This is a genomic window from Pseudomonas sp. PA-7-1E, assembly GCF_021605325.1.
Lineage (GTDB): Bacteria > Pseudomonadota > Gammaproteobacteria > Pseudomonadales > Pseudomonadaceae > Aquipseudomonas > Aquipseudomonas fluorescens_BV.
This window is the reverse complement of the sequence record NZ_WKFA01000043.1, coordinates 1-48,770: the sequence shown is the minus strand read 5'-3', so window position 1 is coordinate 48,770 and position 48,770 is coordinate 1. Positions and strand designations below refer to the sequence as shown.

At 58.5% G+C, this 48,770-nt stretch carries 47 protein-coding genes, 1 tRNA gene and 3 pseudogenes; 16 read left to right on the top strand and 35 right to left on the bottom strand.

Translation table 11 applies throughout. From position 1 onward, the window contains the following. From GIW79_RS22045 to GIW79_RS21990, 12 genes are all read right to left on the bottom strand, one after another. On the bottom strand, window positions 1–1,458 hold a 1,458-nt coding region (locus GIW79_RS22045; protein ID WP_236477416.1), incomplete at its 3' end, for a secretin N-terminal domain-containing protein. A 5-nt stretch (window positions 1,459–1,463) separates the two neighbouring features. Next, complete coding sequence (locus GIW79_RS22040) at window positions 1,464–1,964, bottom strand: general secretion pathway protein GspN (protein ID WP_236454861.1); 501 nt, start codon at window positions 1,962–1,964, stop codon at window positions 1,464–1,466. Next, entirely contained in the window at window positions 1,961–2,563 is a 603-nt protein-coding gene (gene gspM, locus GIW79_RS22035) for a type II secretion system protein GspM (protein WP_032902001.1), read from the bottom strand. Before gspM ends, GIW79_RS22040 begins: the two co-directional genes overlap by 4 nt. After that, window positions 2,538–3,530 carry a PilN domain-containing protein gene (locus tag GIW79_RS22030; protein WP_054898352.1) on the bottom strand — a complete coding sequence of 331 codons (993 nt, stop codon included), beginning with the start codon at window positions 3,528–3,530 and terminating at the stop codon, window positions 2,538–2,540. The genes gspM and GIW79_RS22030 overlap by 26 nt, the downstream gene beginning before the upstream one ends. After that, a complete protein-coding gene (locus GIW79_RS22025; protein ID WP_054917543.1) occupies window positions 3,527–4,228 on the bottom strand; it encodes a hypothetical protein in 702 nt (233 codons plus the stop codon). The genes GIW79_RS22030 and GIW79_RS22025 overlap by 4 nt, the downstream gene beginning before the upstream one ends. Next, window positions 4,225–4,833 (bottom strand): prepilin-type N-terminal cleavage/methylation domain-containing protein, encoded by a 609-nt coding sequence (locus GIW79_RS22020; protein ID WP_054898350.1) that lies wholly within the window; start codon window positions 4,831–4,833, stop codon window positions 4,225–4,227. The genes GIW79_RS22025 and GIW79_RS22020 overlap by 4 nt, the downstream gene beginning before the upstream one ends. After that, window positions 4,830–5,162, bottom strand: a complete 333-nt coding sequence (locus tag GIW79_RS22015) for a type II secretion system protein (protein WP_054898349.1) — start codon at window positions 5,160–5,162, stop codon at window positions 4,830–4,832. Before GIW79_RS22015 ends, GIW79_RS22020 begins: the two co-directional genes overlap by 4 nt. After that, the gene (locus GIW79_RS22010; protein WP_072446245.1) at window positions 5,159–5,584 is read right to left on the bottom strand and encodes a GspH/FimT family pseudopilin; all 426 of its coding nucleotides are present in this window, start codon (window positions 5,582–5,584) and stop codon (window positions 5,159–5,161) included. The genes GIW79_RS22015 and GIW79_RS22010 overlap by 4 nt, the downstream gene beginning before the upstream one ends. 7 nt (window positions 5,585–5,591) lie before the next feature. Beyond that, complete coding sequence (gene gspG / locus GIW79_RS22005) at window positions 5,592–6,002, bottom strand: type II secretion system major pseudopilin GspG (protein WP_019821138.1); 411 nt, start codon at window positions 6,000–6,002, stop codon at window positions 5,592–5,594. 20 nt (window positions 6,003–6,022) lie between these two features. After that, window positions 6,023–7,219 (bottom strand): type II secretion system inner membrane protein GspF, encoded by a 1,197-nt coding sequence (gene gspF / locus GIW79_RS22000; RefSeq protein WP_072446247.1) that lies wholly within the window; start codon window positions 7,217–7,219, stop codon window positions 6,023–6,025. After that, on the bottom strand, window positions 7,216–8,883 hold the full coding sequence (locus tag GIW79_RS21995) for a GspE/PulE family protein (protein WP_236454864.1): 1,668 nt from the start codon (window positions 8,881–8,883) through the stop codon (window positions 7,216–7,218). The genes gspF and GIW79_RS21995 overlap by 4 nt, the downstream gene beginning before the upstream one ends. Before the next feature lie 257 nt (window positions 8,884–9,140). Then, window positions 9,141–10,181 (bottom strand): LacI family DNA-binding transcriptional regulator, encoded by a 1,041-nt coding sequence (locus GIW79_RS21990; protein ID WP_236454865.1) that lies wholly within the window; start codon window positions 10,179–10,181, stop codon window positions 9,141–9,143. A gap of 201 nt (window positions 10,182–10,382) precedes the next feature. Between GIW79_RS21990 and GIW79_RS21985 the strand changes: the two genes are divergently transcribed. Then, the gene (locus GIW79_RS21985; RefSeq protein ID WP_236454867.1) at window positions 10,383–12,575 is read left to right on the top strand and encodes a TonB-dependent receptor; all 2,193 of its coding nucleotides are present in this window, start codon (window positions 10,383–10,385) and stop codon (window positions 12,573–12,575) included. A 1-nt stretch (window position 12,576) separates the two neighbouring features. Continuing rightward, the gene (locus GIW79_RS21980; RefSeq protein WP_236454870.1) at window positions 12,577–13,908 is read left to right on the top strand and encodes an LLM class flavin-dependent oxidoreductase; all 1,332 of its coding nucleotides are present in this window, start codon (window positions 12,577–12,579) and stop codon (window positions 13,906–13,908) included. A gap of 70 nt (window positions 13,909–13,978) precedes the next feature. Here the strand turns inward: GIW79_RS21980 and GIW79_RS21975 are convergent, their stop codons facing one another. Together GIW79_RS21975 and GIW79_RS21970 are read right to left on the bottom strand one after the other, a co-directional pair. Next, entirely contained in the window at window positions 13,979–14,377 is a 399-nt protein-coding gene (locus GIW79_RS21975) for a VOC family protein (protein ID WP_198863078.1), read from the bottom strand. A 747-nt stretch (window positions 14,378–15,124) separates the two neighbouring features. Next, on the bottom strand, window positions 15,125–17,179 hold the full coding sequence (locus GIW79_RS21970; RefSeq protein WP_072446257.1) for an acyltransferase family protein: 2,055 nt from the start codon (window positions 17,177–17,179) through the stop codon (window positions 15,125–15,127). Window positions 17,180–17,559: 380 nt separating this feature from the next. Between GIW79_RS21970 and GIW79_RS21965 the strand changes: the two are divergent. Beyond that, window positions 17,560–18,459: pseudogene (locus GIW79_RS21965) on the top strand (tyrosine-type recombinase/integrase); the annotation flags it as partial. A gap of 333 nt (window positions 18,460–18,792) precedes the next feature. On the opposite strand, the gene GIW79_RS21960 reads toward GIW79_RS21965, so the two are convergent. Further along, window positions 18,793–20,895, bottom strand: coding sequence for an acyltransferase family protein (locus GIW79_RS21960; RefSeq protein WP_089042170.1), 2,103 nt, complete (start codon window positions 20,893–20,895; stop codon window positions 18,793–18,795). A gap of 811 nt (window positions 20,896–21,706) precedes the next feature. Between GIW79_RS21960 and GIW79_RS21955 the strand changes: the two are divergent. Then, window positions 21,707–22,488 (top strand): annotated as a pseudogene (locus tag GIW79_RS21955) (tyrosine-type recombinase/integrase); the annotation flags it as partial. A gap of 80 nt (window positions 22,489–22,568) precedes the next feature. Here the strand turns inward: GIW79_RS21955 and GIW79_RS21950 are convergent. The 9 genes from GIW79_RS21950 to thrS form a co-directional block, all read right to left on the bottom strand. Continuing rightward, a tRNA-Pro gene (locus GIW79_RS21950) sits at window positions 22,569–22,645 on the bottom strand. Window positions 22,646–22,735: 90 nt separating this feature from the next. Next, window positions 22,736–23,092: a MerR family transcriptional regulator gene (locus GIW79_RS21945; protein ID WP_003174972.1), complete on the bottom strand. Its 357-nt coding sequence runs from the start codon at window positions 23,090–23,092 to the stop codon at window positions 22,736–22,738. Then, window positions 23,073–23,375, bottom strand: a complete 303-nt coding sequence (ihfA, locus tag GIW79_RS21940) for an integration host factor subunit alpha (RefSeq protein ID WP_002553164.1) — start codon at window positions 23,373–23,375, stop codon at window positions 23,073–23,075. The genes GIW79_RS21945 and ihfA overlap by 20 nt, the downstream gene beginning before the upstream one ends. Window positions 23,376–23,378: 3 nt before the next feature. Beyond that, on the bottom strand, window positions 23,379–25,757 hold the full coding sequence (gene pheT, locus GIW79_RS21935; RefSeq protein ID WP_236454872.1) for a phenylalanine--tRNA ligase subunit beta: 2,379 nt from the start codon (window positions 25,755–25,757) through the stop codon (window positions 23,379–23,381). A 26-nt stretch (window positions 25,758–25,783) separates the two neighbouring features. Next, the gene (gene pheS, locus GIW79_RS21930) at window positions 25,784–26,800 is read right to left on the bottom strand and encodes a phenylalanine--tRNA ligase subunit alpha (protein ID WP_137270598.1); all 1,017 of its coding nucleotides are present in this window, start codon (window positions 26,798–26,800) and stop codon (window positions 25,784–25,786) included. Window positions 26,801–26,909: 109 nt separating this feature from the next. Beyond that, window positions 26,910–27,266: a 50S ribosomal protein L20 gene (gene rplT, locus GIW79_RS21925; protein WP_003192488.1), complete on the bottom strand. Its 357-nt coding sequence runs from the start codon at window positions 27,264–27,266 to the stop codon at window positions 26,910–26,912. A gap of 29 nt (window positions 27,267–27,295) precedes the next feature. Continuing rightward, window positions 27,296–27,490 carry a 50S ribosomal protein L35 gene (gene rpmI, locus GIW79_RS21920; protein ID WP_002553160.1) on the bottom strand — a complete coding sequence of 65 codons (195 nt, stop codon included), beginning with the start codon at window positions 27,488–27,490 and terminating at the stop codon, window positions 27,296–27,298. A gap of 59 nt (window positions 27,491–27,549) precedes the next feature. Then, window positions 27,550–28,101 carry a translation initiation factor IF-3 gene (infC, locus tag GIW79_RS21915; RefSeq protein WP_015884933.1) on the bottom strand — a complete coding sequence of 184 codons (552 nt, stop codon included), beginning with the start codon at window positions 28,099–28,101 and terminating at the stop codon, window positions 27,550–27,552. Continuing rightward, on the bottom strand, window positions 28,101–30,023 hold the full coding sequence (thrS, locus tag GIW79_RS21910; RefSeq protein WP_003192490.1) for a threonine--tRNA ligase: 1,923 nt from the start codon (window positions 30,021–30,023) through the stop codon (window positions 28,101–28,103). The genes infC and thrS overlap by 1 nt, the downstream gene beginning before the upstream one ends. 364 nt (window positions 30,024–30,387) lie before the next feature. Between thrS and GIW79_RS21905 the strand changes: the two genes are divergently transcribed. Both GIW79_RS21905 and GIW79_RS21900 read left to right on the top strand, forming a co-directional pair. Beyond that, complete coding sequence (locus GIW79_RS21905) at window positions 30,388–30,702, top strand: hypothetical protein (RefSeq protein WP_019820908.1); 315 nt, start codon at window positions 30,388–30,390, stop codon at window positions 30,700–30,702. 289 nt (window positions 30,703–30,991) lie between these two features. Further along, complete coding sequence (locus GIW79_RS21900) at window positions 30,992–31,204, top strand: cold-shock protein (protein WP_003234260.1); 213 nt, start codon at window positions 30,992–30,994, stop codon at window positions 31,202–31,204. 67 nt (window positions 31,205–31,271) lie between these two features. Here the strand turns inward: GIW79_RS21900 and GIW79_RS21895 are convergent, their stop codons facing one another. Beyond that, window positions 31,272–31,592 (bottom strand): I78 family peptidase inhibitor, encoded by a 321-nt coding sequence (locus tag GIW79_RS21895; RefSeq protein WP_054898318.1) that lies wholly within the window; start codon window positions 31,590–31,592, stop codon window positions 31,272–31,274. A gap of 144 nt (window positions 31,593–31,736) precedes the next feature. Further along, window positions 31,737–32,042 carry a hypothetical protein gene (locus GIW79_RS21890; protein WP_034128280.1) on the bottom strand — a complete coding sequence of 102 codons (306 nt, stop codon included), beginning with the start codon at window positions 32,040–32,042 and terminating at the stop codon, window positions 31,737–31,739. A gap of 157 nt (window positions 32,043–32,199) precedes the next feature. Between GIW79_RS21890 and GIW79_RS21885 the strand changes: the two genes are divergently transcribed. Beyond that, window positions 32,200–32,406 carry a hypothetical protein gene (locus GIW79_RS21885; RefSeq protein ID WP_003192496.1) on the top strand — a complete coding sequence of 69 codons (207 nt, stop codon included), beginning with the start codon at window positions 32,200–32,202 and terminating at the stop codon, window positions 32,404–32,406. A gap of 29 nt (window positions 32,407–32,435) precedes the next feature. Here the strand turns inward: GIW79_RS21885 and GIW79_RS21880 are convergent, their stop codons facing one another. From GIW79_RS21880 to GIW79_RS21850, 7 genes are read right to left on the bottom strand one after another with little or no spacing between them, the layout of a single operon-like run. Further along, the gene (locus GIW79_RS21880) at window positions 32,436–33,464 is read right to left on the bottom strand and encodes a nucleoside hydrolase (protein WP_054898319.1); all 1,029 of its coding nucleotides are present in this window, start codon (window positions 33,462–33,464) and stop codon (window positions 32,436–32,438) included. Between the two features lie 27 nt (window positions 33,465–33,491). Beyond that, the gene (gene rbsD / locus GIW79_RS21875; RefSeq protein ID WP_034128236.1) at window positions 33,492–33,896 is read right to left on the bottom strand and encodes a D-ribose pyranase; all 405 of its coding nucleotides are present in this window, start codon (window positions 33,894–33,896) and stop codon (window positions 33,492–33,494) included. After that, entirely contained in the window at window positions 33,893–34,810 is a 918-nt protein-coding gene (gene rbsK, locus GIW79_RS21870) for a ribokinase (protein WP_236454874.1), read from the bottom strand. Before rbsK ends, rbsD begins: the two co-directional genes overlap by 4 nt. 23 nt (window positions 34,811–34,833) lie before the next feature. After that, window positions 34,834–35,856, bottom strand: a complete 1,023-nt coding sequence (locus tag GIW79_RS21865; protein WP_054922657.1) for a LacI family DNA-binding transcriptional regulator — start codon at window positions 35,854–35,856, stop codon at window positions 34,834–34,836. Window positions 35,857–35,859: 3 nt separating this feature from the next. Beyond that, on the bottom strand, window positions 35,860–36,837 hold the full coding sequence (locus tag GIW79_RS21860) for an ABC transporter permease (RefSeq protein ID WP_054898321.1): 978 nt from the start codon (window positions 36,835–36,837) through the stop codon (window positions 35,860–35,862). Further along, window positions 36,834–38,387, bottom strand: a complete 1,554-nt coding sequence (locus GIW79_RS21855) for a sugar ABC transporter ATP-binding protein (protein WP_054898322.1) — start codon at window positions 38,385–38,387, stop codon at window positions 36,834–36,836. The genes GIW79_RS21860 and GIW79_RS21855 overlap by 4 nt, the downstream gene beginning before the upstream one ends. A gap of 57 nt (window positions 38,388–38,444) precedes the next feature. Next, window positions 38,445–39,404 carry a sugar ABC transporter substrate-binding protein gene (locus tag GIW79_RS21850; RefSeq protein ID WP_003192504.1) on the bottom strand — a complete coding sequence of 320 codons (960 nt, stop codon included), beginning with the start codon at window positions 39,402–39,404 and terminating at the stop codon, window positions 38,445–38,447. 564 nt (window positions 39,405–39,968) lie between these two features. On the opposite strand from GIW79_RS21850, the gene GIW79_RS21845 reads away from it, so the two are divergent. From GIW79_RS21845 to GIW79_RS21825, 5 genes and pseudogenes are all read left to right on the top strand, one after another. After that, the gene (locus tag GIW79_RS21845; RefSeq protein ID WP_054922390.1) at window positions 39,969–41,057 is read left to right on the top strand and encodes an asparaginase; all 1,089 of its coding nucleotides are present in this window, start codon (window positions 39,969–39,971) and stop codon (window positions 41,055–41,057) included. A 259-nt stretch (window positions 41,058–41,316) separates the two neighbouring features. Next, window positions 41,317–41,568: a DUF1654 domain-containing protein gene (locus tag GIW79_RS21840; RefSeq protein ID WP_034128242.1), complete on the top strand. Its 252-nt coding sequence runs from the start codon at window positions 41,317–41,319 to the stop codon at window positions 41,566–41,568. Window positions 41,569–41,570: 2 nt separating this feature from the next. Further along, window positions 41,571–41,933 (top strand): annotated as a pseudogene (locus GIW79_RS21835) (endonuclease); the annotation flags it as partial. 114 nt (window positions 41,934–42,047) lie between these two features. Next, the gene (locus GIW79_RS21830) at window positions 42,048–42,242 is read left to right on the top strand and encodes a transposase (protein WP_203482192.1); all 195 of its coding nucleotides are present in this window, start codon (window positions 42,048–42,050) and stop codon (window positions 42,240–42,242) included. Window positions 42,243–42,491: 249 nt separating this feature from the next. After that, entirely contained in the window at window positions 42,492–44,030 is a 1,539-nt protein-coding gene (locus tag GIW79_RS21825; RefSeq protein WP_039615185.1) for an IS3 family transposase, read from the top strand. Between the two features lie 194 nt (window positions 44,031–44,224). On the opposite strand, the gene GIW79_RS21820 is transcribed toward GIW79_RS21825, so the two are convergent. Further along, entirely contained in the window at window positions 44,225–44,446 is a 222-nt protein-coding gene (locus tag GIW79_RS21820) for a helix-turn-helix domain-containing protein (RefSeq protein WP_203482191.1), read from the bottom strand. Between the two features lie 102 nt (window positions 44,447–44,548). On the opposite strand from GIW79_RS21820, the gene GIW79_RS21815 reads away from it, so the two are divergent. The 4 genes from GIW79_RS21815 (at window position 44,549) to GIW79_RS21800 (ending at window position 47,483) form a co-directional block, all read left to right on the top strand. Further along, window positions 44,549–45,139 (top strand): hypothetical protein, encoded by a 591-nt coding sequence (locus GIW79_RS21815; protein ID WP_203482190.1) that lies wholly within the window; start codon window positions 44,549–44,551, stop codon window positions 45,137–45,139. Continuing rightward, window positions 45,136–46,536, top strand: a complete 1,401-nt coding sequence (locus GIW79_RS21810) for a DEAD/DEAH box helicase (RefSeq protein WP_203482189.1) — start codon at window positions 45,136–45,138, stop codon at window positions 46,534–46,536. The genes GIW79_RS21815 and GIW79_RS21810 overlap by 4 nt, the downstream gene beginning before the upstream one ends. Before the next feature lie 66 nt (window positions 46,537–46,602). Continuing rightward, entirely contained in the window at window positions 46,603–46,866 is a 264-nt protein-coding gene (locus tag GIW79_RS21805) for a BPSL0761 family protein (protein WP_203482188.1), read from the top strand. 2 nt (window positions 46,867–46,868) lie between these two features. After that, window positions 46,869–47,483, top strand: coding sequence for an AbiEi antitoxin N-terminal domain-containing protein (locus GIW79_RS21800; RefSeq protein WP_328824622.1), 615 nt, complete (start codon window positions 46,869–46,871; stop codon window positions 47,481–47,483). Between the two features lie 538 nt (window positions 47,484–48,021). Here GIW79_RS21800 and GIW79_RS21795 read toward each other — a convergent pair. Next, on the bottom strand, window positions 48,022–48,770 hold a 749-nt coding region (locus GIW79_RS21795), incomplete at its 5' end, for a 3'-5' exonuclease (protein ID WP_329605980.1).

Sequence of the window (48,770 nt, the reverse complement as noted above, 5' to 3'; positions counted from 1 at the left end):
GCCGGAGGCGTTGACCCCCGTAGTGCTGGTGGAATTACCGGCCAGGCGGCCCAGGTACCACTGCACCCCCAGGTCCAGTTCGCCGGTGAGCTTGACCTCCAGGATGCGCGTCTCGATCTGCACTTGCAGCGGTGGGTTGTCGAGGCGTTTGATCGCCGCTTCGATCTCTTTCCATTGCGCCGGGCGGGTGCGTACCAGCAGTTGGTTGCTGCTCTTTTGCGCGGTGATGCGCGTGCCCGCCTCGAGGTCGCTGGTGGGCGATGCCTGGGTGTTTTCGGCAGGCTCGGATTCAGGTTCTTCGGCTGCGGGCACCGGGGCGCTCGCCTGCAAACCGGCACTGGTGGACGAGGACAAGGTGGTGGTACGCAAGCCCGGCGCTACTTTCGCCGGGGCGTCATCCTTGATCGCGCCGTTGCCGTAGATCTGCCGCAGGTACTTGGCCAGATCGGCGGCCTTCATATTGCGCACGTCGTACACATACATCTGCGGCTCGTTGCCGCCGCCCTCGTCGATGGTGCGGATCCAGTCGCCCACTTCGCTGAGGTACTGGGGCTGGGAAGAAATCGCCACCACCGAGTTGGTGCGCTCGACCGGCAAGAACCGCAGCATGCCGGCCAGGGGTGTGCCACTGTCCGCGCCGAACATGGCTTGCAGCTCGGGCATCAGCTCGGCCACCGAGGCGCGTTGCAGGCCGAACACCGCCACCGACATGCCCTTGAGCCAGTCCACGTCGAAAGTGTCGATGGTGTCCTGGTAGTTGGCCAGTTCGTCGGGCGTGCCGGCCAGGCTCAGGACATTGCGCGCCGGGTCCACCAACAAAAAAGCGTTTTCACGAGCGAAGGGTTTGAGCAGTTTCTGCATCTCGGTGGCCGAGATATAGCGCAGTGAAAACAGACGTGCCGAGAGGCCGCTGGCCGGTTGCGCCACGCGCATCTGCGGCACCAGCTTGCCCGCCACTGCCTGGTTGGCCGGCAGGATCACATAGCGGTTGCCCTGTTTGATCATGGCGTTGTCGGTCCAGGACAACAGGGTTTCGAGAATCGACAGCGCTTGCTGTTTGTCTACAGGCTTGGAGGTGGAGAAGCTGACCGTGCCCTTCACGCCCTCGGCGATGCTGTAGTTCTCGTGCAGCAGGTCGCCCATCACGCTGTTGATCACGGCCTCGATGGGCTGATCGGCGAAGTTGAACACGATGTCGCCGCCCTGCTCCGGCACGTTTACGGGTGCCGCGGGCTGGCGCACAAACGCTTGATTGCCACGAATGAGCTGGCGCTGCGGCGGAGCCTGGGTGGCAGGTGGAGCGGTTTCGGCCACAGGCGCCTGAAGCGGCGGGCGTTGTGCGCCGGTGCCCTGCAGGGCCTCGTGCAGCAGGTCGTCATCCGGGTCGAGGGTGTCGGGCAAAGAGCCACAGCCGCCCAGGGAAACGGCGGTAGCCAGGCAAAACAGCGAAGTGCGCATATCAATCAAGGGAGAGACTCGCGGGGATGTGAGATCAGGGGTAACCGCTTACCGTAGAGGCTCAGGGTCTGGGTGCGCCCGTCCAGGGCAAAACGAGCGTATTGCGGGGTCAGGTGTTCCAGGTGCCAGCCGTTGGGCAACGCCTGGCCCAAGCGCACCGTGAGCGTTGGGCCACCGGCTTGCTTGAGCATGGCCATTTGCAGGTTGCCGGTGATCATGATGCCGCTGAGGGTCAGGTTGGCCAGGCTCGCCACTTGGGTTTTACCCACCTCCCGGTCCGGACGGCGATCCGGGCTGAACAGCGGCGCTTGCCAGGTACCGGCAAGGTCTTGCAACGCTGGCGTGGGAGCGGCCTGCACCTGGAACGAGGGTGGCGCGTGCACCGGCGCATCGGGTAACCACCGGGGGGCGTCGCCGATGCTGCTGAGGATCATCGCCATCAACAGCCCCAAGAGCCCGGCCACGCCGAGCCAGCCCCATTCAAGAGGACGCAAGGGGCCAATCATGGTGCCACCCGCGCCGGTTGCAGGTAGCCGCGCACCAGCAGTTGCACCGCCAGCTTGCCCGCCCCGCCACTGGCTGGCGCCTGTTTGTCGCGACGAATATGCAGCTCATCGACGAACAGAAAAGGCGGTTGATATTCCAGCCCATGCAGGATCGCGGTCAGCGGTTCGATGGCGCAATTGAGCGTGAGGCTGACCTTGACCTGACGATAGGGCTCGCTGTCGTTCTGTTCAGGCGTGATCGGTTTGCGCTGGGTCAGGTTGCAGCCGCCGCCGAGGTTGGCGTGGCTGTTGATCAGGTCGGCGAGACGCTGCATCAGGTCGGCGGCGACCACGTCCGGGTCGTCCCCTGGCAACAGGCTGGCGCTGCTGGCCGGGTCTTGCTGTGCTTGCGCCAACTGTTCGCGCAAAGCATCGCCCTGGCGTATGACGCTGGCATAGCGCTGCTGCTGTTCACGCAACTGTTCGGCCTGTTCACCCATGGCCCGCAGCGGCCCGGCGAACCAGCTGTCGATCAACAGCCAATAGGCCGCGCCGAGCACCAACGCCAGGGTCAACAAGGCGGCGCCGCGGCGTTCACGGCGTGTGAGGGGTCGGCGCATCGGCGGCCTCCTGGCGTAAGTGGGCACGCAAGGCAAACTGGTCCTTGCCGGTGCGTGCGTCGGGTTGGATCACCCCTTCGAATTGCGCGTTGTCCAAGCGCTGGCAGCCTTTGATGCGGCTGATCAGGCCACTGGCCTTGGCGCTCTGGCCGGAGAAACTCACCTCGCCGTCCTTGACGTCCAATTGGTCGAGCCAGGTGTCTGCGGGCAGGCAACTGGTCAAGTCATTCAGCAGCGCGGCCAGGGGCGGTTGCGCCCGTTTACGCTGGCTGAGGTACTGCGCCGCGCCACGGGTGTTGAGCAGTTGCTGGCGCAGGGCGTGCACCTGGGCGACCTCGGCTTTTTGCTGTTGGACAGTGGCGTGCATGCTGTCGAGTACCCGCTGGCGGTCGTTGAGCCACAACAGCATCGCCGCGATCAGCAACGCGCCGCACAACCACGGCAGGCTGCGCTGCAATTGCTTGCCGGCAGGCCGCGAACGCGGGCGTAACGGCGCGGGCAGCAGGTCGATACCCAGGCCCGCCACATCCACGCGGTGTGGGTACAGGCCGAGGGCGGCGCAGTCAGTGAGGACCTGGTCAAGGCGCTCGCGCAGGATCGCCACCACCCTCACCTCCAGGTGGCTGGGTGTGCGCCGCTCCTGGCGGGCGACGAAATAGAGCTGCCCGGCGTTGAACGGGGTGTAGCGGTCCAGTTCATAGCCAACCACCTCCACGAGGTTGCGCGCGGCAGCCAGAGGCAGTTGCACGCTTTGCTGCAACACGGCATCAGGAGCAAGCATCAGCACCTGGCGCGCATTGCCTGGCAACACTGGAGCCGTCAGCGGCCAGTGATGAACCTGCTCAGGCGGTTCCTGGAACGCCAGCCACTTCGGCACACAGCCGCGTAACTCCGTGAGCCACAGGCGCCAGCCTTGTTGCAGCAGGCTGCCGCGCCAGTAGCGGGCAATCGGTTCGAGTTGAATCATTCTTGCCACCGCACCACCCGATAGGGCTGTGCGCTGTCCTCCGCAGGGCTCAATAAAAGGGTCAGTCGCAGGCGTGCCTGATAGCCGCCGGGGCGCTCGGCGCGGCTGTCGATTTCCACGACCTGGCCGGGGTCGACGCCCTCGGCGTCCTGGCGTGGCAGGTTCAACGCCTTGCGCATCAGGGGGCTGGCGAATGCCGGAGCGGGCCGGTCGAGGTCGCTCCACAAGGTGATGTGCGGCAGTAGTTGGCTGTAGAGCGCCGGGGTCATGCCGGGAAGTTGACGTACCTCCTCCAGCACCCGAAACGGCGCCAGGCCCTGATGGCGGCGAGTCTCAAGGGCCTTGGCCAACTGCTGGGCCTGAACCGGTGTTGCGCCGCAGGCCAGGGCCAGGCGCGTGAGGTCCTGGGGGGCGGCGTTGACCAGGTACAGCTTGCCGCGCTCACTGCGCACACTGACCTGCAAGCGGGCGTCGTCGAAGGTCAGCGCAATAGAACGCCCGTCCGCCACCCACTGCCCTTGCGCCATGACCTCTGCGATACCGGCCTGGGCGGCCAACAGTGTCTGAGTGTGCTGGCGCAGCCACAGCGCCTGGCGACTTTGCAGTTGCACCCACCCGGCCAGGCCACCCAGCAATACGCTGAGCAAGGCCAGCACCCACAGCACCAGCAACAGGGCCGCACCGCGTTGGCGCTTCATTCTTCGCTGCTCGCGCTGGACAGGTTCAGGCGCAGCGCAACCACTTGGGCGACCCATGGCACCGGCCCGTCGACGGAGGCGTCGATGCGCACCGCTGTGGGCAGGCGCCGGGGCCAGGGCCACGGGCTCAACCAGTCGGTGGGCTGGCCCAGTGGCGAGACACCGCGATAGCTGAACTGCAGCGCCTCGACGTCATGCAAAAGCACCTGCGGCTCATCGCGCTGCGCGTTGGCGTGGGAGGCCCTCTGCGAAAAAGCCACCTGCAGATCCTGCCCGACCCGTTGCAGGGTAAAGCGCTGGATACCCCCGCCCAATACACCGGGCAAGGTCGCCACAAACTGCAGACGCTCAGGCGTGCCGATAAAAAAACCTTCGGCCTGGCTGTCATCGTCAGTGAGCTTTAGCGGCAGCGCCTCGCTGATCGAGGTGCGCAAAAACTGTTGGGCGGCGCGCATTTCATCCAGGCTGACGGTGTAGGCCTGGGCCTTGGCCACCGCCCGATTGGCCCCCAGCAACGCTGCGCTCACCAGCAGCAACAACACCGACAGCAAGCTGAGCACCACGAGCACTTCCAGCAGGGTGAAACCCTGCTCACGGCGCTTCACAGGCGCGCCTTCAAAGTGCTGAAGTGCGCCTGATGCGCGCCTTCACGCACGTTAAGGTCGAGACGAAACAGGTGCGGCTGTTGGCGGGTACTGGTCAATTGCCAATAGATACCCTCGAGTTCGCCTTGGCGGGTTCCCTCCGTCAGCGGGCCGGCGGCTTCCTGGTCCAGCAGCGTGAGCGCGGCATGGTTGAGGCGGTCGCTGCGGGCCACCTGGGACAAGGCGCGCGCGCTCTGGCCGAAGGCAACCAGCAACACGCTGCTGCACACCGCCATCAACGTCAGGGCGGCGAGCATTTCCAGCAGGGTGAAACCGGCCTGGTGCTTCATGGCAGCGCCTTGGACTGCACACTGCCGGTAAGCCAGCCAATGTCGATACGCCAACGACGGCTGCCGTTGGCCAGCAGCAGGTTACCGCCTGTGGAACTGCCGTCGGGATAGAACACCACGGCGGCCCCGGCCTGCTCGGCACTGTGCAAGGTCACTTGCACCTGCGCTGGCCACTGCTGTGACGCACGCCCTGGGGCCTGGAACGAGCGGCCCTGGAGGTCGAACTGAGTGCGCGCCGCCTGGCCGCTGACGATGGCGCTCGCCCGCGTGGCGCGCAGCGCCTCGACCATCTGCGCGACCACCCGGCGCTCCTTGGCCACCTGCAGCCCTTGCCGTACACCCAACCCCAACAACCCCGCCGCAATGCCGATCAATAGAATGACGACCAGCATCTCCAGCAGGGTAAAGCCTCGCTGGACCACGGGCGGGTTATTCCCAGTTGCCCAGGTCGGCACTGTAGCCCTCACCGCCGGGTTGGCCGTCCTGGCCGTAGAAGATCAGGTCGAAGGCACCGTGCTCACCGGGAAAGCGATAGCCGAACCCGTGGCCGAACGGGTCTTTCAGCTCCGAAGGCTTGGCGTAGGGGCCGGCCCAGTTCGAAGCACTGGCCGGCTTGTCGAGCAGCTGTTGCAGGTTGTTGGGCGGCGCCCCCACGTCCAGGGCGTAGCTGTCGATCTTCATGCTCAAACTGGCCAATTGCGCCTTGCCCGCGCCGTACTTGCCCTTGTCCACATTGCCACCGACCTGGCGCACCACAATGGTCGCGACAATGCCCAGCAGCACGATCACCGCCAGCATTTCCAAAAGGGTGAAGCCGCCTTGGCGGTGTCGGGTTTTCATCGGTTCTGCTCCTTGAAAGTTCATATATGGCTGGTGAGGCTCATCAGCGGCAGCATGATCGCCAGCATGATCACCGCCACCAGCACCGCCATGACCACGGTCAGGGTCGGCACCAGTGCAGCGAGCAAGCGTTCGATGGCGCGCTTGGCCTCGACGTCGAAGATGTCGGCGACCTTGAGCAGCATGCTGTCCAGTTCACCGGCCTGTTCACCGACTTCAATCATGTGCAGCGCCAGCTCCGGTAGCAGCGGCTGGCGACCGAACGCATCGGCCAGGGTGCCGCCGCCCTTGACCCGTTGCGCTGCCAGCGCCACTTGCGCCTGGAGCGCACGGTTGCTGCAGACTTGCCGGGCGATCACCAGCGCGGGCAGCAGCGCCACGCCATTGCTGAGCAACGTGCCGAGGGTGCGGGTCAGGCGGGCGGCTTGCACCCGTTGCAATAGCGGGCCGATCACGCGGATGCTCAGCAGGTGACGGTCGTAACGCTCACGGCGACGGGGGTCGCGCAGGCGCGCCGCCAGAATCCACCCACTGATCGACAACCCGGCCAGCACCACCAGGCCATAGGCGCCGAGGAACTCGCCGAGCGCCAGGATCACCTGGGTGATCAGTGGAATCGGTACGCCAAGGTCCTGAAAAATCGGCACGAATTGCGGCACCACATAGGCGAGCAACAGCGCCAGGGAACCCAGTACACCCACCACCAGGAACGCCGGGTAGATCAGCGCATTGATCACCTCGCCGCGCAGTAACTGGCTGCGCTCCAGGTAGTCGCTGAGCTGGCGCAAGGTGCCCTCCAGCGCCCCGCCGGCCTCACCGGCGCGCACCATGCTCAGGTACAGCGGGGAAAACGTGCCGCCCTCCTCCTCCAGCGCCGCCGACAGCGGTTTGCCGGCCTTGACCTGGTCGCGGATACGCTCGATCAAGGCCCGCACCTGAGGATGGCGGGCTTGCTTGAGCAACAGGTTTAAAGCGCGTTCGAGGGGCTGGCCGGCGCCCAGTAGCGTGGCCAATTGCTGGGTGAAACTCACCAGCGCTACGCCCTTCAACTGCCCACGTGCCTGACGCAACAAGGGGCCGCTGGCCGTTTCGATGTGCAGCAACAACCACCCGCGCTGATGCAAGACGGCGACAGCGGCCGCTTGGTCAATGGCCTGCAACGTGCCGCTCTGGGCCACGCCCTGGCTGTCCAGGGCGCGGAACTTGAACAGGCTCACGCGTCATCTCCGCGGGTGACGCGCAGCACTTCTTCCAGGGAGGTGACACCGGCCAGGGCCTGGCGCAAACCGTCTTCATATAAGGTGCGCAAACCGGCGCGGCAGGCGGCGTGCTCGAGGCTGGCGGCGTCGGCGTGGCCCATCAGCAGGCCACGCAACTCGTCGTTCATTACCAACAACTCAGTGAGGGCGCTGCGGCCGTGATAGTCACCGCGGTAAAGCAGGATCGGACGCTGCTCGGTCAGGCGATCCAGGCCGTGCTCCTTGATCAATTCCGGCGGGGCCTGGAAGGCCACGCGCGTGGCAGGGTCCAGGCGCCGCACCAGGCGCTGGGCGAGAATACCGCTGACCGTGGAGGCAATCAGGTAGCTCTCCACGCCCATGTCCAGCAAGCGCGTGATACTCGCAGCGGCGCTGTTGGTGTGCAGGGTTGAGAGCACCAAGTGACCCGTGAGGGAGGACTGTACGGCGATACGACAGGTTTCCAGATCGCGGATTTCGCCGATCATGATCACGTCCGGGTCCTGGCGCACGATGGCGCGCAGCGCTCCGGCAAAGTCCAGGCCGATGGCGGGCTTGACCTGGATCTGGTTGATCCCTTCAAGCTGGTATTCCACCGGGTCTTCCACGGTGATGATCTTGCGTTCAGCCGTGTTGAGTTGCGACAGCGCGGTATAGAGCGTGGTGGTTTTGCCCGAACCTGTGGGCCCGGTGACCAACAGGATGCCGTGGGGCCGCGCCAATAGATCCTGGAAGGCCGCCAGACGCGGGCCGTCGAAGCCCAGGCTGGGGAAATCGAATTGCACGGTTTGCCGATCCAACAGGCGCATCACCACCGACTCGCCAAAGCTGGTGGGCACCGTGGACACCCGCAGGTCCAACGCTTTGCCCTGGATGCGCAGCATGATGCGCCCGTCCTGGGGCAGGCGTCGTTCGGCGATGTCCAGGCGCGCCATGATCTTCACCCGCGAGATCACCGCCGCCGACGAACTGGCAGGCGGTGCTTCGGCGTCGTGCAGCACGCCGTCGATGCGGTAGCGCACCTTGAGTTGGTTTTCGAAGGGTTCGATATGGATATCCGAGGCGCGCTGTTCCACGGCGCGCTGCAGGATCAGATTGACCAGGCGAATCACTGGCGCTTCGGAGGCCATGTCCTTGAGGTGTTCGATGTCCTCCAGCACGCCGCCCTGCTCATCGAGGTTTTCGATCAGGCTGCCCATGGCGGAACGGCCCTGGCCGTAATAGCGCTCGATCAGCGTCTCGACTTCATTATGCGAACCGACGGCCAGCCAGACCGGCACCTCACAGGCATACGCCAGGGCCTGGAACGGATACCACTGCGCCGGGTTGGCAGCCATTACGCGCAACCCGCCCTGATGCCAACCCATCGGCACTAGCTGGTAATGGCGCATAAAGCGCTCGGTGAGCACGGGAAGCGGGTCAAGCAACGGCGGCGCCGCGTCGGCCACCAGTAGTGGCGCATCCAGCAAATCGGCCCAGGCGCGAGCCAGTTCGACCTCGGACACCAGGCCCAGGCGCGTGAGTAAACCGAGCAGGTCGCCAGGCTCAGTGGATAAACGCTGGGCGCGTTCCAGATCAGCGATTTTGAGCCCGGCGTGCTGCATCAGCCACGCGCACACCTGGTCGGTATGCGGGATCTGCATCTTGCAAGCATCGATGGGCGCTGACGACATCATTGAGGAATATCTAACGTTGCGAAAAGTATGGCTATTTAGAACTACCGAACAATGCCATTAGTTCGCCATAGCCCAGGCAGGCGTTAGCCGGGTGTATCGACTGGAAGTTATAGCCCTAGTTCCGGATAAGGGGGTAATTAAATACAAAACATTGCCAAATGCACTGATTTAGAGCGTTAGCAGCCAATAGCCACTAGTTGCAATTAGCCATAACGACGGGTCATTCAGGTGCTCTCTCTTTCAATTAACTGACAGTGCAAAAGATTCAAGCGCTCAACTTCCTCATCGGTGGCTAATACGCCCAGACTTTGCAGGACGCGTGTGGCAGCGAGTACACCAATCTCCAACGCGGGTGGCTGGAGGGTGCTGAGGCTGGGCAGCAACATATGGGCAAACGGGTAGTCGCCAAATCCCAATACGGCGCAGTCCTGGGGAATGCTCAGCCCGGCGCGTTGACCGGCCAGCAAACCACCGGCGGCGAGGTTATCGTTGGCGAAGAAAATCGCGTCGGGCGTGATCGTCTGCCCCATCAGCGCGTCCATGGCCTGCTTGCCAGCTTCGAAGGGCGCACGGTCGGCGTCCGGCACAAAGACCCACGGCTGCACACCCAACTCGGAGAGGGTCGCGGTAAACCCATCGCGCCGCTCCAATGCGCTGAAGTCGCCCACTGCACTGTTTTGTACGAAGGCGATGCGCCGATAGCCTTTGCCATGCAAGTAGCGAGCGGCGGTGACGCCCACTTCATAATGAGAAAAACCCACTTGCAACGGCGCGCGTTCTGGCACGTAGTCCCAGGTTTCGACGATCGGTATATCTGCCTCGGCGATCATCTTCTCGGTGCCAGGGCTGTGAAAGCGGCTGGTCAGCACCAGCGCTGCCGGCGACCAGCCGAGAAAGGCACGCACCGCGCTTTCTTCCTGTTCGATGCTGAAATAGCTGGAGGCCAACAACAGCTGGTAACCGTGACGACTGAGGGTGTCGCTGAAGCCCTGCAGCGTATTGGCAAAAATCGGCCCCGAGATATTCGGAATCACCATCGCGACGATTTTGCCTCGCGCAGAGGCCAAGCCACCGGCCACCAGGTTCGGCACATACCCCAACTGCGCGACCACCTCGGCGATACGCTCGCGGCGCTCGGGCGAGACCTGTTCAGGTTGGTTGAAGTAACGCGACACGGTAATGGCCGACACCCCGGCCTGGCGTGCCACGGTGTTCAGGGTGACGCGTCCGGCGCCCCGGCGTTTGCGCGGTGGATGTTCGCTCACGAAATAGCCCTATAAAAAAGGAATATAAAACTAATTTTTTAGTATTTGACGCTCTAAACGGCCCGCTTCAATAATGCCGATGTTAGCGCTAACAAAGCGCGCTGTCTGCTACTCGCTCGAGCGAATGCCCAAGACATGTTCACAGGCGCTGACGGTCGCAGAACCGCAGCGGACCAGGGTATTTTTTCGAGCGGGCACAGCATGCATAACTTTCCACGGCACACCCATTTGTTGCTTCTGGCCGGCCTCAGCGCCTTGCCCGTCTGCGGCGCTGTTGCAGCTGATGAGCAGGAACCCACGCTCCAATCCGTGACAGTCACCGCTACCCGCCGCGAAGAATCGCTGCAAAAAGTCCCGGTGGCCGTCTCGGTGCTTGAGGGCGAGCAACTGGAGCGTGACAATCGCAACGGGGTGGCGAGCATCGCGCAGCAAGTACCGTCGCTGAACTTTCGCACCGGCGCTTCGAACAAGGACACGTCACTGTTCGTGCGCGGCGTAGGCACCATTTCTACCTCGCCGGGCGTTGAGCCAACGGTGGCTACGGTGATCGACGGCGTGGTCTATGCACGCCCCGGCCAGGCCACCCTCGACCTGCTGGACCTTGAGCGCATCGAAGTACTGCGCGGCCCGCAAGGCACGCTGTTCGGCAAGAACGCCTCGGCCGGCGTGCTGAATATCACCAGCAAGGCGCCGACGGCCCAGACCCACGGGTTTATCGATCAGTCGTTCTACAGCGGCAATGAAAGCCGCACGCGCTTCGGCATCGGCGGCAGCCTGGTACCGGAGGTACTCAAAGGCTCGATCAGCACCTTGTTCGGCAGCTACGACGGCAACGTCGACAACCGCCATAACGGTCAGGAGGTCAATGGCTACAACCACAAGGGCGTTCGCGGCAAGCTGGAGTTCACGCCCAACGACGACGTAAAGCTGACCCTGATCGCCGATTACATGCAGTCCCACGATGACGCGCCCAATGGTGTGGTCAGCAAGTCCCTGAACCCGGCGTTCAGCAATGCCTTAAGGCCGGTGCGCGCCTCAAGCGACAACCGCGATATCAACACCGATACCCGCAGCCATGTGCAAGACACCAACAAGGGCCTGTCGGCACAGTTGGACTGGAACCTGGGCGACTACACCCTCACCTCGATCACCGCCTGGCGCGGCTGGGACAACATTCAATATCAGGATGGCGACCGTCTCGGCACGGTCACTGCCGCGTTCCCCGGCACCGCCGACAAAGGCGACCTGGCGTTCGACCAGTACTCCCAAGAGCTGCGCCTGGCCTCGCCCAAAGGTGAGTTCCTGGAGTACGTAGGCGGCTTGTTCTACATGCATGGCAAGGATGAAGAGACCTATCAGCGCACCCTCACCACCACGACGCGTGTCGATAGAGGCATTGCTAACTACAAGACCACCAGCGACAGCTACGCGGCGTTCGGCGAGACCACGCTCAACTTCACCTCGCGCTTTCGCGGCATCGCCGGGTTGCGTTACACCCATGACGACTTGAAGTACGACCATCGCCGCGTGTCCACCTCGCTCACCACCGTCAGCGGCATCCAACCGGCAACATCAAGTTCGGGTTCGGTGGATGAGGACGGCTGGTCCGGTCGGCTGGGTGTGCAGTACGACCTCAGCGACAACATCACCAGCTACCTCACCTACTCGCGTGGCTACAAAGGCCCGGCCTATAACGTGTTCTTCAACATGCAGCCGCGCGACACCGACGCGCTCAAGCCGGAGACTTCCAATACCTGGGAAGCCGGAATCAAGGCCACTGCCTGGAACAACCGCCTGACCACCAACCTGGCGGTGTTCCACAGTGACTACGACAACTACCAGGCCAACTTTTTCGACACCGTCGCCGGCCAAGTCGTGACACGCCTGATCAACGCTGGCAGCGTCAGCACCGAAGGCGTCGAGCTCGATTACGCGTTGCAAGCCACCCAGCAACTCAAGCTCTCCGGTGCACTGGCCTATACGCGGGCACGCATCGATCAGTTCGCGTGCCCGCCAGGCGCAGCGGCAACCTGCAACGTCAATGGCAAGCCACTGCCCTTCAGCCCGGACTGGAAAAGCTACGTGCGCGCCGACTACAGCATCCCCTTGGATAACGGCCTGGATATCGAACTGGGCACTGACTACAGCTGGCAGAGCGAAGTGCAGTACGACATCAGCCAGAACCTGGACACCAAACAAGGCGCCTACGGCATCTGGAACGCCAGCGTGGCCCTGGCCGACTACACCAATGGCTGGCGCGTGGCACTGTTGGCGAAGAACCTCGCCGACAAATCCTACTCACCGCTGCTAGCCAGCGGCGGCAACTACATCTACCGCGCCGTGCCTCGTGACGATGAGCGTTACTTCGGCGTGCAACTGCGCAAGGATTTCTAGCATGAGCCGTCAACTCAAACTCGGCGCCTTCCTGATGGCTACCGGGCACCACGTGGCCGCCTGGCGCCACCCCGACGTACCGGCGAATGCTGGCCTGGACTTCGCCCACTACAAGCATTTGGCACGGGTGGCGGAAGCGGCGAAGTTCGACGCACTGTTCCTGGCCGACAGCATCGCCGCCGCCACCGGTGAGGTCGCGAGCCAGATGGCGCGTTCGGATCATTTCGAGCCGCTCACCCTGCTTTCGGCCCTCAGTGCCGTGACCGAGCATATCGGCTTGATCGCCACCGCCACCACCAGCTACAACGAGCCGTACCATGTAGCGCGCAAATTCGCCTCGCTGGATCACCTCTCCGGCGGCCGCGCAGGGTGGAACCTGGTGACGTCGGATAACGCGGCCGAGGCGCTGAATTTTGGTCGTGACGAGCACCTGGGTCACGCCGAACGCTACAGCCGCGCACGGGAATTTCATCAGGTGGTGACGGGGCTGTGGGACAGCTGGGACGACGACGCCTTCGTGCGCGACAAGGCCAGCGGGCGCTATTACGAGCCAAGTAAACGCCACGTGCTAGACCATGTGGGCGAACACTTCCGGGTCAAAGGCCCCCTGAACGTGGCACGCTCGCCCCAGGGCCAGCCAGTGATCGTGCAGGCCGGCTCCTCGGAAACCGGCCGTGAACTAGCCGCGCAGACCGCCGAAGTGGTGTTTACCGCGCAGACCTCACTGGCCGGCGCGCAGGCCTTCTACAGCGACCTCAAAGCTCGCCTGGGCCAATACGGGCGCGAGGCCGATTCGCTGAAAATCATGCCGGGCGTGTTTGTGGTGGTGGGGCAAACCGAAGCCTTGGCCCAGGCCAAATTCGAAGCGTTCCAGGCGCTGGTCGAACCCAAGGTGGGGGTGGCGTTGCTGGGGCGCATGCTGGGTAATTTCGACCTGTCCGGCTACCCCCTGGATGGGCCGCTGCCCGAGTTACCCTTGACCGACAGCGGTCAACGCAGCCGCCAGCAACTGCTGAGTGAACTGGCCCAGCGCGAACACCTGACATTGGCGCAACTGGACCGACGCATTGCCGGTGGCCGCGGTCATTACAGCTTGATCGGCACGCCGCTGCAGATCGCCGATGAACTGCAGCGCTGGTTCGAAGAAGGTGCGGCGGATGGCTTCAATATTCTGGTGCCGCACTTGCCGGGCGGGCTGGAGGATTTTGCCGGCCTGGTCGTTCCTGAGTTACAGAGGCGCGGTTTGTTTCGGCGCGAATACACCGGCACCACACTGCGCGAAAACCTTGGTTTGGTGCGCCCGGTCAGCCGTTTCAAGAAGACGCGATCATGAAGCCCCAGGTAAGGCGGCAGCCAGAACGGCACTGCCGCAAACACCCCGTACAAGCCAGAATGTGCCGAACTTACAAATCTCCACGATGAACAACATGTACCTTATTGCCATCTGGATCACGCAAGTATGCGCCGTAGTAACCTTCACCATACTGCGGACGTGAGCCGGGCATTCCCTCATCCGATCCACCCGCATGAAGCCCGGCGGTATAGGCAACGTCTACCGCATCTGGAGAGGGAGCCGAGAAAGCGACCATGCTGCCATTCCCTGCCCTGGCTTCGTTGCGATCATAAGGGCTGTACACATAAAAGCGAGGAAGAGCGCTATCTGGCTTGACCCAGCATGCCGACGTCGGTCCACCATCAGGAGTTACGGTGCGGCGACACAGCCCCAGCGGGATCAGTACAGCGTCGTAAAAAGCGGCAGCCTGATCAAGATCATTTGTTCCAACAGTGATGTGACTGAACATCCGCGACCCTCCTTTGTTTTTGATGCGAGGGATTCTATCTTGCCTTTCAGGCAGAAGGTTACACAGTCACCATTGGCGGCTGAAAGACAGATACCCGGCCTGGCGACACTCCCCAGATAAGGTCCGAGCCCATTGTCATTGCTGAATCCTGAAGGAACTCATATAAAGGTTTCGGCCGAACCATGGCGTTCGATTCTCGGACGTCCGCTAAGATAAGGCAGTCGGATCTCATCTCATTCACAAAGCTGAGCGTGGATTACTTTCGCTTAGCGGATGATCGGCGGTAGGAGACGACAGTCTCAGATTATCGAACATCAGGGATCACTAAGAGCCTGCTTAGGCTGAGCCTCATGACCGCCATGGCGGCATCATTGAGAGCTTCCAGCGAAATCACCGAATCGTTTTGCGCGGGTTTAGCGCAGGCACAAAAAAGCCGATCTAGCCGATCGACTTAACTAACTGATTTTAATCATGAATAATGGTCTTGACGGAGTGATTCGAACACTTGCCTCCTAGCAACCCATGCTGGCGGGAGTCCTGAAAAGCCTTTAATACCAACACCTTACGTGGGCGCCCACTTCAATCGACGCCTAACGATGCCGGACAAAGATTCACGAATCCCCGCAAAACTCCCTACAGGCTTTCTGACAGAAAGTCCCTGCGCCCCGGCGTCCTGCCGAACGAATACCAAACTCAATCTCGCAAGAAAAAGCCCGCACGCGGCGGGCTCATTTGATGTTGACGAGGCTATTCCGCAGACAGCTCCTTCATGATCAGCGGTGCCAGTGCGGTCTTGGCAAAATAGAGAGAGGCTGGCGGCGACAGGTGACCGTAGTCAAACGTCACCAATCCTGTTTTCCGATCATCGCCAAGGTAAGTCATGCAACCATCTGCATTGCAAAACGCCCCCAGCGCCGACAGATATTCAAACCCACCAGCACCACCAGCGTACTTGGAGGCCAGCGCCCTGTCGGTGTCGAAGGATGCAGGCAGCAGATTTTCTTTAGTCCGGCGCGGCGTGTTGTTCCAAAACTTGCGCACAACCAACTGATTCAGGAACTGGTCATAGCGCGGCACTGGACCAACCACAATTACATTTTTGACCCCAAGCGCCTTGGCCCTTGCTGTAAGGTCGATCAAATTATTCTTTGTGTCATGCTGTTCAAGTTGGGCAATTACAAGTACCTGTGGCTTTTCCTTTGCCATCACCTCAAAGGCGAACTCATTGGAGCGGTCGCAGTACTTCAAGCCCCCTGTAGCGGTCCCCGGCAAGTTCGCCTCACAGCCAGAGCTTGCCACCTGCAATATGGATACGGAGGGCGGGAGCGTCTTGCTCAGGCCGTAATAGTATTGCTGGGCGTGGGAGTCTCCCCAAAGCATGACCTTTGTGTCAGTGGTCGGCACATAGCATTCGGTGCTGATCTGCTTGCGCGGCTCCATTGTGAAGCCGCCGGCACGGTAACGCTCGATGTCAAAGAAGTCACAGCCGAACCGATAGCCCTCGATAATCCCCTGGTTAGTGAAGTAGGCCCAAGCCGGCAGAGAGTTTTCGAAATACTGCGCGTAGCTTTCGCGGTCCTTGAGGCCGGCTGATAGCCCAGGACGATTCATGAGACCATTTTTGACAAACGTCACAGCACCAACGGCAGCAACAGTCAGGCCCAGCGCCAGCAATAACCCTGTTTTTGGAACCCGCAGCTTGGCGATTCTGAAAGGTACTTCCACATACTTATAGGTGCCGTAGGCCAGCAACGTACTGGCGACCACAGCAAGTACGCCGCTGATTATGCTCAGTTCCTCGGCGCCAAGAATGCGGATGTAAGTGATTACCGGCCAATGCCACAGATAAAGCGGGTAGCTGATCAGGCCAATCCACACCATCGGGCGGCTCGCCATCACCTTCCTGTTCAGCCAGGCGTTCGGTCCGGCCATGATCATCAGCGCAGAACCTGATACCGGCAGCAATGCCCAAAACCCAGGAAAAGCCTTGTACTTGTCCACGACCACAACTGATGCGATCAGCAGCACTGCCCCGGCAATCGATACCAGATTTCGAACTTGCGCAGAGCCCTGGATCTTGTCGGCAGTAGAGGGGCGGAACACCGTGATGTAGGCAATGATGCTGCCGCACAAAATCTCCCAGAACCGATACTGCGGCATATAGAAGGCTGCTGACGGGTTCGTCCCCAGCTTATGCACATCGGCGCCCAGGGAAATGACCGCGAGCAAGACGATTACAGGCAGGACCGCAGAGCGCCAGCGCCACATGACCCAGGCTGCAATGGGGAACAAGATATAGAACTGTTCCTCGACTCCCAGCGACCACAAATGGAGCAATGGCTTAAGCACTGACGATGTGTCGAAGTATCCGGCCTCGCGGTAAAGGACAAGGTTTTGAATAAACCCGATACCGCCCGCGACATGCTTACCCAACATCTTGAATTCGCCAGCCATCAGCGTGAACCAGCCAACCGCGTAGCAAGACACCAAGACAAGAATAAGCGCGGGGAAAATTCGCTTTACGCGGCGCTGGTAAAAGTCCAGAAAACTAAACGCTCTTGAATCTAACCCTTTGAAAATAATGCTGGATATCAAATATCCAGAAATAACAAAGAAAATATCAACGCCAATAAAACCACCACGCATGAAAGATGGGAATGCGTGATATAGAACAACTGAAAGTATTGCAAAAGCCCGGAGACCATCAATATCCGGACGGTACTTCAAATGGTCATGAGCTTTCGTGTTGCCACTCACTGACGACCCTCTTGCATCCTTGAGTAGCGGAGCCTTCACATTCATTACAGTGCAATTCCATTGGCAGACCTTCGCTACAAGTGTGAAGCGAAGCTCAATGTTCGTTGGCCTCAACTGGCCAATCTGGTCGCGCATGGTACTGCTGGCGGATAGCCCGCCGCAACCTTCGCCCAGTGTTAGAGGCTAAGGCCAACAGTGCTGGAGTGTCAGGCAACAGCCACATAAAGCAAGATCGCCAGCGGTGCTTGCTTAATAAGGACGCATCAACACTTAGCCCCGGGAAGCGCGATAAAATACCGTTCGAATTTCTGTCGTGACCGTGTTCAGGTACGAGCCCTGAACGTCGAGTATCCAGCTGCATCAGCCTAACTGCCGCCAGAGAAAGCGCGCCTATTCCATTAACTCGAAAACATTGGGCCCCGTACATCACGCTCATCGATGACAGTACCCTGACGCCGTTTGTGCGTGGCCAGCAGAAGCCAACCAAGGACGGCGCAAGGAAAGGTCAAACCAGGCGTATCGAACAAGACGGCGAATATCGCCCTACAAGGAGTCGTCGGATTTTTGAATCCGTACCACCGCAAGGGCGGGATACAGAAAGCGGCTATGGCTGGAAAGCGTGCCAGTGATATCGATGATGGAAGAAGAGAAATCCAGCAGGAAACCTTATCCGCTGTCATTGGATGACCAGTCAATGCTGTTCGCCGAGCTGCCGGACCACCTGTTGAGGATGGCCCTCTCTAAGGTGGACATTGGATGCCGGAAACAGGAAGTCTGCAAATTGCGGTGGGATTGGGAAATACGGGTACCGGCGTTGAGCACCAGCGTGTTTCTGATACCTGCCGGGTTCGGCGGGCGAAGTGAGAAAGCCGGGGTGAAGAATGACGATGAACGCCTGGTGATCCTGAACAAGGTGGCCATGTCGATCATCGACAATCAGCGCGGTCTGCACAAAGACCTGGTGTTCCCCTACGGGAAGGCAGATCAGTTCGGGCCAACGGTAATGCATCGCATGAATGACTCGGTCTTGAAGAAAGCCAGGGTGCGCGCATAGCGGAAAGTCGGAGACGGCCTACAAGGCGCCGACACACCCGCGGTTCAGATTGATCAGGATTCACGACCTGAAACACACCTTTGGCAGAAGACCACGTGCAGCAAGCGTGACAGAGGTAGATCGCAAAGCGTTATTGGGGCATAAGAACGGCAGTATTACGAGCCACTATTCCACCCCGGTGTTGCAGCATCTGATTGAGGCTGCGAACAAAGTGTTGGCAACTGACTCTCGCGAGCCAGTGCTGACCGTTTTGAGGAGGAAATCGAGATGATCCCCCGCAAAGTGCCTACGTATGAAAAAGCCGAACAGGTTCGAGTTCGGCTAAGTCATTGAAAAATATGGTCGGGACGGAGTGATTCGAACACCCGCCCCCTAACACCCCGTGTACGCGGACACCTCTACAGGCCGCTAAACACAAGGCTTCGCGCCTGGCGCTCGCTGCAACGATGCCTAAGAGTGCGGAACCGTAACTCACGAAGTCTCTTGTAAAGTCACTGAGCCTATTTAGGCTCCCTCCGGCGTCCTGCAGACCTAACACAAAATTCAAACACGAGAGAAAAAGCCCGCACGCGGCGGGCTTAACATCAGCAACGCAACTTGGTCGTTATCTTTGCGCCTGGCTCTCAGGATCCGCCAGTGCCCTATTGATAATCGGCATCAGATCCTTCGCCATAAATTCAGAACCCTTCGCAGACAGGTGATCGTCATCACGGTACATCATCTGGCCGTCGATCATGGCCCAGCACCATTCGGCGTCGCACAGCTTCGCCTGCGTATCAAACAGCGTCACTGCCGGAAAGTCTTTCATGACCCTGGCAACTACTTCTTTGTATTCTTTGTTTCGAGAGTCCACTTCTGCCCGAGATATAGCGCACGGGCTCTTAACCTTGTTGGTCAAACGTAATGGACGACTATCAACGCACGACATCGGAGAGAAGCCAAGCTCAGGAATATCCAATACGAACACCACCTGCTTGCCCGCTTTGGCGAGCATCGTGAAGGTGTTTCTCATACCGGCCTCAAAGACTGCTGCGTAATCTGTCACCTCCGGATGGCCGACTAGCTCCAGGACTCTATCGTGATGGATTAGATCATCTCCCTCATGGTAACCGTTACCGGTCAGGTACATGGGGCCCCGGGACGACAACACAACTGTTTTTACAGACTCCGTATTGACTGCCAACTCGATTGCCTTGTTGATGTAGGTCGAGCACCAATCACGGACGCCTCTCGGGTGAGATGTGACGTTATAGAACGACGTGCATCCGGAAACTCCGATGTTTAGAAGGTTTTTATTTTCCTTTGCCATGGCTTCGGACAGCCCGAGGCGAATATGGTCACTGTGGGAGTCGCCAATCAACATAGCCGATGGGTCACCCTCCCGAGTCATTGAGCAATGATCAATGGGCCAGAACGCGGGGTAGGCCTTTCGGCAAGTTTCGTTCGCCAGATCGCCCCAGTTGAATTGGCTGTTATTGCTGGCAAGTTCTTGAACGCGAAAAGGCAGGCCATCGCGCGCAAATGTGGCGTATCCAACGCCGCCCAAACACAGCATCACACCCCAAAGCAGCGTTGGTTTCAGTGCAGTTTGTGCACCAAATCGAATCGGGCTTTCGATAAAACGATAAGTGAGCCAAGCAAGCAGAACGCTCAACAGAACACCGGCAACCTGTATTTCCCAGGATGGGACAGCGGATTCCATAATTCTGGCGAACGAAAGAATCGGCCAATGCCAGAGGTACAGCGGGTAACTGATCACGCCAATGAAGAGCATGAATCGATTGCTCAGAAGGGTTCGGTTCACCAATGCGTTGGGACCCGAAAAGATCAGCATCGCGGTGCCAATTACGGGCGACAGAGCCCACCAGCCAGGGAAGATGTCACCGCTTTTTAGGAATGCTACCGCGGCAACGATTAGCCCAAGGCCGAGTATAGAAATTGCACTATTAAGCGTTTCACCAAAAACTATTGGAGCATCGTTCCTTTCAACTGCTTTCGAACGAGAATAGTAAAAATAGGCTAGGACGCCCCCTGCTAACAGCTCCCAAAATCTTGTTTGAGGAGAAAAGAAAGTCCCCACAGGATCTGAAGCAACACCATAAACATTCAGACCGAAAGATATAAGACACAAAGCAGCAACCGTAAGCTTTATGCTTACACCAGTTCTCCAGGCTGCCCAAATAATTAGTGGATAAACAAGATAAAACTGCTCTTCAATCGCTAGCGACCAAAGATGCATTAACGGTTTTAGCTCTGAGGACGTATCAAAATAGCCAGACTCACCAAGCAAATTAAAGTTCTGCAAAAATATGGTGCCGGCCGCTATGTGCCGTCCCAACTGTTTGAATTCATCAGGAAGCAACGCAAACCAGCCAAACACATACGTGATCAAAAGGACAGCCACTAGCGCAGGAAATATTCGTTTAGCCCTACGAGAATAAAAATCTACAAAGCTAAAGTGACCCCGACCCAAACTCTTAAAAATAATGCTTGAAATTAGAAAACCGGAGATAACGAAGAACACGTCAACTCCTGCAAATCCACCGGGAACAATGGATGGAAATGCATGAAAGATAACAACTGATAAAATTGCTATCGCCCTCAACCCATCAATATCGGGACGATACTTCAAATGGTCATGAGCTTTTGTATTTCCAACCACTGACGACTCTCTGACATCCTTGAGTAGCGGCGTCTTAACATTCATTACAGCGCAGTTCCATTCTGGAGATGATTCGCAACAGCTCAATGAAACATGAAGCGAAGTGAGGTTCCGATGACCTGGCCCGGCCAATCTAGCCGCGCATGGTACTGCTGGCGGTTGGCCTGCCGCAACCTTCGCCCCAAGATCTGGGCGAAGGCTTAACTCCTGTGCGCGTCAGGCAACAGTTACATAAAGCACGATCTCGAGTGGTGCTTGCGTATCTGGCCGCGTAACCACGTATCCCCTGGGAGGCGCGATAGAACACTGGGCGAATCTCTGTCGTGACCGTATTCAGGTACAAGCCCTGAACCTCCTCCCCCCGATTATATCCAGCTGCATCAGACTTCCAACAGCCACGGTCAGCGTGCCTTTCGCGTTGATTCGATACACCTGACCAGATTGTAAATCTGAGCTAACAGCCGTCGTAGTTCGACTGACAGCGTTCCACCTGATGCGCTCAGCGTGGGGAGAACACCGTTGGTTACCCATCAGGTAAGCCAGTTGCTTTGGCCCCGCCTCCAGAACTGCCTGATGTATTGCGCGGTGTACCTGTTCCATTTCGGGAAACCTCTTCGTGGTTGTCGTGGCAGAACGTTCAGCTCAGGGGCGAAGATATGCGCCCTCAATCAGGGCTTCTTTTAATCGGGATTAAAGATCTGGCTCTTGGCCTGAATTGCGCAGATAGGCCCAGTCGACATCGGGCCGGTGCTCTTCACAGGTAACGCTTCTGCCGCCTGAACTGCAACAGCCTGGTGCGGCCAGTGCAGATAATCTTCGCGGCCTGGGCGGCGTTGTAATTCTTGGGCGACACCACAACAGAACGGTGAATATCTTGATCGAACGTGTAGTACGGGTTTTGTCGTTGTGTGCCAGGAAATGGCGAGACGATGAGCGTAGGCCGTGGCTGGATAGCGTGCCGATGCTCACGAAACTGGAAGAGAAGAAGTCGAGCCGCAAGCCGTACCCAATGTCGGGGCCGGAGCAATCGCTGCTGTCTGGAGAGTTGCCGGTTCACCTGCAAACGATGGCGCTGTTCAAGGTGAACACCGGCACGCGGGAACAGGAGGTTTGCAAGCTAAGGTGGGATTGGGAGATTTCGTTACCCGAACTGGGCACCAGCGTATTTCTGATACCAGCCGATTTTGGCGGCCGGTATGAGCAATCCGGCGTGAAGAACGGCGACGAGCGACTGGTGGTGCTAAACAGTATGCCCAGGTCGATCATCGAGAAGCAGCGCGGCATCAGTAAGGTATGGGTTTTCCCATACAACAGAACCGCGATGCACCGGATGAATGACTCGGCCTGGAAGAAAGCGCGGGTGAGAGCGGCGAAACTCTGGCAGGAGGAAAACCTTCGCCCCGCTCACTCTGGTTATGCATCCATCAGGATTCATGACCTTAAGTACACGTTTGGCCGCCGACTGCGTGCAGCGTAACCGAGGAAGACCGCAAGGCCCTTCTGGGGCACAAGAACGGCAGCATCACCAGTCACTACTCAGGCGCTGAGCGCGGGCATTTGATAGGAGCTGCGAACATGGGATCAGCAATCGATTCTCGCGGACCGGTCCTGACAATTTTGAAGAGGGAGCAGGCGTGAAAAAACGACAAGTCACGCAAATGTCACGCACATGAAAAAGGCCAATGCTGTGAACATTGGCCTAAAGTCATTGAAAAATATGGTCGGGACGGAGTGATTCGAACACTCGACCCCTAGCACCCCATGCTAGTGCGCTACCGGACTGCGCTACGCCCCGACTAGGCGTGTTACTGGGTTCGCTTCTTAACGAAGCGAACCGGAATATACCGCAAGCTTTTGAAATGTGGAAGTATTTTTAAAGCTTGAATCATTTTTTCAGCACCACCAGTACATCTTCCAATTCGGAGATCATTTGGCGGATCAGTTGCTTGTATTGAGTGGTGTCGTCTTTGGCTTCGTCACCGGACATACGCTGGCGTGCGCCGCTGATGGTGAACCCTTGGTCGTACAGCAACGCGCGGATCTGTCGGATCATCAGCACGTCCTGGCGCTGATAATACCGACGGTTCCCGGTGCGTTTGACGGGGTTGAGTTGAGGAAACTCCTGCTCCCAATAGCGCAGCACGTGCGGTTTTACCGCACACAACTCGCTGACTTCACCGATGGTGAAGTAGCGCTTGCCTGGGATGACGGGTAGCTCGTCGTTATGACTTGGTTCCAGCATAAGCCTCAACTCGGGCCTTCAACTTCTGCCCTGGACGAAAGGTGACCACACGGCGAGCCGTGATCGGGATTTCTTCTCCCGTTTTTGGATTGCGGCCAGGCCGCTGGCGTTTGTCTCGCAGGTCAAAATTGCCGAAACCGGACAATTTGACCTGTTCGTTGTCTTCCAGAGCGTGTCTGATCTCTTCAAAAAACAGCTCAACCAATTCCTTGGCCTCGCGCTTGTTCAGACCCAACTCTTCGTACAGACGTTCCGCCATCTCAGCTTTCGTCAAAGCCCCCATACGTCACTTCCTTAACGTGGCGTTCAACCTTTGTTCGAGCGAGGTGAGGATATTTTGCGTCGTGGTATTCACCTCATCGTCATTAAGAGTGCGCGATGGATGCTGCCAGGTCAAGCCAACTGCAAGGCTTTTTCTATGCGGATCAATGCCTTTACCCTGATAGACGTCAAATAGCCTGAGGTCTGTCAGCCATTCCCCTGCATTTTCACGGATTACATCCAGAACTGCAGTGGCGGCGACTTCACGGTCGGCGATCAGGGCCAGGTCGCGACGCACTTCAGGGAAGCGCGACAACTCGCTGAATTTAGGCATCTTGCCCGACGCAACTTCAGCCAAGACTAGCTCAAACACGAAGACTGGACGGTCCAGCCCCAAGGTTTTCGACAGTTCTGGGTGAATGGCGCCCACAAAGCCCACCAGGCGACCTTCACGCTCGATACGTGCAGTCTGGCCTGGATGCAACGCTGGGTGGCTACCCGGCACGAACGTAAAGGCGTCCAACGCACCGGCAAAGCCGAGCACCGCTTCCACGTCTGCCTTGACGTCGAAGAAGTCCACGACCTCACGGCCTTGCGCCCAGCCTTCCGGCAGACGGCTGCCGCAGACGACGCCCGCCAGCATCGGCTCTTGCTTCAAGCCATCAAGCTGGCCGACGAAACGCAAGCCGCTTTCGAACAGACGCACGCGGTCTTGCTGGCGGTTCAGGTTGTGAGAAAGAGCCTTCACCAGGCCCGGCCACAGCGACGAACGCATGGCGGCCATGTCGTTGGAGATCGGATTAGCCAACAACAGCGGTTCAACGCCAGGGTTGAACAGTTCGAACTGTTTTGGATCAATGAAGCTATACGTCACAGCTTCCTGGTAACCACGGGCAACCAGCAAACGACGCAGTTCAGGCAGGTGCGCACGCGCTTCGGCCTTGGGTTGCGGTGCCAGGCGTGCTTGCGGATAGCGAACCGGCAGGCGGTTGTAACCGTACAGGCGCGCCAGCTCTTCGATCAGGTCGACTTCCAGGCTGATGTCGAAGCGATGGCTAGGTACTGCAACCTGCCACTGCCCTTCCCCACCCGCGGAAATACCCAGGCCGAGTGCAGACAGCAGTTGCTCGATTTCAGCCGGCTCGATGACCAGGCCGAGCATTTGCTCAACGCTTTTGGCACGCAAGGTAATCGGTGCAATCGACGGCAGGTACTGTTCGTTGACAGTTTCAGTAATCGGGCCGGCTTCACCACCGGTGATTTCCAGCAGCAGGCCGGTAGCGCGCTCCATGGCTTCACGGGCGAGTTTCCAGTCCACGCCACGCTCGTAGCGGTGCGACGCATCGGTGTGCAGGCCGTAGGAACGAGCCTTGCCAGCGATCGCGATCTGGTCGAAGAACGCGCTTTCAAGGAATACGTCACGGGTGGTCGCGGATACACCGCTGTGCTCGCCACCCATCACGCCGGCAATTGCCAGGGCACGTGTGTGGTCGGCGATGACCAGAGTGTCGGCACGCAGGCTGACTTCCTGGCCATCGAGCAGCACCAGCTTCTCGCCTTCTTCGGCCATACGCACGCGGATGCCGCCATTGATTTCGGCAAGATCAAACGCATGCAACGGCTGGCCGAGTTCCAGCATCACGTAGTTGGTGATGTCGACGGCGGCGTCGATGCTGCGTACATCGGCACGACGCAGGCGCTCAACCATCCACAGCGGCGTTGGCTTGGACAGGTCCACGTTACGGATCACACGCCCCAGGTAACGCGGGCAGGCGTTTGGTGCCAGTACCTCAATCGAGCGTACTTCGTCGTGTATCGCCGGTACGGCAGCGACCACTGGACGAGTGACAGGTGCGTTGTAGAGCGCGCCCACTTCACGGGCCAGGCCAGCCAGGGACAGGCAGTCGCCGCGGTTGGGGGTCAGGTCGACCTCAATGCTGGCGTCTTCCAGTTCCAGGTAAACACGGATGTCCTGACCCACTGGCGCGTCGGCCGGCAGCTCCATCAGGCCATCATTGCCCTCACCCACTTGCAGTTCGGCCTGGGAGCACAGCATGCCGTTGGATTCAACGCCACGCAGCTTGGCCTTCTTGATCTTGAAGTCGCCCGGCAACTGGGCACCGATCATAGCGAACGGGATCTTCAGGCCCGGGCGCACATTAGGCGCTCCGCACACGACCTGAAAGGTTTCCGAGCCGTTGCTGACCTGGCACACACGCAATTTGTCGGCATCAGGGTGCTGCTCGGTGCTCAACACCTCGCCCACCACCACACCACTGAAAACACCGGCGGCCGGCGTAACGCTATCGACCTCAAGACCGGCCATCGACAGGCGAGCAACCAGCTCGTCGCGATCTACCTGCGGGCTTACCCAGCCACGCAGCCATTGTTCACTGAATTTCATCCTGCTCTCCTAAAGATTCGTTACGACTAGCGAAATTGCGCGAGGAACCGCAAGTCGTTGTCGAAGAACAGACGCAAGTCGTTCACGCCGTAACGCAGCATGGCCAGACGCTCAACGCCCATGCCGAAGGCAAAGCCCGAGAACTCTTCTGGATCGATCCCGGACATGCGCAGCACGTTGGGGTGAACCATGCCGCAGCCCATCACTTCCAGCCAGCCGGTCTGCTTGCACACACGGCAGCCTTTACCGCTGCACATCACGCATTCCATGTCGACTTCAGCGGATGGCTCGGTGAACGGGAAGAACGAAGGACGGAAACGTACCGCCAACTCTTTTTCGAAGAACACCCGCAGGAACTCTTCGATGGTGCCTTTGAGGTCGGCGAAATTGATATCGCGATCAACCAGCAGGCCTTCGACCTGGTGGAACATCGGCGAATGGGTGATATCCGAGTCGCTACGGTACACACGGCCTGGGCAGACAATGCGGATCGGCGGCTTGTTCGCTTCCATGGTGCGGACCTGTACCGGCGAGGTATGGGTGCGCAGCAGCATGTTGGCGTTGAAATAGAAGGTGTCGTGCATCGACCGGGCCGGGTGATGGCCTGGGATGTTGAGCGCCTCGAAGTTGTGGTAGTCGTCTTCGACCTCAGGGCCTTCGGCAATGCCGTAGCCGATGTGTGTGAAGAACTGTTCGATACGTTCCAGAGTCCGGGTGATCGGATGCAGACCGCCCGACGCCTGGCCACGACCAGGCAAGGTCACGTCAATGGACTCGGCGGCGAGCTTGGCCGCAAGATCGGCCTCCTCGAGCGACGCCTTGCGCGCATTGAGAACCTCTGTGACACGCTCCTTGGCGACGTTGATCAGCGCACCGATTTGCGGACGCTCTTCAGCGGGCAGATTTCCCAGGGTCTTCATCACCTGAGTCAATTCACCTTTCTTGCCAAGGTAGTGAACCCGGATTTGCTCCAGGGCATTTACATCTTCAGCGCTTTGCACAGCCTCAAGGGCTTGGGCGACGAGCGCGTCCAGGTTTTCCATGTACAGACTCCAGATACAAAATAGGGGAAGAGCTTGAAGGCTCTTCCCCTATTTATGACGTTTACCACCTTGGGCCACAGGAGTAGCCCAGGGTGACTGTCGGGGGTACTTAAGCCAAGGAGGCTTTAGCTTTCTCGACAATCGCAGCAAACACCGCTTTTTCGTTCACGGCCAGTTCAGCCAGAACCTTACGGTCGATTTCGATGGACGCTTTTTTCAGGCCAGCGATGAAACGGCTGTAGGACAGACCGTTAACACGTGCACCGGCGTTGATACGAGCGATCCACAGAGCGCGGAACTGACGTTTTTTCTGACGACGGTCACGGTAGGCGTATTGGCCTGCCTTGATTACCGCTTGCTTGGCAACACGGAATACGCGTGAACGCGCGCCGTAGTAGCCTTTAGCAAGTTTCAGAATTTTTTTGTGACGCTTACGGGCCATGACGCCACGCTTTACACGAGCCATGAGTTACTTCCTCTATTCTTGAACCAAAATTAACGAAGGCGCAGCATGCGCTCGACTTTTGCCACGTCAGACGGATGCAGCAAGCTGCTACCGCGCAGTTGACGCTTACGCTTGGTCGACATTTTGGTCAGGATGTGGCTCTTGAAAGCGTGCTTGTGCTTGATGCCGTTAGCAGTTTTCAGAAACCGCTTAGCAGCACCACTTTTAGTTTTCATCTTTGGCATGTTCGGTACTCCGCATTCAGTTGATAAACATAATCAGAAGGCCTGCCGTGCCCTGTTGATTACTTCTTCTTTTTCGGGGCGATGACCATAATAAGCTGGCGTCCTTCCATCTTAGGATGCTGTTCGACCGAACCGTACTCCAGCAGGTCAGCTTCAACCCGCTTGAGGAGTTCCATCCCCAGCTCCTGGTGGGCCATCTCACGGCCGCGGAATCGCAAGGATACCTTGGCCCTGTCCCCATCACTCAGGAAACGTACCAGGTTGCGCAGTTTTACCTGGTAATCCCCTTCCTCCGTCCCTGGACGAAACTTGATTTCTTTTACTTGAATCTGCTTCTGGTTCTTCTTCGCTGCGGCAACCTGCTTCTTCTTTTCGAAGATAGATTTGCCGTAGTCCATCACCCGACAAACAGGTGGGATTGCATCGGCGGAGATTTCCACCAGGTCCAGCTTGGACTCTTCTGCAATACGAAGCGCTTCATCAATCGAGACGATGCCAATCTGCTCGCCATCAGCGCCAATTAACCGAACCTCGCGTGCCGAGATATTCTCGTTGATCGGGGCTTTCGGTGCAGCTCGTTTATCTTGTCTCATTTCACGCTTAATAATAATTACTCCGAATCTGGGCGACCACGCCGGGAAACCGCTTGCGCGAGGAACTCAGCGAACTGGGCGACGGGCATCGAGCCCAGGTCAGCACCTTCACGAGTACGCACAGCGACAGTCTGCATCTCGACTTCCCGATCTCCGATAACCAAAAGATAGGGAACCTTGAGCAAAGTATGCTCGCGGATTTTAAAGCCGATCTTTTCATTTCTCAAGTCGGACTTGGCACGAAATCCGCTTTCGTTGAGAGTTTTTTCAACTTCAGCGGCAAAATCTGCCTGTTTATCAGTGATATTCATGATCACTGCCTGGGTCGGAGCCAGCCACGCAGGGAACGCGCCCTCGTAGTGCTCGATCAGGATACCGACGAACCGTTCGAACGAACCGAGGATCGCCCGGTGCAGCATAACCGGGTGTTTACGGCTGTTGTCTTCGGAGACGTATTCGGCTCCCAGACGGATTGGCAGGTTAAAATCGAGCTGCAGGGTACCACACTGCCAGACACGGCCAAGGCAATCTTTGAGCGAGAACTCGATCTTCGGACCGTAGAACGCGCCCTCACCCGGCTGCAGATCGTACGCAAGGCCCGCACTGTCGAGCGCAGCGGCCAGTGCCGCTTCGGCGCGATCCCATAGCTCGTCGGAACCGACGCGTTTTTCCGGACGAGTGGACAGCTTCATCTCGACTTCGGTAAAGCCGAAATCGCGATAAACGTCCATGGTCAGCTTGATGAACGCTGCGGACTCGGCCTGCATCTGCTCTTCGGTGCAGAAGATGTGGGCGTCGTCCTGGGTGAAGCCACGCACCCGCATGATGCCGTGCAGCGCACCCGATGGTTCGTTACGGTGGCAGGCACCGAACTCGGCCAGGCGCATCGGCAACTCGCGGTAGCTCTTCAGGCCCTGATTGAATACCTGCACGTGGCACGGGCAGTTCATCGGCTTGATGGCGTAGTCGCGGTTTTCCGACTGGGTGGTGAACATGTTGTCGGCGTAGTTGGCCCAGTGCCCGGATTTCTCCCACAGGCTGCGATCAACCACCTGGGGAGTCTTGATCTCCAGGTAACCGTTTTCGCGCTGCACCTTGCGCATGTACTGCTCAAGCACCTGGTACAGAGTCCAGCCATTCGGGTGCCAGAACACCATGCCCGGCGCTTCTTCCTGAAGGTGGAACAGGTTCAGGCGCTTGCCGATCTTGCGGTGGTCGCGTTTTTCAGCTTCTTCGATGCGCTGGATATAGGCGGCCAATTGCTTCTTGTCAGCCCAGGCCGTGCCGTAGATCCGTTGCAGCTGTTCGTTCTTGGCGTCACCGCGCCAGTAGGCACCGGACAGCTTGGTCAGCTTGAACGATTTGAGGAAGCGCGTGTTCGGCACGTGCGGGCCACGGCACATATCCACGTATTCTTCGTGGTAGTACAGCCCCATGGCCTGCTCGTCCGGCATGTCTTCTACCAGACGCAGCTTGTAGTCCTCGCCACGTGCAGTAAACACGTCGATCACTTCGGCACGCGGGGTGACTTTTTTGATGACGTCGTAATCTTTTTCGATCAGCGCGTGCATGCGCTGCTCGATGGCCGCCAGGTCGTCCGGCGTAAAAGGACGCTCATAGGCGATGTCGTAATAGAAGCCTTCTTCAATGACCGGGCCGATCACCATCTTGGCGGTTGGATACAGTTGCTTGACCGCATGGCCAATCAAGTGCGCGCAAGAGTGGCGAATGATCTCCAGCCCCTCTTGATCCTTGGGCGTGATGATTTGCAGGCTGGCGTCGCTGGTGATCAGGTCGCTGGCATCAACCAGCTTGCCGTCGACCTTGCCGGCCACGGTGGCCTTGGCCAGGCCAGCACCAATGGATGCGGCGACCTCGGCTACGGAAACCGGATGATCGAATGAACGCTGACTGCCGTCGGGAAGAGTAATAGTTGGCATGGCGCCTCCTCTCCTAGTGGTGACCCCTACCAAAGGTCACGTGGGTTGGGATGAGCCAGTACAAGATCCAACACCAGGCCGCTCAATAATGAACGCCTGCCTTACAGCGGCAGGAGCCTTTCGGCCAACCGATAATCGAACCAGAGTGACTGGAGTGAACAAAAAGAACCTGGCAAGGCGGCAAATGGCGCGCCCGGAAATAGCCAGGCAAGGATGCTAGCACAGATGAACGGTCATCGCGTCGGCCAAGCGCTGGGTAAAGAGCAATTCATGGCTTTACAGTTGCAAAAGTGAACTTGAGCTGTACGCAGGGCCTCAAAGCCACTGAGAATCGCCGTTCGTCCTCGACCCAAAGGAGCATCCCATGATGCGTTTTACCTCTACCCTCGCTGTCGCCGCTACCCTGAGCCTCCTTTCCCTCGGCGCGCAGGCTGCAGCCCCTTCCAACTGGCCAGCTGGCGCCCGTGACGCCTTCGTCAACGACTGCAGTGCCGCAGCCAGCCAGAACGTGGACGTCAAAACTGCCAAAGCCCACTGTGAATGTGGCGCTGACAAGATCAATGCCGAATTGAGCACTGCCGAGATCAAGGAATTGATGACCAACCAGAACGCCAGCCCGGAGCTTAAAAACAAAGCAGTCGCGGCTATTTCGTCCTGCAAAGTGGTGAAGAAAAAGTAAGATTGGCTGACGATTCGACGGTCATTTCGCTGAAAAAACAGCCTGAAAACTGCCATTTCACACAAATTATGCAGGTTTTACGGCTTTTTTTAACAGCTGATATTTCGTCGCGAAGCCCCGTAAATCGGGGCTTTCAGCCGAACAACGGATCAAACGCAAAGCGATTGATTAGCAAACAGTGCCTTGGGGGGGCTCCCAAGCCGAACATTTCGACTATGATAGCCCTGTGTGCCCAGTTGGCCTGAGCAGCACAGCACTACTGAAAATATATGTTTCTTGGAGATACACCATGTCTAATCGCCAAACCGGCACCGTTAAATGGTTCAACGATGAAAAAGGCTTCGGCTTCATCACTCCTCAAGGTGGCGGTGACGACCTGTTCGTACACTTCAAAGCTATCGAAAGCGACGGTTTCAAAAGCCTGAAAGAAGGCCAAACCGTTTCCTTCGTGGCTGAGAAAGGCCAAAAGGGTATGCAAGCTGCACAGGTTCGCGGCGAGTAATTCTCCGCTGAGCTAAAAAAACCCCGTCCATGTGACGGGGTTTTTTATGGGCGATGCAAAAGCCGTATCAGCCGCAGTTAACCCGGTTGATCACCAGATTGTCGTCGGTGTTCAGGTTCAGGCGGTCAGAGCGATACTCCAGCGTGACCATGTCGTTGGGCTTGAGGATGCGTGCATTCTGCGCGCCAGCCCGCGTACGTGCTTGCTCCAGCAACTGGGGCGAGGCTTTCTGGCCGATGGCGAACTCTGCGGCCTTCGACTCACAGCGGCTATGACCGGCATCGGTCACAGTGGCAGCTTTGCCTGGCTCAGAGGCACCCGGGGTACTGCATCCCGCCAACGCGAGCGCAGCCAACAAAGTACCGAATGATGCGAGCTTCCAAGGCATGAAGCCTCCTATGATAAAAAGTGGACAGAGATCGTGCGACAGCATTCAAAGCGATTGGTTTCAAGACGTTAACCGCCTGTGGGCAAGTCTGCCTGAGTCGCAGCCTGCAATCGCTTGGTGAATCGTGACTAGATATGAACGTATTCAGTAGATATCGATGTAGTCCGACGAAGGAGTAGGCCAATTCTGCTTCAGCGCGTTGAAAATCTGCATGACCCAGACTTCATCGCTGGCCGCCACGTTGCCGACATAGCCGGAACCTTTGGCCCAGGTCTCCAGGCGAAACACCAGGCCAGCGATATCAGCCCCACCGACTACGCCGGAAGAAATGTAGGCGATGCCTTCTTTGGTTACCCGCAACTGGGTATGTTCGTCGTCACTGGCGCTGCCAAGCAGTTGGCGCACGGCGTCCAGCGTCAGGTTGTCGGGCTTGCTCAAATCGATTTGCACGCGGTGTTTCCCGGCCATTTAACAGGCCAACAGTGTCGCACAGCCGCCGCTTCATGCCTAAGTAGCAGTGCCAAATGCCGTACAAAATGCTTAACTGCGCCCCTCTGGAACGGCGTTCCAGTGCATTGCCCCCGCATTTTTAGCCCGTGAGATTTCCATGACCACCGTAACGCTTCAAGCCGACATCAAAGCCAAGTGGCCCCAAGGGCAAAGTTCCTACAGCCCCGGAAGCCCGGAAGAACTGGCGATCATTGGTATCGACCTGTTGGTCAAGGAACTGGGCACCCAGGCGGCGCAAGCATTCATCGGCCAGATATTCGAGAAATACCCGGCCGACTACATGGGCGCCCAAGAGCGCGAATAGAACAGGGCGACGAGCGCCGCCCCGCTAACTTACTTCAGACGCGCCAGGCGCTCGGTCAGCAGATCGAAGAAGCCCTGGGCGTCGCCATTCTCAACCCAGAACACATTCTTCGGCTGCTTGAGGCCGTCATACCAATCGACAATGGTCTGGCCGAAGGTCGGGCCTTCGCGGCTGTCGACCACCATATTGGCCTCACGACCGCTGAACAGCGAAGGCTTGAGCAGGTACGCCACCACGGTAGCGTCATGGACCGGGCCACCCGGAATGCCGTAGTGCTCCATATCGCCTTTGACGTACTCATTCAGAATACTGCTGACGACCTTGCTCGCATTGTTGTTCAGGTCCGCAATCTTCTTCAGGCGGGCGTCGCTGGTGAGGACTTTATGGGTCACGTCCAACGGCAGGTAGGTCAACTTCACACCGCTTTTGAGCACGATCTCCGCCGCCACCGGATCGGCGAACAGGTTGAACTCCGCCACTGGGGTGATATTGCCGCCGTTGAAGTGGGCGCCGCCCATCACGACCACTTCCTTGATGCCCTGGGTGATTTCGGGCGCTTGAGTCAGCGCCAGTGCCAGGTTGGTCTGCGGGCCGAGCATGGCGATGGTGATGCTGTGCGGCTTGGCGCTGCTCAGGGTCTTGATCAGGTAGTCGACTGCATTGCCTTCGGCCAGGCCTGTTTTCGGTTCATGCACCGTGACGCCCGAGATGCCTTCCTTGCCATGGATATTCTCGGCGTAGATCGGTTTGCGCAACAACGGCGCTGGCGCACCTGCGTACACCGGGATGTCCTCGCGACCTGCCCATTCGCGCGCCAGGCGCGCGTTGCGGGAGGTCTTGTCCAGGCGCACATTGCCGGCGACGGTGGTCAGCGCACGAATGCTCAACTCCTCCGGCGAGGCCATGGCGAACAGCAAGGCCACCACGTCATCGGCACCCGGGTCGGTATCGATGATCAGGTCGATTTTTTCCGCCGCTTGGGCGCTTGCAGCAGTGAGCGCGGACAAAAGCAGAACACTCCGGAACAGGTTTTTCAGGGTAGGTAGACCACGTTGCATAAAGCACTCCTTGTCATAGGGGGGACGCTAGAACGTTACGCCGGACACCAGCGCGATATTGCAGTACGGCTGGCACTCGCCAGTGCGCACCACAGCGCGGGCATTGCGGCTCAATTGCTTGAATTGGTCATGGCTGAGCAGGCGTCGCTCGCCCAGTGCAGCCTGCTCTGTGAGCGTATTTAGCGCGGTCAGCGCGGGCGGTTGCTTCAGCAGGATCTCTTCTGCCAGAACATGGCTTTCCACCTGCATTTCGCTAAGCACGATGCGCAAGGTGCTGATGAAGTCCGGGATGCCCTGGGTCAGTGCCAGGTCGATCAATTCGACGCCGGGAGGTACCGGCAGGCCGGCATCGCCGATGACCAGAATGTCACCGTGGCCCAGGGACGCGATCACGCGCGACAGGGCGATATTCAGCAAAGGTGTCTTTTTCATGCGGGCACAAAACCTTGTACGTCGTGCAGCGTAGGAATGGAAGGCTGAGCGCCGGCGCGGGTCACTGACAACGCCGCCGCCACTTGGCCAAAACGGATCGCCTCGGCTTCGCTCTGGCCCGCGGCCAGCGCGGCGGCAAAGCCACCGACAAAGGTATCGCCAGCAGCGGTGGTATCCACCGCCTTGACCTTCGGCGCCACCAGGTGCTCAAAGCTCTTGCCGTCGGCAAACAGCGCGCCCTGGGCGCCCAGGGTGATGATGACCTTGCCAGCACCCGTCTGGATCAGCGCGGTCGCGGCGACCTTGGCACTGTCGAGGGAGTCGACCGCTACGCCGCTGAGAGCGCTGGCCTCGCTTTCATTGGGGATCAGATAATCGATCGAGGCATACCAGTCAGCGGGCAATGGTCCGCTTGCCGGGGCCGGGTTGAGGATGACGGTCTTGCCCAGTTCGCGACCCCGCTTGAGCGCATACCCAACGGTCTCCATCGGCACCTCAAGCTGGCAGATGATCACGTCTGCCGCTTGCAGCACAGCGTCGCACGTTCGCAGCGACGCAGGCGTCAGCTCACCGTTGCTGCCGGCCACAATGACAATGGCGTTCTGGCTGCTGTCATCGACCACGATCAACGCCACACCGCTGGAGCCATCCACCGTGCTGACGGCCTGGCAGTCGATCCCTTCCACCAGCAGCGCATCGCGCAATTGGCTGCCATAAGCGTCGGTACCGATGCACCCCACCATGGCGACACTCGCCCCCAGGCGTGCCGAGGCGACGGCCTGGTTGGCGCCCTTGCCACCGGGCACAGTGGAAAATGTCTGGCCGATCAGGGTTTCACCGGCACGCGGCAAGCGACTGGCGCGGGTGACCAGGTCCATGTTCAAGCTGCCTATTACCACTACTTTTGCTGGCATACATCAGTACTCATCAATTCGGTTCAGCGGTATTGGGCGAACACATCAGCCAATGGCGCGGTCGACTCACGCAAAACAATACTGGGCGTCACGATACGTTGATCGATCGGCAGTTGGGGGGTTGCTATTCGTTGCAGTAATAATTCGGCCGCAGTCTCGCCCAATTGCAGGATCGACTGGCCAACCGTCGTCAGCGCCGGGTAGACGTAGCGCCCCATCTGGATGTCATCGAAACCGATGACCGACAGCTCGCCCGGCACCCGCACATTGCGCTCGGCGGCGGCGCGCAGCACGCCAAAACCAATCATATCGTTGCTGGCGAAAATCGCGCTGGGCGGGTGTTGCGATAATAACTGTACGGCTGCGGCATACCCGCCCGTGCTGGTGAAATCGCTTTCCAGGGTACGACTGGACAACACCTCGATGCCCGCCTCGCGCAATGCACGCTGGTACCCGGCCAGGCGCATCTGCGCCACGCGGGTATGCCCAGGGCCGCCGATACAGGCGATGTCCCGGTGCCCCAACTCCAGCAAGTGCCGGGTCGCCAGGTAAGCGCCCTCTTCGTGATCGATGCGCACCAGGTCCACATCAATCCCATCCAGCGCCCGGTCGACAATCACCATCGGCGTGCGCACTGCACTCAAGCCTGCGGCAAGGCCACTGTCATCACCGCCCACGGATGTCACGATCAAGCCGTCGACGCGTTTTTCCAGCAACACGCGCAAATAACTGCGCTGTTTCTCTGCGTCGTCATCCGAGTTGCAGAGGATCACGCAATAGCCATTACGCTCGCAGTAATCCTCGATACCCCGAGCCAGCTCGGCAAAATACGGGTTGAGGCTGTTGGGCACCAGCAGCCCGATGGTGGCCGTGGTCTTGGCCTTGAGCGAGCGTGCCACGGCACTGGGCACGTAGTCCAACTGCTTGATCGCCGCCTCGACCTTGATGCGTACCGGCTCGCTGACTGGGCGCGTCTTGTTCACCACATGGGACACGGTGGTGTAGGAAATACCTGCAAGCGCTGCCACATCCTTGATCGTTGCCATGGTTCAGCCCCGCCGACTGGCGCGCTGGCTGCGATAAGTATCGAGGACCACGGCAATCACGATCACGGCACCGGTAATGATGCGTTTAGTCGGTTCCGTCGCGCCGATCTGCGCCAGCCCGGCGGCCAGGACCGAAATAATCAACACCCCGAAGAACGTACTGATGACCGAGCCACGCCCGCCCATCAGGCTGGTGCCACCGATCACTACGGCGGCGATCACTTGCAGCTCCAGGCCCGAACCGGCATTCGGGTCCGCCGCTTCCAGGCGCGAGATCTGGAACAGCGCCGCCACACCAGCCAACAGGCCCATCAGGCTGAACACCAGGACCTTGTAAGGCTTGGGATTGATACCCGCCAGGCGCACCGCTTCTTCGTTGGTGCCGATGCCGATCAGGTAGCGACCGAAGACCGTACGGGTCAGTACCAACTGGGCCGCGATGATCACCAGCAAGGCGATGATGAACGACGGAGAAATACCGAAGGCAATCGGGTTGGACAGCCAGGCAAACGAGTCACCGATATAAGCGGTGCGCGAGCCCGTCATCTGGTAGGCCACGCCGCGGGCCATCTCCAGCACGCCGAGGGATACGATAAATGACGGAATGCGCCAGGCCACCGTGATGGAACCGGTGATGGTGCCGGCCAACGCCGCGCAACCCATGCCCAACAGAGCGGCAGGCAACACGCTCCAGCCCCAGCCCAGGATCGCCACGCTGACTGCCGAGGCCGCCAATGCCAGTACCGATCCCACAGACAGGTCGATGCCGCCAATGATCAGGATGAAGGTCATGCCCACCGCCAGCACCATCAGGTCTGGAATCTGGTTGGCCAGGGTGCTGAAGGTGTCATAGGACAGAAAGTGATCGCTGAGCATCGAGAACAGCGCAATCATCGCCAGCAGGGCACCCGCCAGCCCGAGGTAGGTACCCAGGCCATAGAAGTTGCCGCCAGTTTTACCGGGGGAAATGTTTGTTTTCATGGGGTATTCCTAGGCGCTGCTTCGTTGAGCAGCGCATCACGTTTCTGATAGCCGGCAAAGGCGGCGGCGAGCAATTCGTCCTGGGTCCAGCTGTCACGCTCGAAGGTCTCGATCAGGCGCCCGGCGGACAGCACACCGATGCGGTCACAGATCAGCATCAGCTCACGCAGGTCACTGGACACCACCACCAGCGCTTTGCCCTGGCGGGTCAATTCACCGAGCAAGGCATAGATATCGAACTTGGCACCGACGTCGATACCGCGGGTGGGCTCATCGAACAGCATTACTGCGCAGTCGCGCTCCAGCCAGCGGCCAATCACCACCTTCTGCTGGTTACCACCCGACAGCTCGGACACCAGTTGCGTCGGGCTGGAACTGCGGATTCGCATGGCGTCGATCTGGCGCTTGGCCAGAGCGGTTTCGTTACGGCTGTTGACGACGCCCCCGCCGGAAATTTCCGGCATGTTGCCCAAGGCGATGTTGGCGCTGATGGACTGGGTCAGCAGCAGGCCTTCGCCCTTGCGGTCTTCGGTGATCAGGGCAATACCATGACCGACCGCGTCGACCGGCGAGCGAATGCTCACCACCTTGGCCGGCGAACCCAAGGCCACGGTGCCGCTATCGGCCGGGTCGGCGCCGAAAATCAGGCGCAGCAATTCGGTGCGACCGGCGCCGATCAGGCCGGAAATGCCAAAGATTTCACCGGCGCGCACTTCAAAGGACACATCGCGGACCTTGTCCGAACGGGTCAGGCCCGTCACGGTCAAGGCCGGACCTCCGATGGTGCGCGGGCCCAAATCGATGTGTTCACCCAGTTCGCGACCGACCATCAAGGTCACCAACTGCTCACTGTTGTAATTGGCCATCGGCTCGACGCAGACCAGCTTGCCGTCGCGCAATACCGCAATGCGCTGGGCGACACGGGCCAACTCTTCGAGCCGGTGCGAAATATAAATGATCGCCACGCCTCGAGCCTGCAGGCGCGTGATTTGTTCAAACAGCATCTCGACTTCACGAGCAGTAAGCATCGCCGTGGGCTCGTCGAGGATCAATACATGGCAGTCGCCGATCAGGTTACGAGCGATCTCGACCATTTGCTGGTGACCAATGCCCAGGCTGCCTACCAGTGTGTCCGGGTCGATCGCGTCCAGGCCGACTTGGGCCATGGCTTCGATCGCGGCTTTGCGCAATTGTTTGCGGCTGATCCAGCCACAGCGGCTCGGCAGGTTATCCAGGAACAGGTTTTCAGCCACGGTCAGCGTCGGCAGCAGGTTGAGTTCCTGCATGACCATGCGCACGCCCAAGGCTTCGGCCTGGGTGCGGCTGGCGGGGCGATAATCCTGACCGTTGAATTGCATGTGCCCGGTGGTGGGCGTGACCAGGCCGCCGATGATCTTCGACAAGGTACTTTTGCCTGCGCCGTTCTCACCGGTCAGCGCCAACACTTCCCCGCGATTGAGCGTCAGGGTGATGTCGGACAGAACCGGTTGGGCATAGGTCTTACCGATACCGCTGACCGAGAGGACAGCGTTCGGGGCGGAAGATGACATAGGAAAATCTCCAGGCGCCCGCTCAGGACGAGCGGGCGCTGTTGGGTACTGCCAGGATTACTGCTTGATGACGAGTTCGACCGGGGTTTCGATCACGCCATCTTTGGCATCGACTTTCTCACCCTTGACCAGCTTCAGCGCGTTCTGGATACCGAACACGGCTTGCTGGGCGGCGGCCTGGTCAGCGGTGGCCAACACGCGGCCGTCCTTGAGCATTGGCTTGATCGCGTCAATGTTGTCGTAACCTACCACCAACACCTTGCCGGCCTTGCCTGCCGCACGCACGGCGGAAACAGCGCCCAGGGCCATGTTGTCGTTACCGGCCAACAGCGCCTTGATATCCGGCGTTTCGCTCAGCATCGCTGCCGCGATTTTGTTGCCTTGGTCGATTTCCCAGTTACCGGATTGGGTGGAAACAATCTTCATGCCTGCCGCGTCCATCGCATCCTTGAAGCCTGCGGTGCGCTGCTGGGCATTGGTGGTAGTGGGTACGCCCTCGATGATGCCGACCTTGTCACCGGCGGCCAGTTGCTTGGCCAGGTAGTCGCCCACCAGCTTGGAGCCTTTGCGGTTATCCGGGCCTACAAACGGAATATCGAGGTTTTTGCTTTTGAGTACTTCCGGGTCCAGGCGATTGTCGATGTTGACCACCTTGATACCGGCATCGGAAGCCTTTTTCAGCACACTGGCGAGTGCCTTGGAGTCGGCGGGAGCAATGACAAGCGCATCAACCTTGGCGTTGATCATTTCGTTGACAATGGCGATCTGCGCGCTGGTATCGGTTTCGTTCTTGATGCCGTTGGAGATCAACTTGAATTCTGTTGGGTGCGCTTTCTGGTAATCCTTCGCACCGTCGGTCATGGTGACGAAAAACTCATTGGCAAGGGACTTCATGACCAAACCCACGGTAGGCGTTTTGGCAGCGTCATCGGCAAATGCAGAAGAGAGAGGCAAAGCGGCGGATGCGGCAGCAAGCACAGCAACAGCAAGAAGACGTCCAGCAAATGGCAGCTTCATGGGTTCACTCCGATCTTATGATTATTGTGAGCAACGCCTGCACCGAAGAGCCCTTCGGCAGCCCTCCCACCTGGGCGGCTGATACGAGCTGTCACGATGCGCCAAGGGCGCAGTGAAACATCTCGCAAACGTTTGCGTTGAGCAAACTATGAGAACCTTGTCGAGATTTGTCAACGGTAGCAGCAAGCCTTTCATTGGCGCCCTCCAAGCTCTCCCTTGAGCCACCGACCGCTGATACGTTTAAGCCAGCTCGCCGTTTCTGCCGTTCGCTGAAACGACAGACTGCACTGCGAATGATCGACCACAGCGCTCGGACATATCGTGATCGCTTTCGGACAACCGAACACCACAACCCTTCGCGTTCGGAAAGCCGGACAGCGCCAAGCCCCACGAAACTAAAATCTTAGGTTAAGTTGTTTTAAATCAATAAGTTAATTTATAAAAACCAACATGCTCAGTCTGGTACAAATCCTGCTCTTTCTCAGCACCTCGCGGCGTTCAGAACCGCCCGGGTGTTCTAGATGAACCTGCTACAGCACTCATCAAAAACCAGAGAGAAAAATAATGAAATCTGCATTGAAGAACGTCATTCCGGGCGCCCTGGCCCTTCTGCTGCTGTTCCCCGTTGCCGCCCAGGCAAAGGAAGTCGAAAGCAAGACCAAACTGTCCAACGTAGTCATCCTCGCCACCGGCGGTACCATCGCTGGCGCCGGCGCCAGTGCGGCCAACAGTGCCACCTACCAGGCGGCCAAAGTCGGCATCGAACAACTGATCGCCGGCGTTCCTGAGCTTAGCCAGATCGCCAATGTTCGCGGCGAACAAGTGATGCAAATTGCGTCGGAAAGCATCAATAACGAAAACCTTCTGCAACTGGGTCGCCGTGTCGCCGAATTGGCCGACAACAAGGACGTGGACGGCATCGTGATCACCCACGGCACCGACACCCTTGAAGAAACCGCCTACTTCCTGAACCTGGTGGAAAAAACCGACAAGCCTATCGTGGTGGTCGGCTCCATGCGCCCAGGCACCGCGATGTCGGCAGACGGCATGCTCAACCTTTACAACGCGGTTGCGGTCGCGGGCAGCAAGGATGCACGGGGCAAAGGCGTGCTGGTGACCATGAACGACGAGATCCAATCTGGCCGCGACGTCAGCAAGATGATCAACATCAAGACCGAAGCGTTCAAGAGCCCATGGGGCCCGCTGGGCATGGTCGTCGAGGGTAAATCCTACTGGTTCCGCCTGCCGGCCAAGCGTCACACCATGGATTCTGAGTTCGACATCAAGACCATCAAAAGCCTGCCTGACGTTGAAATTGCCTACGGCTATGGCAACGTGAGCGACACTGCCTACAAGGCATTGGCCCAAGCGGGCGCCAAAGCGATCATTCACGCCGGTACCGGTAATGGGTCAGTATCGTCCAAGGTCGTTCCAGCGCTGGTGGAATTGCGTAAACAAGGCGTGCAGATCATTCGCTCTTCCCACGTCAACGCCGGTGGCATGGTTCTGCGTAACGCCGAACAGCCAGACGACAAATACGACTGGGTCGCCGCCCTTGACCTGAACCCGCAGAAAGCCCGCATCCTGGCGATGGTCGCCCTGACCAAGACCCAGGACAGCAAGGAACTGCAACGGATCTTCTGGGAATACTGATCCCTGCTGATTCATCTGTAGAAAGATGCTTTTGTGGCGAGGGAGCTTGCTCCCGCTGGGCTGCGAAGCGGCCCAAAATACTTGCGGGCGCTACGCACCCGAGCGGGAGCAAGCTCCCTCGCCACATTCAGCCCCTCTCCCCCCGAACCTCAACAAACTCCCTGATTCGCTGTCAGACGAACTTCTTGAAATTTAAGCAGTTGCGAAATTGCCTACAGTTAAATACTGTATGTGCGTACAGCCAATTAAGGAATGCTCTGTGGCAAAGCCCTCTTCCGCAGCACCTGCAGCGCCTGACGCCTATCAGCGCCTGGCTATCCGCGTGCAAAAAATCATCAATTCGACCAACGCGCAGAAAGCCAAGGCGGCGTTGATCTTCCGTTTACCCGAGGAACCGGAGAACGATTGGCAACGTTTACTGGAAGAGATTGCAGAGAATGACAACGTCACCCTCGCCTATCGGGACGACGGTGGCGTGCAGATTTTTTGGGTTGTACCGAAGGAAGATTGATTGTGAGTGCCCGTTTTATTGCTGTGTGCTGTCTGTTTTTAACCTTCACTGCCAACGCCCAAGCCCCTCGCACCTTCAGCGAAGCCAAGAAGATCGCCTGGAAGCTCTACGCGCCGCAATCCACCGAATTTTATTGCGGCTGCAAATACACCGGTAACCGGGTGAACCTGAAAGCCTGCGGTTACATCCCCCGCAAAAACGCCAACCGCGCTGCACGCATTGAGTGGGAACACATCGTGCCGGCTTGGCAAATCGGACATCAGCGCCAATGCTGGCAAAATGGCGGGCGAAAAAACTGCACGCGCCATGATGAGGTGTTCAAGCGCGCCGAGGCAGACCTGCACAACCTGGTGCCGAGCATCGGTTTTCAAGACCTACACAAAAAAATGTTCATGAGTGAGGAAATCTCGTTGTTGTGGCTCGATGATTCTGGACACCCCGATAGGGCGTTAGGCTTCGCCCAGCAATGAGGTGTTTACGTGACCAGAAGATCATTCAGTTCAGATTTCAAACTCGAAGCAGCAGGCCTGGTTCTAGATCAGGGCTATTCAATTCCCGAAGCCTGCAAGTCGATGGGCGTAGGCAAAACCGCGTTACGTCGATGGGTTGAGCGTAATTTTGCGAATGAAGAACTAGCTCGGATTTCTCATGAAGCTGCCAGGCGTGGCCGATGAAGCCCCGGTGTAACAACAACCTACCTTCCACTGGTCAAGATTGATCGTTTTTTACTCAGTTTCCGTCCGCTAGACGAACTCCCCCTTTCTCCTATTGCTCCGGACCGGGGGCGCCCGCCTGTTCAGTCCGGCTTGAGGCGGGCAGCCAGCCCTGCAAAGAGCTCCTGATGCGGATAGGCCTGTTGCCGCTGACCGAAAACTGCCCCAGTGGGGATGCGGCGGAAATCTTGGACTACCTGGAGGTAGTTCATGTATTCATACGAAGACCGTATCCGAGCGGTCAAGCTCTACATCAAACTGGGCAAGCGAACCGGGGCAACTATTCGTCAGTTGGGCTACCCGACGAAGAACTCTTTGAAGAGCTGGCACGCAGAGTATGAGCGATGCCTCGACCTGCCGCGTTGCTACGAGAACTCGAAGTCGAAGTACTCACCGGCCCAAAGGGAAAAGGCTGTCGAGCACTATCTCGAATACGGTCGCAACATCGCCGCTACCATCAAGGCGTTGGGCTACCCCGCGCGGGATTCTTTGCGTGCCTGGATTTACGAAATGCACCCCGAGTTGCATACGCGTGTTGTCAGTCGATCAGACGGGTTAGCCCGGCCGCCAGCGGTGAAGCAGGCAGCGGTCATCGCGCTGTGCACGCGAAAAGAAAGTGCGAAAGCCCTGGCTCAAAAGCTGGGCGTGTGCAGGCCGACCTTGTACAACTGGAAAAACCAGCTACTCGGCCCAGAGGTATCCCCATCCATGAAGTGTCGACTTGAACCCTCATCGTCACCGGAACGAGAGGAGTTGCAGCGGCAACTCGAATCTCTCCAGCTCGATGTTCGCCGTTTGCAGCTTGAACATGACCTGTTGATGAGGGCGAATGAACTCATAAAAAAAGAGACGGGCATCAACCGGCAAGTCCTGACCAATCGGGAGAAGACATTGCTGGCTGATGCCCTTAGGCATAGGTACTCCTTGCTAGAGCTGCTTGACGCGTTGGGCTTGGCCCGAAGCTCCTATTTCTATCATCGAGCCCGAATGCAGGTCGCGGAAAAGTACACCGAAGTGCGTCGTGCCATGGCGGACATATTCGAGCGCAATCATCGTTGCTATGGCTACCGTCGGATGCGAGCTTCGTTGAGCAGGCAGCGTGTGCGCCTTTCAGAGAAGGTGGTGCAGCGCTTGATGAAGCAGGAGTGCCTAGTCGTCGCCAAGCCGAAACGGCGTCGATACGGTTCCTACCTCGGGGAGATCAGTCCGGCGCCGGAAAACCTCCTCAACCGCGACTTCACGGCCCTAGCTCCGAATGAGAAATGGCTGACCGACATCTCGGAGTTCCAGATCCCGGCAGGCAAGGTGTACCTGTCCCCCATGATCGACTGCTTCGATGGGAAGGTAATCAGTTGGTCGATCGGCACGCGTCCCGACGCCGAGCTTGTGAACACGATGCTGGATGCAGCTATCGAAACGGTGGCCAGTAACGATAAACGGCCTGTTGTTCACTCCGATCGTGGCGCTCACTACCGCTGGCCCGGCTGGTTATCGCGCATCGCTGATGCGAAGCTGATTCGTTCGATGTCGCGCAAAGGCTGCTCACCAGACAACGCGGCTTGTGAAGGTTTCTTCGGCCGACTGAAAACGGAACTGTTCTATCCTCGCAACTGGCAGTCAACGAGCATCGAGCAGTTCATTCAGGCCTTGGATTCATACATTCGCTGGTACAACGAAAAACGTATAAAGATTTCCCTCGGCGCGCTCAGTCCCATTGAGTATCGTGAAAGCCTGGGCTTAGCGGCATAACCAGTCCAAGTTTTTGTCCGCATCCCCAGTAGAGGCTGTTCTGCCGATCGAAAACTGACCCAGGTGTTCAACTCCTTCTGCTCAATTTTTGAGCAGGAGAACACAGGGTGATCAGTATGGAAATGATGGGCAAAATCCGTCGGATGTATTTTCGCGACAAGCTGTCGCTGCACGAGATAACCAAGCGCACCGGGTTACAGCTCTGACATCTGAGGCAGAAGACAGGACGGATCGCAGGCGAGCTCGCCTGCGATTCGATATAGCTTCTCGACGGTGATGTTTACTTCACCACGCTCGATTCGCCCCATATAGCTGCGGTCGATACTGCAGGCCAGCGCCAGTGCATCCTGAGAAATCCTGCTGGCCTTCCTCTGTGTCCGGATGCGTTCCCCCAACGCTTTCGCCAACTTATCCATGACCGTCTCAATTCCACTTGAGGCGGCACTATCGTGCGTTTGCGGATGCACAGACCACGGACTATAATCCGCATTTTTCGCGACTACTCTTCTGGTGCCTCAATGAAATCGGCCACGTTCATCTTCGACAGGCGGCTGTATGAGCTGCTTCAGGAAGACGGGCGCACAAGGTTCACGACCCGTGAACTGCGGGATGCCTATGCCAAGCGCCTGGAAGGCATGACTTTTCGCATCGGCGATGTGCGCCGCTATGTGTATAAGCAGATACGCCGAATGCTGCACATAGGCTGGCTCGTACATGACGAGGAGCGCCGCACGCGGGGACAGATCTACCACCGGCAGCCCATTCCGGCACATCTGCAGCTGGAGCTGATCGATAACGGATTCGAGAACAGCCTCAAGACTGCATGTGAGCCAGCGCAGGAACCTTCAGTGTTCGATGATGCGACTGAACCGCTCAAGCCTTCGCCCGATGCGGATCAGCACTTGGAGGCGCTCCACAAAGAGATCCGGTTGGACTTCCTGTCTTCGATGGGGGAGGCGGAGCGATACAAGCTGCTCATGGATGATATGCCTCATCTTCGGGACAAGGTCGAAGGCGAGTATCTGGAAGCTAGAGACCGCAGCTCACGCCTGCTGGGTCATCTCCGCGCCATCGAGAAGACACTCAAGACGCTTGCCGCCGCACGATGACCCTCTCGCTGCGAGACTGGCAACTCGGCTGCATCAGCACGGCGTTGGAGCACTTTACCGCCACGCCGCACTTCTTCTGCCAGGCAACTCCGGGTGCCGGCAAGACGCGCATGGCGGCAGAGCTGGCCAGCAGACTGCTTGAGCAGGATAGGATCGATCTGGTGCTCTGCTTCGCGCCATCCTGCCAGGTTGTCGAGGGCTTTCGCTCGACCTTTGCTACGGTGCTTGGCAGGCGTCTGGACGGTCAGATCGGCGCAGTGGGGGCTGCGTTCACCTACCAGGCCATGGAATATCGAGATGAGGGGTTCTGGCGGCTTCTTGATGACTACCGTGTGTTCGTGGTTTTCGATGAAATTCACCACTGCGCCGGCCACGATGTACTTCTGAGCAACGCCTGGGGCCAGCAGATTCTTCAGCGGATACAGGACAGAGCCGCTTTCACCTTGGCTCTATCCGGCACGCCATGGCGTTCGGACGACCGGGCCATTGCTCTGGCCCGCTACTCGTCACCCGAGGGGTACCTGATCTGCGACTACCGCTACGGACTGCAAGAGGCCATAGCTGATGGGGTGTGCCGCTCCCCTCGTATTGTCCTGCTCGACAACCAGAAGGTGAAACTTACCGAGGAGCTAGACACTGAGAGCACTGTCAGGCTGTTTCCCAGCATCGCTAAACTATTGGGGGAATCCCCTGTCACCTACGAAGAGCTGCTGCGCCATGACGAGGTGATCGATCAACTGCTCGGTCTTGGGTGCGGCAAGCTGGATGAGCTTCGCCTGATCAAGCCTGATGCGGCTGGCTTGGTGGTTGCCACCGACATCGAGCATGCCCAGCAAGTTGCCCTGGCCCTGGAGGCCAGGGGTGAAGGTTGCCGCATCGTGACTAACAAAACCCCGGATGCGCAGCAGGTGATCAACGCGTTCAGGCACAGCGCCTGCCGTTGGATTATCGCGGTTGGAATGATCAGCGAAGGCACGGACATCCCCCGCCTCCAGGTGTGCTGCTACCTCAGCCGCATTCGCACCGAGCTGCATTACCGGCAAGTGCTGGGGCGAGTGCTTCGGCGCACAGGCGAGCCCGATGATCAGGCTTGGCTGTTCATGATGGCGGAACCGACGTTGCAGTGCTTGGCGGAGAGAATTGCAGATGATCTGCCGGATGACCTGGCGGTGCTGAACGAGGTACAGATGCCAGCCTCCACATCAGGTTCAATATCTGGCTGGATTGGGGCTGCCGGCAATATCGATGGTGTGGATGACAGTATTGGAAGTGGCACCGCGCAGGTAATTGGGGCAGACGCTAAATGCAACTTATCCCTGGGGGACTCTGCCGCTGAGCCAAGCCATCAGGTCAGCTTTTCCAAGCACTACCGGCAACAGTTGCTGGCTTGCTTTTGATGCTTGTATGGAGATCAAAACTCAGGCGTCGGTAGACGTAGTTGACTGAATCAGGAGATAACCGCATTGACTCTTCCACGTGAAAGAACCCGCAGCGTCATCAAGACCGAAGAGTTCCTGCGAGAGCTCTCTCGTAACACTGAACTGCCTCAGGATATCCGCAGCTATGCAAAAAGCCTGCTCAGACACTACCCGTCGGCCGACCAAATTTACTCACTGGGCCGCCTCGAAGAGTGCCTGGTGAGCGATGCGCCAGATGATGAATATCGACGGCGAGTGATCGCCTTACATTGGCCACTGTTCAGTTCGTCATTGGACTTCACCGGGTAGAAATGAGCGCCGCAATGTCCCGCACTGATTGTGCACTGTCGGTATCCACCCGCGTTGCGCAGCGGGTCAGGCGCCTACCTAAAGGGCGGCCCTTCAGCATCAGGCGCCTTGCGGAGCTTGGAACGAGCGGCGCCGTATCCAAGGCGATAGCCCGGATGGTCAGCCGAGGCGAACTTGAGCGGGTGCATCGAGGAATCTACATGCGCCCGAAATCCAGCCGATACGTTGCTCGGGTTCGCCCAAGCGCATGGGAAGTGGTGAGTTTGATTGCCAGGCAGAGCCGTCAGGTTCTGCAGATCCATGGTGCCAATGCGGTCAGAAAGTTTGGACTGAGCACCCAGATGCCACTCATTTCAATCTATTACACCAGCGGGCCCAGCCGATCGCTATTTATGGGGAAAGCTGAAGTCAGGCTGGTACATGCGGCGCCAATGGTCATGCAGCATGCCGGGACCGAAGTAGGGATGGCTATCAGCGCACTATTTTATCTCGGTAAAGACGGTTCTACCCCGGAATGCATTGCCTCAATCAAGAAGGCGCTCAGGCCCGAAGACCAAACTGCATTAATGGCCTGCAAAATGCCGAAGTGGATGCGTATGGCGTTGGAGCTGCCCTGACCGGCTCGAACCCAGCAAAACTCTGGGGGGTTGCGAGTTTTGCCAGATAATTGCGCCCGTACGGACTACCTTCATGGCATTGGTCGGAAGTACACTGTTGGAGCTGCCCTAATCCGCCCTCTCCCAGAAGCCTCAGCATGCTGGTGATGACGCTAGGTCCGTTTCTCACAGCCCCGCTCTGCGGGGCTGTGCTGTTTTAGCACTCGTCTGATTCGAAGGAAAGCGCAGGGGGATTAACTCTAGATACTAGGTAGGCGCGGCGGGGACGCGAGTAGCTTGACCACCTCAATCAGCTGTCATGCCATTTCGACGAGCTCATCGAGCACCGCGGCTGTCAACCAGCACCCAAACAGTGCAACCACAGAGGACTCCTGGGTTCCAATGATATACAACCGCTTTCGGCCAAGAGCAGACAGTCGTGTGAAGGAAGGCTTCTATTGGTGTATGTCCGCCAGCCTGACCTGCCTTGTTGGTTCAACTAACCAGGTCAGTTCTGGTCGCGCGAGGGTCAAAGTCAACTCATTCTCTTTTCCGCGTCTCATACGTCGTCGTAGTTGAATACGCAGGCCGCTAGCATTCGCGTGGGCACATACACGTTGTATCTCCCCCTTTTACGGCCGGTCTCCGAAAAAAGGTGCAGGTTCTTTCTGGCACGCGAGCCCACAACGTAGAGCAGCTTCTGCGCGCTCGTATCCCCGTCCGCGTCATTGAAGTGCGGCACCATTCCTTCCAGCAGCGCATACGCAATAACGACATCAAACTCGGCACCCTTCACACCATGAATAGTAGACACGGTTATTCCTGTGCGGTTTTGGAATACTTTCCTGAAGAAAGCAATGTCCCCAATTGCGTCAACCCCTTCCGCTTCGAGCTTCGCAATGCGCGATTCAGAGCTTTCGAAGAACGCTTGATGGTGCTCCTGCAACTGCGCGAAATCGCTGATCTGAATACCAAGTCGCTCGAACAAAGTTGCAAAGAAGCGCCGCAGGTATGCCAAACCGTTGTCCTCGTCGATGGGAATCGCATTGCACTCCCTAAGGAAGGACTTTCGCGATAGTCGTGAGGTCTCAATGCCTGCGTCCTTCATCTCACTGATCACCTCTCCCGCCCAGCGAAGCCGGCGAACATAGAGGGACGGTGACGGCTCCGTAAGGGCAAGTCTGCGGATTCCACGGTCATCTGGCCACCCATTCCATGAGCATCTGACCACCGATTCCACGGTGATCCGGCCACCCATTCCACGCGCATCCGGCCACTGATTCCACGGCCATCCGGCCACCCAACCGG

What these genes read in the sequence shown, in the direction of transcription:
- GIW79_RS22040 (WP_236454861.1), bottom strand. Translation starts at nt 1,964, where the DNA reads ATGATTGGCCCCTTGCGTCCTCTTGAATGGGGCTGGCTCGGCGTGGCC.
- gspM (WP_032902001.1), bottom strand. Translation starts at nt 2,563, where the DNA reads ATGCGCCGACCCCTCACACGCCGTGAACGCCGCGGCGCCGCCTTGTTG.
- GIW79_RS22030 (WP_054898352.1), bottom strand. Translation starts at nt 3,530, where the DNA reads ATGATTCAACTCGAACCGATTGCCCGCTACTGGCGCGGCAGCCTGCTG.
- GIW79_RS22025 (WP_054917543.1), bottom strand. Translation starts at nt 4,228, where the DNA reads ATGAAGCGCCAACGCGGTGCGGCCCTGTTGCTGGTGCTGTGGGTGCTG.
- GIW79_RS22015 (WP_054898349.1), bottom strand. Translation starts at nt 5,162, where the DNA reads ATGAAGCACCAGGCCGGTTTCACCCTGCTGGAAATGCTCGCCGCCCTG.
- gspG (WP_019821138.1), bottom strand. Translation starts at nt 6,002, where the DNA reads ATGAAAACCCGACACCGCCAAGGCGGCTTCACCCTTTTGGAAATGCTG.
- GIW79_RS21995 (WP_236454864.1), bottom strand. Translation starts at nt 8,883, where the DNA reads ATGCAGATCCCGCATACCGACCAGGTGTGCGCGTGGCTGATGCAGCAC.
- GIW79_RS21985 (WP_236454867.1), top strand. Translation starts at nt 10,383, where the DNA reads ATGCATAACTTTCCACGGCACACCCATTTGTTGCTTCTGGCCGGCCTC.
- GIW79_RS21980 (WP_236454870.1), top strand. Translation starts at nt 12,577, where the DNA reads ATGAGCCGTCAACTCAAACTCGGCGCCTTCCTGATGGCTACCGGGCAC.
- GIW79_RS21975 (WP_198863078.1), bottom strand. Translation starts at nt 14,377, where the DNA reads ATGTTCAGTCACATCACTGTTGGAACAAATGATCTTGATCAGGCTGCC.
- GIW79_RS21970 (WP_072446257.1), bottom strand. Translation starts at nt 17,179, where the DNA reads ATGAATGTGAAGGCTCCGCTACTCAAGGATGCAAGAGGGTCGTCAGTG.
- GIW79_RS21960 (WP_089042170.1), bottom strand. Translation starts at nt 20,895, where the DNA reads ATGAATGTTAAGACGCCGCTACTCAAGGATGTCAGAGAGTCGTCAGTG.
- GIW79_RS21945 (WP_003174972.1), bottom strand. Translation starts at nt 23,092, where the DNA reads ATGCTGGAACCAAGTCATAACGACGAGCTACCCGTCATCCCAGGCAAG.
- ihfA (WP_002553164.1), bottom strand. Translation starts at nt 23,375, where the DNA reads ATGGGGGCTTTGACGAAAGCTGAGATGGCGGAACGTCTGTACGAAGAG.
- pheT (WP_236454872.1), bottom strand. Translation starts at nt 25,757, where the DNA reads ATGAAATTCAGTGAACAATGGCTGCGTGGCTGGGTAAGCCCGCAGGTA.
- pheS (WP_137270598.1), bottom strand. Translation starts at nt 26,800, where the DNA reads ATGGAAAACCTGGACGCGCTCGTCGCCCAAGCCCTTGAGGCTGTGCAA.
- rplT (WP_003192488.1), bottom strand. Translation starts at nt 27,266, where the DNA reads ATGGCTCGTGTAAAGCGTGGCGTCATGGCCCGTAAGCGTCACAAAAAA.
- rpmI (WP_002553160.1), bottom strand. Translation starts at nt 27,490, where the DNA reads ATGCCAAAGATGAAAACTAAAAGTGGTGCTGCTAAGCGGTTTCTGAAA.
- thrS (WP_003192490.1), bottom strand. Translation starts at nt 30,023, where the DNA reads ATGCCAACTATTACTCTTCCCGACGGCAGTCAGCGTTCATTCGATCAT.
- GIW79_RS21905 (WP_019820908.1), top strand. Translation starts at nt 30,388, where the DNA reads ATGATGCGTTTTACCTCTACCCTCGCTGTCGCCGCTACCCTGAGCCTC.
- GIW79_RS21900 (WP_003234260.1), top strand. Translation starts at nt 30,992, where the DNA reads ATGTCTAATCGCCAAACCGGCACCGTTAAATGGTTCAACGATGAAAAA.
- GIW79_RS21895 (WP_054898318.1), bottom strand. Translation starts at nt 31,592, where the DNA reads ATGCCTTGGAAGCTCGCATCATTCGGTACTTTGTTGGCTGCGCTCGCG.
- GIW79_RS21885 (WP_003192496.1), top strand. Translation starts at nt 32,200, where the DNA reads ATGACCACCGTAACGCTTCAAGCCGACATCAAAGCCAAGTGGCCCCAA.
- GIW79_RS21880 (WP_054898319.1), bottom strand. Translation starts at nt 33,464, where the DNA reads ATGCAACGTGGTCTACCTACCCTGAAAAACCTGTTCCGGAGTGTTCTG.
- rbsD (WP_034128236.1), bottom strand. Translation starts at nt 33,896, where the DNA reads ATGAAAAAGACACCTTTGCTGAATATCGCCCTGTCGCGCGTGATCGCG.
- rbsK (WP_236454874.1), bottom strand. Translation starts at nt 34,810, where the DNA reads ATGCCAGCAAAAGTAGTGGTAATAGGCAGCTTGAACATGGACCTGGTC.
- GIW79_RS21865 (WP_054922657.1), bottom strand. Translation starts at nt 35,856, where the DNA reads ATGGCAACGATCAAGGATGTGGCAGCGCTTGCAGGTATTTCCTACACC.
- GIW79_RS21860 (WP_054898321.1), bottom strand. Translation starts at nt 36,837, where the DNA reads ATGAAAACAAACATTTCCCCCGGTAAAACTGGCGGCAACTTCTATGGC.
- GIW79_RS21855 (WP_054898322.1), bottom strand. Translation starts at nt 38,387, where the DNA reads ATGTCATCTTCCGCCCCGAACGCTGTCCTCTCGGTCAGCGGTATCGGT.
- GIW79_RS21850 (WP_003192504.1), bottom strand. Translation starts at nt 39,404, where the DNA reads ATGAAGCTGCCATTTGCTGGACGTCTTCTTGCTGTTGCTGTGCTTGCT.
- GIW79_RS21845 (WP_054922390.1), top strand. Translation starts at nt 39,969, where the DNA reads ATGAAATCTGCATTGAAGAACGTCATTCCGGGCGCCCTGGCCCTTCTG.
- GIW79_RS21825 (WP_039615185.1), top strand. Translation starts at nt 42,492, where the DNA reads ATGTATTCATACGAAGACCGTATCCGAGCGGTCAAGCTCTACATCAAA.
- GIW79_RS21820 (WP_203482191.1), bottom strand. Translation starts at nt 44,446, where the DNA reads ATGGATAAGTTGGCGAAAGCGTTGGGGGAACGCATCCGGACACAGAGG.
- GIW79_RS21815 (WP_203482190.1), top strand. Translation starts at nt 44,549, where the DNA reads ATGAAATCGGCCACGTTCATCTTCGACAGGCGGCTGTATGAGCTGCTT.
- GIW79_RS21810 (WP_203482189.1), top strand. Translation starts at nt 45,136, where the DNA reads ATGACCCTCTCGCTGCGAGACTGGCAACTCGGCTGCATCAGCACGGCG.
- GIW79_RS21800 (WP_328824622.1), top strand. Translation starts at nt 46,869, where the DNA reads ATGAGCGCCGCAATGTCCCGCACTGATTGTGCACTGTCGGTATCCACC.